We start from the raw sequence: 57,671 nt of genomic DNA, 5'->3' as shown, positions 1-57,671 counted from the left end.
CGGGCGCCTTGGCCAGGTCGGCCGGCTGGGCCACGGTGGCGATGGCGCACTCGGTGGAGCCGTAGAGGTTGTACAGGACGGGCCCGAACGTCTCGGTCGCCTTGACGCACAACTCCGGCGACAGCGCCGAACCCGCCAGAACGATCCCCTTCAGCGAGGACGTGTCGTACTTCGCGCGGACCTCGGCGGGCAGTTCCACCATGCGGTGCAGCATGGTCGGCACCGCGACCAGCAGCTGGGCCTTGTGGTCGGAGATCATCTTCAGGGTGGCCTCGGCATCGAACCGGCGCCGCATGACGATCTTGTTGGTGAGGCCGATGCTCACCAGGTACGTACCCAGACCGGTGCTGTGGAAGATCGGCGAGACGATGACGACGGAGCCGCGCTTCGGGAACGGCATCCGGTCCAGGAACTGTGCGGTCGCCACCGGACTGGCCTTCTCCCGCGGCGCGCCCTTCGGCAGACCGGTGGTGCCGCTGGTGAGGATGATGAAACCACCCGGTTTGGCGGGCACCGGCAGTGCCTCGGTGCCGTTCTCGGCGATCAGATCGTCCAGCGTCCGGGCGCCCGCGGGCACTTCGGTGCCCTCGTCGACCCAGGTGAGGAATCGGGGCATATCGGCGGGCAGCGCGTCGAGCAGACCGAGGAATTCGCTGTCGTGCAGGACCGCCTTGACCTGCTCCCGTTCGCACACCTCGGCGAACTGCGGTTTGGCGAAACCGGTGTTCATCAGCGCGATCTTCACGCCGAGCTTGCCCGCGGCGGCCATGGACAGGATCAGCCCGCGATGGTCACGGGCGAGGATGCCGATCACGGTGCCCTCGGTGATCCCCGCGTCGCGCAGCCCGTGCGCGATCTTGGTGGACTGCTCGTCCAGTTCGCGGTAGGTCAGCTCACCACGTTCGTCGGCCAGCCCGGGGGCGTCCGGCGCGATGCGCGCGGAATGCATGATCAGGGTGGCCTGCGGGATGTAGGTCTTGGAGTCCTTCAGCGTCCGCAGCGTTTCCCCCGGATTCTTCAGATCGATGAATCCGCTGGACTGAAGCAGCCCGTATGCCTTGACGACTTCCAGCGTGTGCGCCAGGTTCACCTTCGAACACCTCCACAGATCCTCGCGTCGGCACTCGACCTAGCGATTCCGAACGGCATATCGGTGGTCACCGTAGCAGTGAAAGTGTACTCGCTCACAACGTACGCTCCGGACAAAAAAGACATCCTCGAGCGCCCGTCGAGGTGGCCGGTGCGGTGGCTGTCGGATATTCGACGCACTCGCCCGCACCGGCCCGCCGACATACCGGGTCAGTTGTAGATCGAGCCCAGCGACGGGAAAGTGATGTCGCCGCGCACGTACTGGAACCCGTCCGGATGTTCCGGGCTCACCGGCACCGGCCAGCGGTGCCACAGGCTGCCGTACACCGCGGCGACGATCAGGCCCGGGCCCGGATCGATCGGCCGGGTGCGGATCGTGGTGTCGGCGATGATGTCCCGATGCTCGGTGAGCTGCTCGATTCCGCTGCGGCCGTTGTTGAGGTTGAGCCATACGACATCCAGCCGCGCGCCCGTCTGATTCGGGGCGATCGTGCCCGGTCCGCCGAAGAACGCGAACCGGAAGCCGTCGATATTCAGCGACAGGCCCGAGCCGTACATTCCCGGACCGCCGCCGCGACCCACGGTGGATTCGGCCGGGATCTGGAACGGCTGCGCGGGCAGCGCGGCATCACGGGTGGCCGCGGCGACCCGCGCGTCACCGAGCAGCCGGGATACCGCTCGTTCGGCGGCCGGGTCACCGCTCGCCGCGGTGTGCAGGGCCTGCGTGGCCGAAGCCCAATCGACCCGGGCGGGCTCGGCGGTCGCGTGTCCGGTGAACAGGATGGTGGCTGCGGCGGTCCCCACGGCAGACGTGAGGAGCCGACGGGTAAAGGCCGATATACGCATAACCAGTCTCCTTGCAGGGGCGATATCCGGGGTACTGCTCAGTGACTCGGTGTGGGTGCTGCATGGCGGAACTCGTGCCGGCGCGGCGGGAGATCGGATCCGGCGGCACCGATCGGGACGATCCGATCGGACAAACACTGTCACTCGGTCCCGATGGTGTCCAGGACCGCCGCGCGGCCGGTCGCGGTTTCGTATCCGATATCGACGCCGGATCAGCCGGCGGTGACCACGCGCTGGAGCAGCTGCTGCAGAATTTGCTGTCCCTGCCGGGCGCCTACTCAGTCGAGACAGAACTCGTTACCCTCGATGTCCTGCATCACGAGGCACGACTCGTTCTGGCCATCGGCGAGCAGTAGCCGCACACGTACCGCGCCGAGCGCGACCAGTCGTGCGCATTCTGCCTCGAGTGCGGCCACGCGCTCTGCACCCACGAGCCCGGTGCCGACCCGCACGTCGAGATGCAGCCGATTCTTGACAACCTTGCCTTCGGGGACGCGCTGGAAGTACAGGCGTGGCCCCACACCCGAGGGATCAATGCATGCCGAACCCTGATGCTCGTAGCCCAGCACCTCGCACCAGAAACGAGCGACCCGCTCGGGTTCCGCGCAGTCGAAGGTGACCTGGAGCTGTTTCACCGATGCCATCGGTCCACGATAGAGGCGGGGGCATATTCGTCGTCTGGACGGTTCCGGACTCGAAATCGTCACTTCGGCACAGTGATATATGAGTGGACAGAGGCGAAAATCGCGGCCGTCGCGGGCGGCGTCGGCGGTGCGGCCGACGCGGTTGCGGGCAATTGTCCGGGAACCGGCCGAGGCGCTTGCGCCGAACAGGCGGAACCGGTGTGATCCCCCCAGCGGACCACACCGGTTTCTCCTGTCCGGCCTGCCTACTTCAGTTCGGCGCTGGTCTTGCCCAGGACCCGGCGGGCCACGATGAGCTGCTGGATCTGCTGGGTGCCCTCGAAAATGTCCAGGATCTTCGAGTCCCGGCCCCACTTCTCCAGCAGCAGCCGCTGCGAGTATCCGACGGCGCCGGCCAGTTCGACCGACTTCAGCGTCACATCGGTGCCGGTGCGGCCCGCCTTCGCCTTGGACATCGACGCCTCGAGCGAATTGGGCTTCTTGTTGTCGGCCATCCAGGCCGCCCGCAATGCCAGCAGGTAGGCGGACTCGTAGTCGGCTTCCATCCGCAGGAACTCGGCCGCCGCCGCGTGCTGATTGTTGGGCGGGGTGTCGTAGGAGATCTCGATACCCGCGTCGGTGAGGATGGTGCGCAGTTCCTCGAGCGCGGCGCGGGTGACACCGATGGCCATGGCCGCGACCATGGGGCGGGTGTTGTCGAAGGTCTGCATGACCCCGGCGAAACCCTTCTCCACGTTCACTTCCGGGCTGCCGAGGATATTGTCCTTCGGGATCCGGCAATCCTGGAGCAGCAGCACCGCGGTATCGGAGGCCTTGATGCCGAGCTTGTGCTCGAGCCGGGCCACCGACAGACCGGGAGCGTCCCGCGGGACCACGAACGATTTGATGGCGGCGCGGCCGAGGCTGCGGTCCACCGACGCCCACACCACGATATGGGTGGAACGCTGCCCCGCGGTGACGAAGATCTTCTCGCCGTTGAGCACCCATTCGTCGCCGTCGAGGACGGCGGTGGTGGTGACCGCGGCCGAATCGGATCCGAAGCCGGGTTCGGTGATGGCCATCGAGGCCCATACCTTGCCGAACCGTTCGAGCTGTTCGTCGGTGGCCACCGCGGCGATCGCGGCATTGCCCAACCCCTGGTAGGGGATGGACAGCATCAGGCCGACATCGCCCCAGGAGGTTTCCAGGGCGTTGAGCAGCGCCGACATATTGCCGCCGTTGGCGTTGAGGAGCACATCGGTGGAGGGCGCCTCGTCGTCGGAGCGCCCGCCACTGGCTCCGCTGATCTTCTGCGTGCCCGAATCGCTGAGCCCGTCGACCATGGCGGCCATGGTGTCGAGTTCGACCGGGTATTCGTGCTCGCCGAGGTCGTACTTGCGCGAGATGGGCCGGAAGATCTGCGCGGCCACCTGATGCGCCTGGTTGGCGCTGGCCCGCAGCTTCTTGGGAAGTTCGAGATTGATCATGAAAGTCTCCTGGTGAAAAAGCTGTGACGACGCCGGGAACTCAGACCAGCACCACGCCTTCGGCGACCGCGATACCCCGCAGATCGCGGTACCAGCGTTCGACCGGGTGTTCCTTGGTGAAGCCGTGGCCACCGAGTAGCTGGACGCCGTCCAGCCCGAAGCGCATACCCTTGTCCGCCGCCAGCTTCTTGGCCAGCGCCGCTTCCCGGGCGAAGGTGAGGCCCTGTTCGGCGCGGGCGGCGCCGCGCAGCGTGACCAGGCGCAGACCGTCGAGTTCGATGGCGATATCGGCGACCATGAACGCGACCGCCTGCCGGTGGCTGATCGGTTCGCCGAAGGCTTCCCGCTCGTTGACGTAGGGGATCACGTAGTCCAGTACGGCCTGCCCGGTGCCGGTGGCCAGCGAAGCCCAGCCGAGGCGGGCGAGCTGGACGGCATCGCGGTAGTCGGCCGCGTGCTGCGCGGCATCGCCCTCTCCGAGGACGGCGTCGGCGGCGACGGCCACATTGTCCAGGACCAGCCGGCCCAGCCCGGCCGCGCGCAGGCCCATGCTCGGATCGGCTTCCACCGACAGGCCCTTGGCATCGGATTCCACCACGAACAGGGCCGGGCGTCCGTCGAGTTCGGCGCCCACCACGAAGATCTCGGCGTCGGCGGCCGCGGGGACCAGGCTCTTGACGCCGTTCAACCGGTATCCGCTGGGGGAGCGTACCGCTTTGGTCTGCAGGCTGAAGGGGTCGAACAAGGCCCGCGGTTCGCTGATGACCACGGAGGCCTGGGGCACGTTCTCGCCGGTGAAGGCCGGCAGATAGGTCTGCTGCTGGGCGTCGGTGCCCCACTGGGACAGTGCGACCGCGACCCCGCTCGGCGCGAGCAGCGGCAGCGCCAGACCCATATCGCCGTGCGCGAGCGCCTCGGCGACCAGCACATTGGTGACCGCCCCGCGTTCGGTGGCCGCGCCCTCGAGTTCCTCGGGCACGTTGATGAGGGTGATACCCAGTTCCGCGGCCCGGCCGAGCAGATCGGCCGGCGCGGCGGCCGCCTCGTCGGCGTCGTGCGCGGCCGGGCGCAGGATCTCGGCCGCGAACTCGCGCACCGTCTCGACGATCATCTGCTGTTCGTCGGTGGGGGTGAGGTCGAAATAGTCCTTGGTCTTGGACTCGTTGTCCGGTAGCCGTTTGGGCGCGCCACCGCCCGCGACCTTGTTGAAGGCGCGGGTGGCCGCCCCGAGGGTGCGGAATCCGGTTTTGGTGCTCTGGTAGGTGACCCGGTCGATCGGCTTGCGCAGGTTGTATTTCTCGGCCAGCTCCGACCCGGTGATGGTCGACATGACCCGCATGGCGGCGCCCATCCAGTCCCGTTTGGGTTGGTGCAGGCCCACCCCGTTCTCCTGGCGGACGCCGTTGTGCGACCGCCGCTCGGTAGCGCTGTCTCGAATGCTCATCATCACCTGTTTCTCGCGCGGGGGTGAGGGTCGGGCCCCGGGGATCTTACTGCGGAGTAAGGCTATCTTACTGCGGAGTAAGAAAGGCGTCGAGTGGTCCTTACGTCCTGGTGAGCGGACGGGTGCGCGGAATCCGCAGGTGATGAAGCCGAGAACGCCCGCCCCGAAGTCCAGGGCGGGCGTTCTCGGTCACCGGAGTTACCGCGGGTGGGAGTTGTCGTCACCCGGGCCGCGGACTCCGGCCGGCTATTCCCGCACGTACCAGCGCAGGGTCGCGTAGGCGGTGAGACCGGCGAACAGTACGCCGACCGGCATCACCATGAGCGCGGTGGTGAAGATGTCGTCGAAGGTGATCTGCGGGAACACATTGCTGGCGAACAGATCGCCCAGGGCCCGGTCGATCACCAGCGGCCGGGCCACGAACAGACCCACCGTGGCCAGGAGACCGCCCGCCAGCGCGGCGGCCACCGCTTCCAGGAGGAACGGCAGCTGGGTGTACCAGCGGGTGGCGCCCACCAGGCGCATGATGCTCACCTCCGTACGCCGGGTGAAGGCCGCGATCTGCACCATGTTCGCGATCAGCAGCAGCGCCGCCACCGCCTGCAGCAGCGCCATCCCGAACGCGGCGTTGCGGAGTCCGTCGAACAGGCTGACCAGCCGGTCCACGATGTCCTTGTCGTTGCGGACCATGCCGACGCCGGGCCGCTCGTAGAACTGCTCGTAGATCGTCGGGTACAGCGACGCGTCGGTCATCTTGACCCGCAGTGAGGCCGGCAGCGGCGTCTCGCTCACATACTCCGCCAGTTCCGGCTGGTCCTTGAAGGTTTTCTCCTTTGCCTCCCGGACCGCCGCGTCCCGGTTGAGGTACTGCACGTTCTCCACGCCGTCGACGGCCTCGAGATCGGCCATGAGGGTCCGGCACGGATCGTTCACACAGTCCGGGTCGGTGGCGGAGACATCCTCGGTGAGATAAAGCCGCACCTCGAGCCGGTCCAGGAAGTACTGCTCGGTCTTGTCGGCGATCCGCACCGCCAGCAGACCGCCGCCCAGCATGGTCAGCGAGACCGCGGTGGTCAGGATCATCGCGATGGTCATGGTCACATTGCGGCGCAGCCCCTCGGAGACCTCACCGAACAGGAATCCCGCCCGCATTACCGGCGCACCTCGTAACCACCGTCGGCCTGATCGCGGACCAGATGGCCCTCGTAGAGTTCCACCACACGCCGGCGCATACCGTCCACGATCAGCGGATCGTGGGTGGCCATGAGCACGGTGGTGCCCATCCGGTTGATGTGCTCGAGCAGCAGCATGATCTCGTAACTCGTCTCGGGGTCGAGGTTGCCGGTGGGTTCGTCGGCCAGCAGGACCAGCGGCCGGTTGACGAAGGCCCGGGCGATCGCGACCCGCTGCTGTTCGCCGCCGGACAGTTCGGTGGGCAGCCGGTCGGCCTTGTTGCCCAGCCCGACCAGCTCGAGCACTTCGGGCACGGTCCGGTCGATGAACTGCCGGCGTTTTCCGATCACCTCCAGGGCGAACGCCACGTTCTGGGCGACGGTGCGCTGCTGCAGCAGCCGGAAATCCTGGAAAACACACCCGATTCGCTGCCGCAACCGCGGCACCCTCCGCCCCGGCAGCCGGTCGACCCGGAAATCCGCGACCGAGATCTCGCCCGTGGTCGGTGTCTCCTCTTTGAGCAGCAACCGCATGAAGGTCGATTTACCCGAACCAGACGGACCGATGAGGAAGACGAACTCACCCTTGTCGATATGGACGGTGATGTTTTCCAGCGCTGGTCGCGTAGCGGTCGGATACGACTTGCTGACGTTGCGCAGGGTGATCACGAGGAGACAGTGTAACCATTCGATAACGAAGCGGCCCGCGGGCTGTGTCGCAGCCGTTATCGGACGGGAATCACCGGGACCGGGACCTGATGAACGGCGGGTACGGCGGGGGCGGGCGCCGGTTTCGCGGGTGCGATCTGATCCGGTTTCACGAACAGGTAGAGCACGAAGGTCGCCACCCAGCCACACGCCAGGATCAGCGTCGATCTACGGGCGCGCATTCAGGCCCTCCCGGCGCATGGCCGCGGCCACGCGCACCCGTAGCTCGCGACTCACCTCGAACTGTTTACCCGGCAGCGTCCGGGCGACCATCCGGATGTTCATCTGGTCCACGGTCAGGTCCTCCACGCCCATCACCGTCGGCTCGTCGAGCAGCAGTGGTTCGAGACGGGGGTCCTGGTAGGCTTGGCCGCCCACCTCGTGCAGCACTTCGTTGATCCGGATGATATCGGCACTGGCGGAGACCGGTACATCGATCGCCGCGCGGGCCCAATCCTTCGACAGATTGGTAACTTTCACGATCTGTCCGTTCGGGACGGTGATCACCTCACCATCCGAGTTACGCAATTTGGTGACCCGCAGCGTCACATCCTCGACCGTGCCCTCGGCCGGATCCTGGATACCGGTCACTGCGATCCGCACCACATCACCGAATCCGTACTGCCGTTCGGTGATGAGGAAGAACCCGGCCAGAATGTCCTGCACGATGCGCTGCGCGCCGAAACCGAGCGCGGCACCCAGGACCGCCGCCGGTGCGACCAGTCCCGACATCGAGAATCCGATCCGGCCCAGGACCTCCATGGCGACCAGCACGTAGGCCACGGTCAGTACCACCCAGGTGAGCACCTGCGCCAGCGCGTGCCGGTGCTTGGCCTCCTCCGAGCGGACCAGCGCGTCACCGCCGCGGAACCCGGAATCGATCTTCTGCGTCACCCGGTCGCGGACGTAGGTGGCGAAGCGGGCGAACAGCATCGCTCCGAGGACCAGCAGCACGATCTCCAGACCGGACGACCGCAGCCACGAGGTGACCTCCGAGGACGCCGCCAGCGACAGCGCCAGGGTCTCGGGCCCCTCCGAATGCATCAGACCACCTGCTCTCCCGGGCCTCACCGAACGGCTTGCGGCGTCCCGGAATCGCCGACCGCTAGCTCTCCTGCAGCACTGTACTCATCCGCCAGCGGATCCCGGATTCGATGAAGCCGTCGATATCGCCGTCGAGTACCGCCGAGGGGTTGTTGACTTCGTAGTTCGTGCGCAGATCCTTGACCATCTGGTACGGGTGCAGGACATAGGACCGCATCTGGTTGCCCCAGGACGCGCCCTCGTTGGTCTTGAGCGCATCCATCTGGGCGCGCTCCTCCTGCCGTTTGCGTTCCAGCAGTTTGGCCTGCAGCACCCGCATGGCCGACACCTTGTTCTGCAGCTGGGATTTCTCGTTCTGGCAGGTCACTACGATGCCGGTGGGGATATGGGTGATCCGCACCGCCGAGTCGGTGGTGTTGACGCTCTGGCCGCCGGGCCCGGAGGACCGGTAGACATCGACCCGGATATCGGTTTCCGGGACCTCGATATGGTCGGTGGTCTCCACCACCGGCAGCACCTCGACCTCGGCGAAGGAGGTCTGGCGGCGGCCCTGGTTGTCGAACGGGCTGATCCGGACAAGCCGGTGCGTGCCCATCTCCACCGAGAGGGTGCCGTAGGCGTACGGCGTCTTCACCGCGAAGGTGGCGCTCTTGATACCGGCTTCTTCGGCGTAGGAGGTGTCGTAGACCTCGACCGAGTACTTGTGCCGGTCGGCCCAGCGGATGTACATGCGCATCAGCATCTCGGCCCAGTCGGCCGCGTCCACGCCGCCCGCGCCGGAACGGATATTGACCAGCGCGTCACGTTTGTCGTACTCGCCCGACAGCAGGGTGCGGACCTCGAGGGCCTCCACATCGGTGTGCAATGCGGCCCGCTCGGCGTCGGCGTCGGCCAGTGCGCTGGTCCTCGCCTCGCCTTCTTCTTCCTCGGCCAGCTCGTAGAGCACCGGCAGATCCTCGAGCCGCTGCCGTAACTCCTCGACCCGGCGCAGTTCGCCCTGGGCGTGCGAGAGCTCGCTGGTGACCCGCTGGGCGTGATCCTGGTCGTTCCAGAGCTCGGGATCGGCGGCCTGGTGCTCCAGCTCGTCGATACGGCGGCGCAGCTCCTCGATATCGAGGACCGATTCGACGGTCTTGAGGGTCGCGTCGAGTTCGGCGAGGTCGGCGGTCACGTCTGGATGCACGGTGTTCAAGGCTACTAGGAGCGTCCACCGCAGTGCACCGCGCGGCCCGCGGAGACCACCGGCGGCCGCCGCGGGTCAGCTCGGGACGGCCCGCAGATTGCCGGGGTGGTGGCCGGCGAGCCGGTCCAGGGCGGCGGCCGTCGCCGGGTCGGCGGGGAGATAGACGATCAGTTGCTGATCGTCGTCGGCGGACAGATGCAGCGTCTCGTAGCCCAGGCGCAGGGCCCCCGCCGCGGGGTGTGCGAGCCGGGTCACGCCGGTGGCGGCGGGCAGGTTCGGCACAGTGGCCACCCGGTCGGTGAACGCGGCGCCCGCGGTGATGGTGAGCTGGTCGGCCAGCTCGGCGATCTCGGGGTCGGCGCGGAACGGGCCCTGTTTGAGGGTGGCCACCAGCTGGTCGGCCAGATGGTCCCAGTCCGGGTAGACCGCGCGGGCGCGCGGGTCGGTGAAGGCGAACCGGGCGAGGTTGGACCAGTGCTCTTCGTCCAGGGCGCCGGTCGGCTCCATCAACCGGCGATAACCGTCGGTGCAGGCCAGTACCTCGGTGAGGCGGTTCACCACGATCGCCGCCGCGGGTTCGAGCTGATCGAGCAGGGCCCGGATCATCGGGCGGATCTCCCGGCCCGGCCGGGCGCGGCCCATGCAGTTGAAGCCGGTATCGGCCTTGGTCAGGCGGTACAGGTGCACCCGTTCGGCGGAGGTGAGCGCGAGGGCGTCGGCCAGCGCGGCCAGCACCTGCGGTGAGGGGTTGCGGTCGCGACCCTGCTCGAGACGGGTGATGTATTCGACGCTGACCCCGGCCAGCGTCGCCAGTTCCGATCGGCGCAGCCCGGGCGCCCGGCGGCGCGCGCCGGTGGGCAGCCCCACCTGGGCCGGCGTGACCGCGTCGCGCCTGCTGCGCAGGAACAGGCCCATCTCGTTCTCGCTCACGATCCCACGGTAGCGGCGGGCCGGCCGCTCAGGGTGGCCGCACCACTACCACTCTCGGCACGGTCTCCCAACGGGGTGCCCGGGGCGGCAGATTCGATTCCGGCGGCCGCCGGGCCGCCCGAGCAGAACGGAGCACACCATGTCCACTACGCCCCTGCGTCTCGCGGTGATCGTCGGCAGCGTCCGCGAAGGCCGCTTCGGGCCGGTCGTCGCCTCGTGGATCACCGCGCAGGCCGCCCGCCACGATCGGTTCGAGATCGACGTGATCGACCTGGCCGAAGCCGATATCCCCCTGGCGCTGCCCGCTGTTCCCCCGGCGCTCGAGCCCGACCCGCAGCGTCCCGCCGGAATGCGCGACCTGACCGAACGGCTCGCGGCCGCCGATGCGTTCATCATCGTCACCCCCGACTACAACCGCAGCTTCCCGGCCTCGCTGAAAGCCGTCATCGACTGGCATTTCACCCAGTGGCAGCGCAAGGCCATCGCCTTCGTCGGCTACAGCGGGGCCAGCGGCGGGCTGCTGGCTATCGAACAGCTCCGCCAGGTGTTCAACGAGCTCGACGCCCACACCGTGCGCGAGTACGTTTCCTTCCCCCGCTACTACCTGCTGTTCGGGGAGGACGGGCAACTCCTGGCACCGGCGGAACCGGAGGCCGCGGCCCAGGTGATGCTGGACCGGTTGCACTGGTGGGCGGAGGCGCTGGTGGCGGCCCGCGCGGTGGCGGCCTGATGGCGGTCGGCCACGGTCGCGTGACGGCACGGCGTGCGGCCGCACCCGGACCGACTCGATAGTGTTCGGGTGTGGCTGCTCACTCCTCTGACCTCGAACTCGCGTTGCGGCTGGCCGACGAAGCGGACGCGATCACCCGGGAACGGTTCCGCGCGCTGGACCTGAAGGTCGATGCCAAACCGGACCTCACTCCGGTATCGGATGCCGATCTGGCCGTGGAGGAGGCGATCCGCCGGATGCTGCGGCACGGCCGCCCCGAGGACGCGGTCCTCGGCGAGGAATTCGGCGGCACGGCCGAGTTCACCGGCCGGCAATGGGTCATCGATCCGATCGACGGCACCAAGAATTTCGTGCGCGGCGTCCCGGTGTGGGCCACTCTCATCGCCTTGCTGGAGGACGGTGTGCCGGTGGTCGGTGTGGTGAGCGCACCCGCGCTGGCCCGCCGCTGGTGGGCCGCGACGGGACAGGGCGCGTGGTCGAGTTTCCATCCCGGTGCGCCGCAACCGATCACTGTCAGCGCCGTCTCCGATCTCGGTTCGGCCAGCCTCGCGTTCTCCAGCCTGTCCGGCTGGCGCGACCGCGGTCTGCGCGAGCAGTTCATCGACCTCACCGATGACGTGTGGCGGGTCCGCGGTTACGGCGACTTCTTCAGCTACTGCCTGGTCGCCGAGGGGGCGGTGGATATCGCGGCCGAACCCGAGGTGTCGCTGTGGGATCTGGCCGCGCTGGACATCCTGATCCGCGAGGCCGGCGGCACTTTCACGGCCCTCGACGGCCGCGACGGCCCGCACGGTGGGGACGCGGTGGCCTCCAATGGGCGGCTGCACCAGCAGGTTCTGCTCCGTCTTCGCGGCTAGTCCGCGGCTCCCGCCCACGACCGCACGGCGCCGCGCGGGCTCGGCGGCTGCTGCGCCCCGGGCCGCGCCGGTGGACGCGAACTGCGCCGATGGCCGACGATGGGTTGATGTCGCTCACTACGCACGAGGCCGATCTCTTCGAGCGCGCCCGGGGCCGTCTGGAGGCGATCGCCTACCGGCTGCTGGGATCGGCCGGCGATGCCGAGGACGCGGTCCAGGAAACGTTCCTGCGGTGGCACGCGGTGGACCGGGAGCGGATCGAGACACCCGAGGCATGGTTGACGAAGGTGCTCACCAATCTGTGCCTCAACCAGCTCACCTCCGCGCGGGCCCGGCGGGAGACCTATGTCGGACAGTGGCTTCCGGAGCCGCTCCTGGCCGGGGACCCGATGCTCGGTCCCGCCGAGACGGTCGAGCAGCGCGAGTCGGTCTCACTCGCGATGCTCACCGTGATGGAGCGGCTCACCCCCAACGAGCGCGCGGTGTACGTGCTGCGCGAGGCGTTCGGATACCCGTACCGGGAGATCGCGGAGATCCTCGAGCTCACCGAATCGAACTGCCAGCAGATCTACCGGCGGGCCGCACAGCATCTCGGCGGCCGGTCCCGGACCGAAGTCGACGCGGTGGCCGCGCGGCGGATCGCCGAGGAATTCCTCGTCGCCGCCCTCAGCGGCGATACCGAGCCGCTGGTCCGGCTGCTCACCGGTGACGTGGTCAGCGTGGCCGACGGCGGCGGCGCCGTTCCGGCCCGCAAGACCCCGGTCGTGGGCGCGTCCGCCGTGGCCCGCTACCTGCGCAATCTGTTCCGCCCGACCGGCGCCAAACGCGCCTTCGTCGGCGCCGACCTCACGTTCTACGCGGCCGTGCTCAACGGCGATCCCGCGATCGTGATCGAGGTCGGCGGCCGGGTCTACGGCGTCCTGTGCCTCGAGATGGCACCCTCGGGGATCGCCGCGCTGCACGTGCAGGTCGCCCCCGCGAAGCTGGCGCATCTCACCAAGGAATGGGTGGCCGCGGGGCCCCATTCCCCGCTCGACATACGGTGGTGACCCACTTCACGATGCCGACCTGTCGGGGGATCGCGCGGCCAGTCGCCTCCTGCGGCCGGGTACGGGCCGTGCCCGGACCGTCAACCCATGGTCTTGGCGCCGTCGATCGCCTCGCGGATGATGTCCGCGTGACCCGCGTGCTGCGTGGTCTCGGCGATGATGTGCAGCAGCACCCGGCGTGCCGACCAATGGGTCTCGTGGAACCAGGGGGCCTTGGGCAGCGGGCACTTCGCGTCGAGGTCGGGCAGGGTGGCCACGATCTCGTCGGTCCGCCGCGCCACCTCCTCGTAGGCCGCGAGTACCCCGGCGAGCGTTTCGCCGGGCATCATGCGGAATTCGTTGTCCCGGGCCGCGAAGTCCGCGGCGGTCATATCGTCGAAATCCTTCGAGGTCGCGGCGCCCTCCACGAAGAAGTCCACCCAGCCGCGTTCGACGCCGGTCACATGCTTGATCAGACCGCCCACGCACAGTGCGCTGGGTGTGGGGCGGGCCGCGGCCTGTTCATCGGTGAGCTCGCGGGCGGTGAAGCGCAGGAAGAAGCGCGCGGCCCGCAGTTCGGCCAGCAGGTCGGCGCGTTCGCCGGTCAGGGCCGCGGCGGTGTCGGTCCGGGGGAGGGTGGAGTTCTCGCTCAAGGTCGTCGCCTTCCGTCGGGGTGCGGTGGATTCCGTGTTCGAGAACCACGGTATGACCCTTAGCGGCCACTTTCCGACCTCAATTGAGCGACAGTTCGGATATGCTCGGAAATCTTCCGTGAGCCGGCAATATAGGTCAGCGTCGAGTGGCGTCGGCCGGTGTGAGATCGATACCCGGTGGCGGGCTCAGTCGCCGCAGCGCCCCGTCCATCCCGGTCACGAACAATGCCCACGAGTCGCCGTGGCGGGCGATCCGTACCGAGGTGGTGCCATCGGGCACGGTCCGGACCGGGTCGGGCCGTCTGATCAGGCCCGTGATGATCGCGCATCCGGTCCCTGTGGCCGGGTCCACCCGGTAGATCGCGCCCACTCCGTGATCGGCGACGTACAGGTCACCGGTGCGGGTGGCCTCCATATCGTCGGGAACGGTGAGCAGGTTCGGTGGTCCCGCGACCACCTGGGCGTCGGCGGGCGAACTCAGGGGGATACGGAAGATCCGCATGGTCAGATTGCCCGTGTAGATCGACTCCCCGTCGGGAGCCAGGGCCAGCCCGTTGGTGAGCGGGAGCGGCGACCACGATTCGGTGAACTCGCCGGTGGACGGCCGGTACCGGGCGATTCCGGTGGGCGCCCGCGACACCCCGATCGTGCTGATCAGCAGGTCCCCGTCGGGTAGTGACAGCAGGCCGTTCGGTCCGTTGAGTCCGGTGCGGAGCACGGTCACCGCGCCGGTATCGAGGTCGTAGCGCTGGAGTGTGCCCGGCGGGTCGGTCACCCCGTCGCCGGTCAGGAAGTACACCGAGCGCCCGGCCACGCGGACCCCCGCCGGATGCTGCAGCCCGGTGACCAGCTTCTCGAATTTCCCGTCGGCCGATACGTGGGCGAGATAGCCGTCGACGATACCGGTGACATAGAAGCCGCCGGCTCCGTCGGAATCCAGGTTCTCCAGATTGCCGACCCCCTCGACGATCGTTGCCGCCAGCCAGCCGTCGGCGCACCTGGCCGGGAATTCCTGTGCGTGCGCGGGCGCCGCGCTCACACAGGCCGCCGCTGCCGTAGCGGCGGTGACCATCGCCCACCGAGCACGCGCTCGTGTTCTGGATGCCATATCGGACAACCTAAGTGATCGGCGGCCGTACTGCGGGATTCGCGCGGCCCACGGTCACGGTGTCGGCGGCCGAGGCGGGTCCCGGTTCATCCACATGTGTGCAATACGCGCGGGACCTCGGCGTCCGCGCCGGACGCCCCTCGGGTTGTCCGGTGGTGCTCGTAGGATGGGCCGCGTGGAAGCCCCCGAAGCCCCGACCGTGCCCGTTGTCGAGTCCGGTGCCGAATCCGATGCGGCACAGCAGGTTCTGAACCGGGTCTTCGGTTACGACAGTTTCCGGGGTGAACAGCGCGCGATCGTCGACCAGGTGATCGGCGGCGGCGACGCACTGGTGCTCATGCCCACCGGCGGCGGCAAATCGCTGTGCTATCAGATTCCCGCGCTGGTCCGCGACGGCGTCGGAGTGGTGGTTTCCCCGCTGATCGCGCTCATGCAGGATCAGGTGGACGCACTCAGCGCGCTCGGGGTGCGGGCCGGCTTCCTGAACTCCACCCAGTTCCCGGACGAGCGCCGCACCGTGGAAGCGCAGTTCGCGGCCGGCGAACTCGATCTGCTGTATCTCGCGCCGGAGCGGCTGCGCATGGAGTCCACCGCCCAGTTGCTCGACCGGGGCCGGATCGCGCTGTTCGCTATCGACGAGGCGCACTGCGTCTCGCAATGGGGTCACGATTTCCGGCCCGACTATCTGGCGCTGTCCGTGCTGCACGAACGCTGGCCCGACGTGCCCCGGATCGCGCTCACCGCTACCGCCACCGAGAAGACCCGCGACGAGATCATCACCAGGCTCGACCTGGGCGGTGCCCGGCGCTTCGTGGCCAGTTTCGACCGGCCGAACATCCAGTACCGGATCGAACCGAAGAACCGGCCGGAGCGGCAGCTCCTCGAGTTCCTGCGCGCCGAGCATCCCGGCGACGCCGGCATCGTCTACTGCCTGTCCCGCAATTCCGTCGAGAAGACCGCTGCGTTCCTCACCGAGAACGGTATTCGGGCGGTCCCGTACCACGCGGGCCTGGACCATCGCACCCGTGCCGAGAACCAGGCGCGCTTCCTGCGCGAGGAGGGCCTGGTGGTCGTGGCGACCATCGCCTTCGGTATGGGTATCGACAAACCCGATGTGCGTTTCGTCGCCCACCTCGATCTGCCCAAATCGGTCGAGGGCTACTACCAGGAGACCGGACGGGCCGGGCGGGACGGGCTGCCGTCCACGGCCTGGATGGTCTACGGCCTGCAGGACGTGGTGCAACAGCGCAAACTCATCGAAACCTCCGAGGGCGATGCCGCGCACCGCCGCCAGTTGCAGCTGCACCTGGACGCGATGCTCGCCCTCTGCGAGACGGTCGATTGCCGCCGGGCCCAGCTGCTGGCCTACTTCGGTCAGCCGCCGCAGCCGTGCGGGAACTGTGACACCTGCCTGAATCCGCCCGAATCGTGGGACGGCACCGTCGCCGCGCAGAAACTGCTCTCGGCGGTACTGCGCCTGAAGCGGGAGCGCGGCCAGAGCTTCGGCGCGGGTCATCTCATCGATATCCTGCTCGGCAAGAAGAACCAGAAGGTGCAGCAGTACGACCACCACGAACTCAGCGTGTTCGGTGTCGGCACCGATCTGCGCGATACCCAGTGGCGCGGGGTGGTCCGGCAGCTACTGGCCCAGGGGCTGCTCGCGGTCCACGGGGATTACGGAGTGCTCACCCTGACCGAGGCCAGCGAAGCCGTCCTCTTCGACGGCCGCACCGTCGCGTTGCGCCGGGAACCGGAACGGCCCACTCCCGCCCGGGCGGCGCGCAGCGCGAAATCCGGCCGGGCCGCGCCCGCCGATCTCGATGGCGCCGATACCGCGCTGTTCGAGAAACTGCGGCAGTGGCGGGCCGATACCGCCAAGGAGCAGGGCGTCCCCGCGTACGTGGTGTTCCATGACGCCACTCTCCGCGATATCGCCGCCCGCAAACCCGCCGATCTGCGGGAACTGGGCACGGTGAACGGAGTCGGCGAGAACAAGCTGGCGCGTTACGGAGAGCAGGTTCTGGAGGTGCTGGCGGCCGGATGAGCCGCGAGTGGGCGGAAGCCGGTGCGCGAGAATCGCTTTCATCCGATGATTCCTCCCGCCAGTGACGATAGGGGCCTGAACAGAGAACCTAACCTGGCAGTATGTCCAACAAGCGCCCTCCGTGGTCGCGGTCACGCCACCGCGCAGGCTTGTCCGCCGAGCAGTTCGGCGGCTTGGACCCCAGGGTCATCCGGGCCGCGACCAATCGCGCGCCCCGGGATCGCCCAGCGGTTGCCGGGTCCCTCGAATCGGTTCGGCTACTCGGTTCCGCCGCGTACGACTCGGGCCTTGGGCCCGATATGTGGGCCGAGGACGTCGCGTCCGACAGCGAGGACGATCTATCCGAGTGTCCGCCCGGCCGTGGGCAGGGCCCCGCGTCGAGTGGATCGCCCCCGGCACCCGGGCGACCGGAACCCGTTCCGGAGGAATACGGGTTCACGGATCTTCCCTCCGGGCCCGCACCGGAGAGATATCGGCCCACGGAACCCGCTGTCGACGACGGCGGGCGGCGGTGGGTTGTGCCCGATCCGCCGGTGGTGCACCCGGCACGCATACCGGCCACCCCGGCGGCGAGCGCGCCGGCGGCCCATTACGCCGGCCCGCCTTCCGAGCCCGCGAATCCGGCGTGGATCGTACCGGAGGCCGAAGCGCTGGAACAGCTTCCGATCGGCGGAAACGCGCTGCTCGGCCTATGTCTCGGGATGGCCGTGCTGCTGGCGGTGGCCTTCTTCTACATCGGGCGGACGACCGACCCCGACCAGGCTGCCGCCCCGCCGACCACGGCCATCGCCGCCTCGACCATGGCGCCCCGCGAGACCGGGGCGCCGGCCGCGGAATCCCCCGATATCGGGGCCGGTTTCGTATGGGGGAAGGTCCTGACCAACGACGGCACCACTCTCACGGTGAAGAGCGAGATCAACCATGCCGAGATCGTGGTGCACACCGACGACCACACCAAGGTCTACGTGTTGATCGCCACCACCATCGAGGCAATCGCCGAGGGTGCCCCGATCATCGTCTACGGCCGTAAGTATGCCGACGGCTCTATCTTCGCCGACACCATCACCGGCGTATCACTGCGGGCGCTCGGCACGCACTAGCCGGGCGCGGGCGGCCGGAACCGCGTGAACCCGTGCCCTCCGGCCGATCGGCCGGGAAATACGGGACCAGCGGCCATTAATCGACCGCAATTCGAGAACAATCGACGGTATGGCCAATACGAGCACGCGGACGTTGCGTCTGCTGTCGCTGCTGCAGACCCACAAATACTGGCCCGGCACCGAGCTGGCGCAGCGGCTGGGAGTCTCGCCACGGACCCTGCGGCGCGATATCGACCGACTGCGCGACCTGGGGTATCCGGTGGAAGCGCAACGCGGTGTCGACGGCGGTTACCAGCTCGCCGCCGGGGCGGCGCTGCCGCCGCTGATGGTCGATGACGACGAAGCCGTAGCGCTCGTGGTCGGGCTGCAGTTCGCGATGCAGGGCATGGTGGAGGGCGTCGCGGAGTCCTCGGTGCGCGCGTTGGCGAAGGTGGTGCAGGTGATGCCGCCCCGGCTGCGCAAGCGGGTGGAGGCGATCCGGGCCATGACGGTGCCCGCGGACTGGGAGGGCGGCCGTTCCGCTGCCGCCCTCGACCCGTCGGCGCTCGCCGCGGTGGCCCTGACCTGCCGCGACAGTGAGCGGCTGCGTTTCACCTACACCGCCGCCGACGGCCGCCGCAGTGAACGGCACGTCGAACCGCACCGCTTGGTCGCCCTGGGCCGGCGCTGGTATCTGGTGGCGTTCGATCTGACCCGCCACGATTGGCGCAGTTTCCGGGTCGACCGGCTCACCGATCCGTCCGGCGACGGAGCACGTTTCCGCCCCCGGGAACTGCCCACCGCGGACGCCGCGGAGTTCGTCCGTTCCGGTGTGGACAATATGCCGCATCTGCATCGGATCGAGGTACTGGTCGAAGCCCCGGCGGAGTCGGTCCGGCAGCGTCTCGGACGCTGGGGCGGTGTCGAGGAGATCGATGCGGGCCGCTGCCGGATCACGATGACCACCGACTCGCTGGACTGGCCCGTCCTGACACTGGGATCGCTCGATGCCGAGTTCCAGGTGCTGGAACCCCCGGAACTGGTCGAGCACATCCGGGCCTGGGGCGAACGCTTCCGTCGTGCCGCCCGGCGATCCGCCGCACCGTGAGCGGTGGCGGAGGTCAGTCCGTCCCGGTGGGCCGGACCGCCCGCAACCGGCGGGACGGCTGCCCGCCGGCCCGCGGCGCGGTGACCCCCGCGGCGACTTCGCCGTTGCGCAGCGCGTCCACGAATTCCGTGGTGGCGGTGGCCAGCAGCTCGGGATGGGAGAACGGCATCCAGTGGCCGGCGGGTACATCGCGGCGCCACAACCGCGAGACCCACCTGCCCGTATCGTCGTAACCGGCGGGCCGCACCGCGATATCGCGACCGGCGACGATGAGCTGTACCGGTACGTCGGTGGTCCGTTCGCGCGGGTTCAGCAGGTGCGCGAAGATATTCGCCCGGTAGATGAGCAGACCGTCGACCATATCCCGCTTCAGTGTCGGGGCGAAGAAGATCGTCGAGGGTGCGGTGTCGTTCATGAGCTGGATGACCCGGCGCCAGCGGTGCTCGGTGGCGAGCAGGCCGAACGCCAGCCGCGGCAGACCGGGCGTCATGAAGAACCCGGTATAGGCAGAGGACAGCAACTGGGTGAACGGCTGCCAGATATTGCGCGGGCTGGGTCGGCCGAGCCGGTCGCGCACCCATTTGCCCAGGTGGTCGAGGTTGGGGCCGGAGACCGAGGTGAACGAGGCGATGCGCCCGACCGCCCGCGGCTCGCAGACCGCCTCCCAGACCTGGACCGAACCCCAGTCGTGCGCGAGGACGTGGACCGGCCGGCCGGGGCTGACCGTGTCGGCGACCGCGAAGAAGTCCGCGGCCAGTTCCGCGAGCCGGAAATCGGCGACCCGGCCCGTGCGGGTCGAGGCCCCGTGACCGCGGGTGTCGTAGGCCACCACGTGGAATCGCGCGGCCAGCAGCGGGATCACCCCGTGCCAGAGGTGGCTCGTATCGGGCCAGCCGTGTACCAGCACCACGGTTTCGGCCGCGGGGTCGCCGTATTCGTAGACCGCGAGGTCGAAGGCGCCGCTGCGCACCGTGCGCCGGGTCGCGTCGGGTTCGTTGCGGGATTCGGTCACGCTGTACTCCTCGGTGCTCACGGAATGCTAGAGATCGAGTACCAGACGGTCACCCGCACAGCGTGATACGCACGCCAGCAGGTCACCGGCGGCACGCTCGGCGGGGGTCAGGACGGAATCGCGGTGGTCGGGTGCACCGGCCAGGACCCGTACCCGGCAGGTGCGGCAGAAACCCTGGCGGCACGAATACGGCTGGTCGGGACGGTGTGCCAGCAGTACGTCCAGGGCGGACCGGTCGGCCGGTACAGCGAGTACCTCGCCGCTGCGGGCCAATTCGATCTCGAACGGCACACCGTCCACGATCGGCGGTGCCGAGAACCGTTCGGAATGCAGTTCCACACCGGAGATCCCGCGCAGGGCGGTGGCGACCGCGCCGACCATCGGTGCCGGACCGCAGCAGTACACCGCGGTACCCCCGCGCACGCCGTCCACCAGTTCGGCGCCGGTCGGCAGCCCGGACCGGTCGTCGGTGCGCACGGTGACCCGGCCGCCGAAGCGCTCGACTTCGTCGAGGAAGGGCAGGGTTTCGCGGGCACGTCCGGTGTACAGCGCGGTCCAGTCGATGCCGAGGGTGTCGGCCAGTCGGATCATGGGCAGGATCGGGGTGATACCGATACCTCCGGCCACGAAACGTAGCCGGGTGGCCGGAGATCCGTGGCCCGGTACCGCGAACGGGAACGCATTACGCGGGCCCCGCACCCTCAGTGCGGACCCGACGGTCAACGCCCGATGCACCTCCTCGGAGCCTCCGCCGCCGGGGATGCGCCGGACCGCGATGCGGTAGGTCCGGGTATCGGCCGGGTCGCCGCACAGCGAGTACTGGCGCAGCCGCCCGGAGGGCAGTTCCACGTCCAGATGTGCGCCCGGCCGCCATCTCGGCAGGTCCCGGCCGTCGGCCGCGGCCAGCCGCAGACTCACCACCTCGTTGTCGTGCGCGCGGATCCGCCGCTCGACGACGCGGACACCGATCCGCCGGTCGTCCGCGCGCGGGGTCGGCTCGCGCCGATTGGTGAGGGCGGTCCAGCGCATGCGGGCGTCCACCACGGCGTCGAGCAGACGCAGGGTCCGGTCGCGCCGCGGTCTGCCGTACAGATCGGCCGGCAGCGGAAGCGACGCCCCCGGATACGGGTCGGTGACGGTCACGAGGCCGCCCGGGCGGCCGGGGACTGCGCCAGATAAGCGATCGCCTGCGCGGTGGACCCGACCGATTCCGGGCTGTATCCCGGCCGGAACGTCGACAGCGCACTGATCAGCAGGGCGGGGACACCGGGTAGCGCACCGCGCCGCATCGCGCCGAAGATCCGCAGCAGCAGCCGCGGATAGCCCAGGTCGGGCAGGGACGGGTCCCGGTGCACCAGATATTTCGTGCCGCGCACCAGCAGTATCAGGAACGACGGGAAGACCAGCAGCATCAGTGCGCCGCGCCGGAAATAGCCCACGCCGAAGTATTCGGCGACATCGTGGGCCACATTGCGGTGTTCCACTTCTTCGGCGCCGTGCCAGCGGTACAGATCGAGCATGCGCGGGTCGGCGTCGAACTGTTCCAGATCGCTGTTGAGTACCCAATCGCCGAGGAACGCGAAGAAGTGTTCCAGCGACGCGATGACCCCGAGCCGGTCGACCAGCTGCTGCCGCCCGGCCCGCGTCCCGGTGCTCTGCCGGGGGCCGACGGTCTTGCGGAAGAGGTATTCCGCCTGCCGCAGGAACGGCCGCGGATCGATACCGTTGGCGGTGAGCAGCATGTCGTGGGAGCCGGCGTGGGTTTCGGCGTGCATCGACTCCTGCCCGATGAAGCCGAGCATGTCCTCGCGCAGTTTCTCGTCCCGCACGAACGGGAGGGCCTCGCCGAAAGTGGTCAGGAAGCTGCGTTCGCCTTCGGGCAGCAGGAGGTTGAGCGAGTTCATCACGTGGGAGGCGATGGGTTCGGCGGCCATCCAGTGCAGTGGGATCTCGGCCCAGTCGAAGCGCACATCGCGCGCGTGCAACGCGACGTCTCCCGGATCGGTCGCCCGGATGGGGGCGGCATTGCCGAACAGCCTCATCGATCCTCCTCGATCATCACCGGTACCAGCGGCGACGCGTCGCGGCGGGCGTTCACCGGAAACTGTGATGATACACATTAGTGGGACGATGGGTTACAGAAAAGACGGGTAACAGGAATCCTGGCCCGGTCAGTTCGCCGGCTTCCAGTCCGCGACCAGGTTCAGCAGGCCGGGGAACCGTGCGTCGAGATCCTCGACGCGCACCACATTGCGGCGTTCCAGGCCGTGCTGCCACTGCCGGATCAACCCGGCCTCGCGGAGTACCCGCCAGTGATGGGTGCGCGTGGATTTCGGCCGATCGATGCGAAACCAGCCGCACGCCTGCGGTACGCCACCCGAGTCGAGGTAGTACGCGCGCACGATGGCGAGTCGCAGCGGATCGCTGAGTGCGGCCAGCACGGTTTCCAGGCGTAGTTCCGCGCGCGTGGGCTCGGGAAGCAACTCGCCGGGTGTATCTGTGCGGCCCGGCGAGGTGGTGGTATCCGGCACGGCTCTCCTCGGCTCGTCATCTAGTACGACAATTATCGTACTTGATGCTACAGTTCGACTCCGTTCGTACTTGTTCGAAAAAACTCGTACTTGAGTCAGGAGCGCACCATGGCCGTCACCGCCGCCCTCGTCGCCCGCCCGCCGGGGGAGCGCCGCACCCGCCTGCGTATCTGGTCGGCCGCCTGGCCGATCGCCGCGGTCTTCGTCCTCGCGAATGCGGCCACCCCGCTGTATGTGCTCTGGCAGGACGAATTCGGTTTCACCAAGAGCACTCTCACCGCGGTGTTCTGCTGCTACATGGCCGGGATGGCCCTCGCCCTCCTCGTCTCGGGAGTCACCTCGGATCGGCTGGGCCGGAAAGCGGTGCTGGTACCCGCCCTCGTGCTGGCGATCGCCGCCGGGCTACTCTTCGCCGCCGCGCCGAGCACCCTCGCCCTGTTCGTGGCACGCACCCTGACCGGTATCGCCAGCGGCGCCATGGTTTCCGCGGGCGTGGCCGCGGTGGCCGATATCGCGGGCCCGGCCGGCACCCGATCCGCGGCGCTGGCCGGTGCCGTCGGAATCGCGGTCGGTACCGGGCTGGGCCCGCTGCTGGGCGGGGTGCTCTCGGAAACCGTGCCCGGCCCGACCGTGACCGTCTTTCTACTCGAAACGCTGTTCCTGTTGGTGGCGCTGGCCATCGTGGCGCTGATGCCGATTCCGCGCCGCGGCGCTCGCAGCGGTACGGCATGGATCCGGGTGCCCCGGGTACCGCGCCCGAACCGGCGGCAGCTGCTCGTGGCCGTCACCGTGGCGGGTTCCGCGCTGACCACGACGGCGTTCATGCTCTCGCTGGCGCCGTCGCTGCTGTCGGAACTGCTCGGCACGACCAACCGGATCGTCGCCGGTGCCCTGGCGTGTCTGACCTTCGCCGTCGCCACCGGCAGTCAGTTCGCCCTGCGCGGCCTGCCGGTGCGCCGGCTGCTGCTGGTCTCGGTGGCCGGCACGATCGTATGCATGGCCGCGCTGGTCGTCGCCGTCGATACCTCCTCGGTGGCGGGTCTGACCGTCGCCGCCGTTCTGGCCGGGGCCGCCTACGGTCCGGGGATGCTCGGCGGACTGGCTCTGCTCAATGCCGATATCCCGGCCGGTCGGCTGGCCGAGGCCAATGCGGCACTCAATATCGGCGCCTACGCCTTCGCCGGTCTGCTGATCCTGGCCCTGGGCGTCCTCAGCGACCGTCTCGGTTTCGCCGTGGGCGTCACCCTTTTCGCACTCGTCGCCGCGACCGTCGCGCTGGCCGGTGGGTCACTGGTGGTGGCCGGTTACGCGCCGGGCGGGAGTAGCCGCCGGGTATCAACGGTGCCGCAGGTAGCCGGTGACGTCATGCGGTAGGCCGGTACCGCCGCAAAGAAAAGGCCCGCAGGTCGGTGACCTGCGGGCCTTCTGTGGAGCTGCCGGGAATCGAACCCGGGTCCTCCGCCGCTTCATCAAGGCTTCTCCGTGTGCAGTTCGCTGTGCCTCTACTCGGATCTCCCGGTCTCGCGAACAAGCCGGGATGACGATCCCAGTCGCTGTTGGATGTCCCGCACTACTCCGCGACCGAGTCGCGCGGTGAGCCCTCTAGCTGATGCCGGCACCGAAGCCGAGGGCGAACCTCGGGCCGACAGAGACGCTATCGCTTAGGCAGCGAGAGCGTACTCGCGCTGATTGGAATCGGCGCTTAATTGGTTGCAACGACGCTTACGGTGGTCTCTTGCCTGCACCGACACGCTTCCCCTGAATCTACGTACGCAGTCGAAACCGTTCAGCCCCGTACGTCCCGGCGCCTTGCCGGGCTAGTTATGTTAACACCTGACCCACCGTGGTTCATTCCCTTTTCCTGGTGCCGCCGGCGTTGCTCAGCGCATGCCCTTGATACGGCGGCCGAGCTCGCGGGTCACCTCGCGTTCGGCGGTCCGCCGAGCCAGATCCTGCCGTTTGTCGTAGTCCTGCTTACCCTTGGCGAGGGCGAGTTCCACCTTCACCTTGCCGTCGGAGAAGTACATCGACAGCGGGACGAGGGTTTGATTGCCCTCGCGCGATTTGCCGACCAGGCGTTCGATCTCCCGTTTGTGCAGTAGCAGCTTCCGGACCCGGCGCGGCGCGTGGTTGGTCCAGGTGCCGTGGCTGAACTCGGGGATGTGCAGACCCCGCAGCCACACTTCGCCGTTGTCCACGGTCGCGAAGGCGTCCACCAGTGAGGCCTTGCCCTCACGCAGACTCTTGACCTCGGTACCGACCAGCGCGATCCCGGCCTCGTAGGTGTCCAGGATCGTGTAGTTGTGCCGTGCCCGGCGGTTGGTCGCGATGACCTTGCGCCCGTTCTCCTTCATGACGACAACCTTAAGCGGCCGCGGCAACCGGATTATTCCCGGTCGCCGGTCAGCCGGGTTGCAGGATCAGATACAGAACGAGCACGGTGGCGAAGGCGAGGACCAGCAGGACCGTGGAGATCCGGGGCCTGCCGGCGGGATACGCCCGGAATCGGCGATCGAGCCAGCTGCTCTCCACTGCCGGGTCCGCGGTCCGGCTCCGCGGTGGACCGTCTGCCGGTTCGCCGGGGGAGCTGCCCCCGTCTCCGCCGATGGTGTCGTCGGACCCGTCCCCGGATGCCATGCTCGCAGACTAGCCGTGCGGGCAGATATTCGCGGGCGGGGCACGCGAATTGGGGTCGCCGAGCTTATCTGAGGATTCGCAGCGTGATGCCGAGGCCGATGAGAATGCTGGCGGTGGCGACCAGCGCGGTCGCGAAGGATTGGGTGATCGCGGCGATGCTGGTGCTGAAGATGAGGCACGTGGCGAGGGCCAGCAGTGCGGTGCCCCATTCCATACCGGCGATCCGGGTGGGTCGGTTACGCAGTGCTGTCATATCTTCCGTATACCCGGCGGTGTGGGTTATCAAACTGTGACTGCCGTAATCGCTCGGAATATGGTATCCGGCCCGCGGGTCTGCCGTACGGGGAATGCGGTGGCGAGCCATGGCAGAACCTCCGTTTCGGTGGCGGTCTGGATGTGTTAACAGTAACGGAGAAATCTCCTCCTGGATACCACTCAGCAAATCGAGAGACGGCTATCACAGTGCGGCCGGTGAAATCGTGCAATCGTGCGATGAGCTCGTGATCTTTCAGTAAAACTGCCTGCTAAAAGACCCGAGGTCGGTTTCTGGCCGCCTATTGCGACCGGAGGATTCTGCGAGGTCCGGAAGCCGAATCGGAACGCGGCAAACTGTTTGCTAATGATTAACTGAAGCCTCATCGAAGACCAGCGCGTGCCGTGCGCGGGGCCGGCTGCCTAAGCTCGTGGCATGTGCAATCGAACCCCTCGGGTGACGCTGCCCCGCGCGGCGCGCGGCGGGCCGGAGGCGGGGCGGTGACCGACTGGTACGCACGCACCGGCCGTATCGCCGCACTGACCGGCGCCGGAATCTCCACCGACAGCGGTATCCCCGATTTCCGCGGGCCGCGCGGGGTCTGGACCGAAGACCCCATCGCCGAACTGCTGTCGACCTACGACCACTACCTGGCCGATCCGGCGCTGCGCGAGAAATCCTGGCTCGCCCGCCGGGACAACCCCGCGTGGGCGGCCGAGCCGAACGGCGCCCACCGCGCGCTGGTGGACCTCGAACAAGCGGGCCGGGCGCTCACCATCGTCACCCAGAACATCGACAGGCTGCATCAGCGTGCCGGATCCGCCCCGCAGCGGGTGGTGGAGATCCACGGCAACATGTTCGACGTCGTCTGTGTGCAGTGCGACTACACCGCCACCATGGCCGCCACGCTGGAGCGGGTGGCCGCCGGGGAAGCGGATCCGCCCTGCCCGGTATGCGGGGGAGTCCTGAAGGCCGATGTCATCATGTTCGGCCAGGCCCTCGATCACCGCACGCTGATCAAAGCGACGCTGGCCGCCGAGACGGCCGAGATCTTCCTGGCGATCGGTACTTCGTTGCAGGTGGAGCCGGCGGCCTCGCTGTGCGGGCGGGCGGTATCGGCCGGCGCCGATCTCATCATCGTCAATGCCGAGCCCACGCCCTACGATTCGCTCGCTACCGAGGTCGTGCGCGAACCGATCGGCACCGCGCTACCCGAGCTGGTCGATCGCATCCTCGGTCGCTGACACCGGGCCGAGGACCCGGTCCAGATAGGCGTTGGCGAACCGGCCGTCGGGATCGTAGTGCCGGCGCACCGCCGCGAACCGGTCCCAGTCGGGATAGCGGCCGCGCAGTGTCTCCGCTGTCTGATAGTGGCGTTTGCCCCAATGCGGGCGGCCGTCGTAGCGATCGAAGATCGCTTCGCATGCGCGGAAGAACGGCTCGTGGGCCATGCCCTGATACTGGTGCACCGCGATATAGCAGGTGGCGCGCCCGCCCGCGGGTGAGAGGAACGCGTCGTCGCCCGCCACCCAGCGCACCTCGATCGGCATCGGGCTGTCGAAACGCTGCGCGATTTCTTTGATCTCCCGGATCGCCGCGACCGAATGCTCACGGGGGATCGCGTATTCCATTTCGGTGAAGCGGAACAGCCGGGGGCTGGTGAACACCCGGTAGGACCGATCGACCTGGCGGCGGTAGCTGCCCGCGTAGGCGGCGCCGCGCTGGATCCACGGAATCAGCCCGGGCCGGCGGCGGGCGAGCCGGCACAGCGCGTCGAAGGCGTGGTTGGACAGCAGGATATCGGCGAACCAGTCCACCGGTTCGGGTCGCGGCGCGGCGGGGAGATCGACGCGGTTGTTGCGCTTGGTCATGGCGATCGGGCTGTGCGCGAACATGTAGAACTCGAAATGGTCGTTGCCGTCGATATAGGAGTCCAGGTCGGCCAGTACTTCGTCGACCGGGACCGGACGTTCGACGCCTTCGAGGACGAACGAGGGGACGAGTTTCAGGGTGAACGCGGTCACCACGCCCAGGGCGCCCAGTCCCACCCGGGCGGCGCGCCAGGCCTGTGGGTCGGATTCCTCGGTCAGTTCGACGATATGGCCGTCGGCCGTCATCAGTTCCACCGCGTGCAGGGCGGCGGAGATATTGGGCAGCCGGCCGCCGGTGCCGTGGGTGCCGGTGGCGGTGGCGCCCGCGATGGTCTGGACATCGATATCGCCCAGGTTGGGAAACGCCAGGCCGTACTCGTCGAGCCGGGCGTTGAGTGCGGCCAGGGTCGTCCCCGCCTGCACCCGGGCCAGCCCGGTCGCCGGGTCCGCCTCGAGGACGCGGTTCATCCGGGACAGGTCGAGCAGGAGGCCGTCGGTGAGACAGGTCTCGGTGAACGAGTGACCCGAGCCCGCGACGCGGACCCGGTGCCCGGCCTCGGCCGCGCGGGCGAGTTCGGCGGACAGTTCCGCCTGATCGCGCGGCGCGCACAGGCGAGCCGGTGTGCACTGCTGATCACCGGCCCAGTTCACCCATAACTTGGTCACTCGTCCAACTCTAAGGGAAGAGCGCGGCCGATGGAGAAAAAGCGCGCAGAAATCGAAACGCGGGGGTCAGCGTCGGCGGCTCGGCATCGGGCCCGATCCGGCGGCCTCGGCCGCGGCCGGACCGAGTGCGTTCACCATCAGCGGCTGCGGTGGCGAACTCTCGGCCCGATACTGTTCGGAGCGATCGCCATACACCGCCACCGGATATCGGAATCGAGGGGCCGGGCGAACTCGGCCGGTGAATCGACCATATAGATCAGTGCGAACAGGTCGGTCGCTTCGATATCCGGCTGCGCCACACCGGCCTCCCGGGCGCGGTCCACCACCGCCGCGACCGCCGGACCCGGCTCCGCACCGGTGCACCTCGGGACCACTTGCGGGGCGGCGTATTCGGCGGTTCCACCGCGGCCGGCACCCTCCTCCCGATAGGACAGTAGTTACTGGTCACCGGCATCGAGGTCCCTCTCGGACGCGCCGTCGGTCGCCGGTGCCGCGCGAGCGGCGGGGTTCACCACCCTTTCCGGCCACCCCGGCCGGGTTCGTACACTGCTCGGACCGGTAGCCGCCGGTGTGGGGTCTGCGCCGAGTGGTGGTGTGCCGATCCTGCTGTCGTCGCGGCCCGGCCCGGCCGCCCGCGAGGTGGCCGGAAGGCGCGGCGTGGCAACGCAGTACGGCACGAGCTGAACGCAGTACGGTACGAGCGAGAGGGGTCGGGTCATGATGGTGTCGGGAAGGTCCGGAGCACCGGACGCGGCCGCGGGGCCGTTCCGGTGATCACGATGACCAGCCGCGTGCGGCCGACCACGAAGGGAGACCCGAGCATGGCCCACAATCGAGCCGGACGGCCCGCCCGCCCCGGCGATCTGGTGGATGTTCCGGGGCTGGTGACCGCGTACTACAGCCGGGTGCCCGACCCGGGCGAATCCACTCAGCGGGTGATCTTCGGCACCTCCGGGCACCGCGGTTCGAGTCTGGACGGCACCTTCAACGAGGCGCATATCCTGGCCATCACCCAGGCCGTCGTCGAATACCGGGCGACCCGGGGCATCACCGGACCGGTCTATCTCGCCCGCGATACCCACGCGCTGTCCGAACCCGCGTGGACCACGGTCCTGGAAGTGCTGGCCGGCAACGATATCGGCGCCGTGGTCGATTCCCGCGGCCGCTACACTCCGACTCCCGCGCTGAGTCATGCGGTGGTACGCCACAATCGGGACGGCGCCCGGGCCCAGGCCGACGGCATCGTGGTGACCCCGTCCCACAACCCGCCGCGCGACGGCGGCATCAAATACAACCCACCGCACGGCGGCCCGGCCGATACCGGCGCCACCGACAGCATCGCCGCCCGCGCCAACGAACTGCTGCGTGGCGGGCTGGCCGAGGTGAAGCGCGCCCCGCTCACCCGGGCGATGGACTCGGTGCAGCGCTACGACTACCTCGACCACTACATCGCCGACCTACCCGCGGTACTGAACCTCGACGCCGTCCGGGGCGCCGGGATCCGGCTCGGCGCCGACCCCATGGGCGGTGCCAGCGTCGACTACTGGGAGGAGATCGGGCAGCGCTACGACCTCGATCTGGAAGTGGTGAACCCGAGCGTGGACCCCACCTGGCGGTTCATGACGCTCGACAGCGACGGTCAGATCCGGATGGACCCCTCGTCCCCGCACGCCATGGCCTCGCTGGTGGCGATCCGCGACGACTACGACATCTCCACCGGCAACGACGCCGACGCCGACCGGCACGGCATCGTCACCCCCGACGGCGGCCTGATGAACCCGAACCACTTCCTCGCGGTCGCCATCGAATACCTGGTCGCCAACCGGCGGGGCTGGGACGCGCTCACCAAGATCGGCAAAACCGCGGTCACCTCCTCGATGATCGACAGGGTGGTGAGTGTGCTGGGCCGCGACGTGTACGAGGTGCCGGTCGGGTTCAAATGGTTCGTCCCGGGACTGTTCAGCGGCAGTCTCGCGTTCGGCGGTGAGGAGAGCGCGGGCGCCTCGTTCCTCCGGATGGACGGCACCGTGTGGACCACCGAGAAGGACGGGATCCTGCTGGCCCTGCTGGCCGCCGAGATCGCCGCGGTCACCGGGCAGAGCCCCTCGACCCGCTACCACGAACTGGAACGCCGCTACGGCAGCCCCGCCTACGCCCGGATCGATGCTCCCGCCGACCCCGCACAGAAGAAACTGCTCGCCGGTCTCAGCTCCGAGCAGGTGACCGGTGACGAGATCGCGGGCGAACCCGTCACCGAGATCGCCACCCGGGCCCGGGGTAACGGTGCCGCGCTGGGCGGACTCAAGGTGAGCACCGAGAACGCCTGGTTCGCCGCGCGGCCGTCGGGCACCGAGAACAAGTACAAGATCTATGCCGAGTCCTTCCACGGCGCCGAACACCTCGCGCAGGTGCAGGAGGCGGCCCGGGAAATGGTCGGGCGGGTCCTGGCCGACGGGTAGCGGCCGGGAACCCGAGCGGGCCGAGGCCGCCGGGTCGGGGCCCGTCGAGGGACGGCCGCCCGCGACCGGGGTCCCGGTGAACCCCGCGTCGGCGCGGGGGAATTGTCGGGTCCACCCGGGCGTTGACTGCCGGGGTGAGTGGTGAGGCCCTGGCAGATGATCGACCCGGATCCGGGAATGCGCACGGAACGGGTGAACAGGTCAGGGCGCGAACGCCGCGACTCCCGGGTCTGCTCTGGGCTCGCCGGCCTGCGAACACATCGCGCAAACCGCCGCTACCCAGCGAGATATGGGTGCTGATCGGCGCCGCCTTCTGTATCGCGATGGGGTTCGGCCTGGTGTCCCCGGTGCTGCCGCAATTCGCGCTCGGCTTCGGTGTGGGCGTGGCCGCCGCTTCCGCCATCGTGAGCGCCTTCGCCGCCATGCGACTGCTGTTCGCTCCGGTCAGCGGCCGGCTCGTGCAGTTGCTGGGGGAGCGGCGGATCTACCTGGTCGGCCTGCTCATCGTGGCGATCTCCACCGGTGCGAGCGCCTTCGCCCAGACCTACTGGCAGCTGATGGTGCTGCGCTCGCTGGGCGGGGTCGGGTCGACCATGTTCACCGTCTCGTCGATGGCGCTGGTGATCCGGCTGTCCCCGCCCACCGAACGCGGGCGGGTCACCGGACTGTGGTCCACCTGTTTCCTCATCGGCGGCCTGTCCGGGCCGCTGATCGGCGGCGCGCTGGCGGGCTTCGGTCTGCGTGCTCCGTTCCTCATCTACGCCGCGGCGCTGCTGCTCGCCGTCGCGGTCGTCTACTTCAACCTGCGCGATTCCCACATCGCCGAATCCGATACCGGCCGGGATGTCGCCACGGTCAGTTTCCGGCAGGGGCTCGCGCGCCCCGAGTACCGGGCGGCACTGTTCTCCAATTTCGCCAGCGGAGCCGCGGTGTTCGGGGTCCGGATGGCGCTCGTCCCGCTGCTGGTGGTCGAAGTGCTCGGCCAGCCGTCCGGGATGGCCGGTGTCGCGCTCACCGTGTTCGCGGCCGGTAACGCGACCGTGCTGTTCTTCTCCGGGCGGCTGTCCGACCGCTACGGCCGCCGCCCGCTGCTGATCTCCGGCGCCCTGGTGTGCGCCGTCGGCACCACCGGCCTCGGCCTGGCACCCACCCTCACCTGGCTGCTGGTCACCTCGTTCGTCGCCGGTATCGGGTCCGGCCTGCTCACCCCCGCCCAGCAGGCCGCCGTCGGCGATATCATCGGCAACCGCGCCCGCGGCGGCACCATGCTCGCCGGTTTCCAGATGGCCCAGGACCTGGGCACGGTCCTGGGCCCGATCGTGGTCGGTGCCATCGCCCAGCGGTTGTCCTACGGTGCCGGCCTGGCCGTCACCGGTTCGCTGCTCGCCGTCGCCGCGCTGGCCTGGCTGATCGTGCCCGAACCGATGGATCGCGCCCCCGCCGCACCGGAACCCGAGCGTGCGACCGCGCGCGCCGGTATCTCCCTGGCGAAGACCTCCGACAACGACCCCACCGCCGGCCCCGCGACCGCCGGGAGCGGCCCCGAAAACCGCACCCGACCCGGGCCGGGATGATCCGCACGTGACCGGTTCGCCCGAATACGGCAGAGTGGTCGCGTGAGCAACTCACCGTCCGATTACACCCCGCGGCCGATGTCCAACCGGACCACCTACGCCCTCGGCGCGCTGGCCCTGGTCCTCATCGCGCTGATCGTCGTGTTCGCCTACCGCTGGGGCGGCAACCAGCAGACCGAGGTGCGCAACGACGGGTACGGCACGGTGCGCAACGAGGCCGTCACCGCCGCCCTGCACAGCGACGGCGGCGTCCGGCTCGGCCGGCCCGAGGCCCCCAAGACGATCGAGATCTACGAAGATCCCATGTGCCCGTCCTGTGGCACCCTGGAAACCCTCTACGGCCAGGAGATCGCGCAGAAGCTGGACGAGGGCGAACTCGCCGTCCGCTACCGCTTCGTGAACTTCCTCGACCCCAAATCGTCCAGCGGCGACTACTCCACCCGCGCCATCGCCGCCCTTCAGTGCGTCGCCGACACCGGTTCCGGCGTCACCTACTCCAAGTTCCACGACACCCTGTTCACCACCCGCCAGCCGGACGAAGGTTCCGAACTCACCGACGACGAACTGCTCACCATCGCGACCGAATCCGGCGCCACCGGCCCCGCCCGCGACTGCATCACCGGCGGCGCCCGCCGCGGCCAGGTGACCGACCAGGCCGCCGCCACCCTCGACGCCCTGTCCGCGGCCCTCGACGGCGCCGCCGCGACCCCGAGTGTGTTCGACGGCACCACCAAGATCGATGTCAACGAGCCGGAGTGGGTCCAGCAGCTGGCGCCGTGACCTGGACGTTCACCCGGAATCCAGGCGATTTGGTTCCCGGCGTCCACGTGGTGTAACTTCGTTCAGGCAGCCGGGGAACCGGCGGCAGACATCCGGGGCTATGGCGCAGCTGGTAGCGCACCACACTGGCAGTGTGGGGGTCAGGGGTTCGAGTCCCCTTAGCTCCACCTAAAACCCCAGGTCAGGCCCGGTCTAGTACCGGGCCTGACCTGTTTTTGAACCGACCTCGTGTTTACCCCACGGTTCGGCCCGGAAAATGGTGTTGATGACCGGGCCCTGTGGATCTGGTGCTCCAGCATGTGGTTGTCCCGGTGTGGGAACGGTAGGGAAGGTGTTCTCGGGTGTGTTGATGCTGTCGGCCCGGTAACCGGAGTGGCCGTTGGCGATGATTTGGGTCGACTGGCGGGTTATGTATCCTGTCGGGATCTGTGCCGGCGGGTCGGGTTCCATGGCTTGTCCCGGGTGGTTGTGGTCGGCCTGGTGGTGTGATCAGTGTGTCATGCCCCCCACCGGACCTCATGTGGCCGAGGCTTGGCGGGTACGTAACGCCCTGCTGCTGGTCTGCGGCGGGGTTACGGCACTGTCGCGCTGACGGCGCTGGCGTAAAGCTGCCATTCCGGACGGGTATTCGTCGGGTTCGATGCGGATCTCTTGCCGCTGATACGGCATAAACAGTTCGACGAGAACTTGCACATCGGTGCCCTTGCCATGGCTGGCAAGAGAGGCCGGTTGTGCCCGCGCCCGGATTGCGGAAATCTACAACCCGAGTGTGATCCTGACGGCCGAACAACGCTCTCCGGGTCGAGGTTCGCAGACCGGCTTGCAGGGCAGAGATCCGCTGAGGTGGGAGTGTGCTGTGATCAGGTCCGGGAGTCCGGAACTCGCGGAGCTGGCCGATCGGATCGTCGCTGGGCTGCGTGAACTCGCACCGGACGGGTGCCGCCGGTTGGAGGCCGCGTTCGCGATGACCGTTGTTGCCGAATCGGCGCTGTTCCTCGCCGATGACGGCGACCACCCGGTCCGGTGTCAGGTGTCGGCTGCGGTGTGGGAGTTGGTGCGCCGGCATCGGAACCTGTCTGCCGCCGACGAGGACGGGCCGTGGTGGAGGCTGGTGGTGCACGTCGATACCCAGGGGGCCGAGGTCGTCACCGATCGGGGCGCGGAGCCGTTTCCCGGTGAGCAGTTGTTCGCACCGCAGGCGTATCTGGCGGATCTGGAACGGTATCCGCGTAGTCGGCTGCCCGTGTGGCTGGCCGCCTACCTCGGACACGGTGAATCCCAATCGAGGTCACCGCGCGCGGCCGCGGACGGTGTGCGCGCGGATCGGAGTGCGGGCGTGCAGGCAGTGCCGGTGACCGGCGAGTTGCCGGATCTGGCGGTGGTGTGGGCCCGGTGGGCGGTGCTGGCCGCGGCCTTCGTGGCGGCCGGATCGGAACGAGGCCCGCGGATCGGCCCGTCGGTCGGCATCTTCGAAAGTTCGGGACACAGCGGTTCGACGTTGACGCTGCTGCCCGGCGACCGGGCGGTGCTGTCGGGCGGTGTCTGGAATGCGCCGGTCTTGGAAGCCGCCTACAACGGGCACGGCGCGATGCCGAACTTATTTGCCGGAGCGCCGGATTGGGTGACCGACCCGGTACTCAACCCGCGCGTGATGACCGGGATGCTGTCGTTTTGTTACTGGTGGGATCAGGGACAGTGGTACCGCGGCGAATCCGCTCCGATGGCGGAATGCGCACCTGCGTTGCCCGCCGTGTGGACGGCCGATACGGTGGCGAAAGTGGTGGCGGGCGTGCTGGACGGCCCGTCGCCGGATGCCGCTGAAGTGCTGGTGTCGGCTGCGCAGGCCGCGGCGGTGACCCGCGCGGCGATCGCGCAAGTTATCGGTGAGGCCACCGAGGTCGATGTCGACGGTGCCCTGTTCCAGTTCGTGCTCGCCGATCTGGTCGCCGGTGACATCGTGGGGATCCGGGAAGACGAGGCACTGAACCTCGTCCGTGATTACATCCGCAGCCGGGGTCACGACACGACCGGGTTCCCGCTCTCGACGTTGCGTGCCGAGCGGATCAGCGTGGGCTGGATGGTGCGATCACCGGTGCCGGACGGGGAGATCGCGCTCGACCGGGCGGTCTTCTATGTCGCAGACGATGGTGTCGTGGAGCGGTCGAGCTCGTCGGTGCCGCTGTCGGCGTTCATCACCGATTTCGAGCACCGGTTCCGGCTGCGGACCGGCGGACCGATGCCCGCCACCCGAGGTGGGCGATGAGCGGCGAACTGCGACTGGACTTGGATGGCCTGCGCGAGCGCGGCGCGCGGCTGGCCGATATCGCCGATCGGGTGCAGCAAACACACGCCGGGCTGCGGTACTGCTTGCAGCAGGCGGAAGGCAGCTTCGGGGACGACTATATGGGGCGCACCTTCGCCGAGCAGTTCACGCCGCGCGCCGAACAAGTGGTTTCCACCGTGCAGGCCATGGCGGAAGGAATGCGCAGTAACGCGGCCGGAATCGTCGGCGCCGCGAACGACTTCGGTGCACAGGACATCGACAGCGCCGCGCGCGTGGCCGGGGCTGCCCAGGATACGGGCCCAGTACCGGCCGGTCCCCCAGGGCCGGCCGGTCTCGCCGAGTCGCCACCGGCGGGTACGGTCGGCCCGCAATCGCCGGTCGATGGACCCCGGGCGAACCCATCTGATCAGGCCGCGGTGACGCCGGAGCAGAATTCGCCGGTGTATCCCGCCGGCACGCCACGGAGCACCGACCAACTCCCGGCCGGTGGGCCCACCCGGCCGGGTAGCGCACCGGCACCGGACGGGTCCCCGGGGCGAGCCGCTGCGGACAGCGGACCACGGTCCGAGTCGCCGTGGAGTCGTTCCCGGCCCGAATCCGGTCCGGTGGGCAACGAGGCGACCGGCGCCCCCGGCCGGCGGTCCGGACCGGCGGCGGCGCCACCGTCTTCCGCGGTCTCGCCCCCGCCGGTAGCAGCCCCCTCGCGTAATACGCCCCAGACGTCGGGAAGACCGTCCGGCAGCCCCGTCGCAGGGCCTGCGGGACGGGCCGGAGCCCCGTGGACCGAGACGCCGCCCCGCACGCCCGGCCAACCCGGGATGCCGAGTTCGCCTGGAAACGCTGGAAAGCCCGCAAACACCGGGCAGCCTCCGCAGCAAGGTCCTGCGCCACGACCGAACGCACCGGCCGGTGACAATGGCCGCGACCGTGATCGGCGCGGCGCCCGCGGGCGGTCGCCGGCCGATCCGGCAATCGAACGGCTGGCACGCGCATTGGCCGAGCGGCACGGCGTCGAGGTGACAGGTTTCGACGACCCCGATCTTCAGCTCGCGCCGGTCCAGGAGTTCGTCACCGCGGTGGACCGGGTCCTCACCGACTACCCGATGATCGTGCTCGAGATCGTCGCGGTGGCCGAGCTCGAGGACCGGCTCGGCACGGTGCGGTGGGCCGGTGCGCCGCCGGACAGCGAAGGCGGTGCCCGGTCGATAACCCTCGACCGGCACGCCGCACAACAGCCGCAGGCACCTGCCCGATCATCCCGGCCACCCGTACGCCCGCAGGACGCCGCCGCCGACACCGAGGAAACGGGCGAGACGACACAGCCGGATATCTACACGGCCACCTTGCGGGCATTCGGCCGGGCTTTCGACGCCGCCGGTGGCGGTGTCGCACACCGGCGGGCACAACGCGTGCTGATCTCGGAGTACCTGAACACCCTGCCGCGTCCGCGCCCTGCGCTGTCCGAGGTGGTGCGCGGCTACCGGGAGTGGCGCGCGGAGTTGGCCGGGCATGCCACGGAACCCGGCGGATTCGACGTGCACGAGGCACTCGGCGCCGGGTTCGCCGAGGTGGTCCAGCACGGCGAGAAGGCCGGTATTCAGGCACGACTGCTGCATGCGGTGCTCGTCGCTGCGGCGGCCCGGCCGAGGTAGTTCGAGGCGATGGACGGTTCGCTGTTCAGCCCGGTCGTGCAGCTGCGCAATGCCTTCGAATGCCTGCCCGGGTTCCTGCGGACTCCGATCGAGATGGTGGTGTTCGGCGGGGAGCTTCCCGGCGCCGACATTTCCGGGATGCGCCATATGGTGGCCGAACTGCGTGCCCGCAGTCTGGAGCTGGAGGGCCATGCGGCCGATATCGACAGCCTCTTGACGCAGGAGGATTCGGTAGGCGAGACGGCCGAAAAGCTGCGTGAGGCATTGAGTTCCTATCGACAGGGCGCGACACAGCTCGGCAAGGATGTGAACGCCCTGGCCGATCAGGGACAGGCGGCGGCCAACGACGCGGAGAAATGGCTGTGCGTGATGTTCACGTTCGGCATCCACCTGGCGTGGAAGGTCTACGGTCTGGTCGCGGCCGCCACGGCGGCGGGGCCGGCCGGCCAGGTTTCGGCCGCGCCGGCGGTCGAATCCACGCTGGTCCAGGGACGCGCCGAGGTCGCGGTGATGCGCGCGAACCTACAGCGGGCCATTCAGGCGGGTGGAGCCAAGGCGGCAGCCCAGCTGAGCGGTATGGGGCCGGCGCAGTTCGCCAAGTGGATGGGCACGGCGGTCGCGCTGCCCGTCGGTGTCGAAGTGGGTGTACAGGCGCTACAGGTCGCCACCGGGGACAGAGAACTAGAGATCATCGGGGAGGATGGTTCCAATCCCACGGGCATCGATCTGAAGTCGATCGAGGTGGCCGCCGTGTCCGGCGCGGGCGGAGCGGTCGGTGGCATGCTCGCCGGCCGGTTCGCTCCGATGGTGTTCCCCCAGATCGCCACCAGTCGTCTGGCCATGGGCTTGGTGCATGGCACGGCGGGGGCGATCTCGGGCCTCGGTGCGGCCGCCTTGGTTGCTGGTTGGCCGCAGCATTACACGGAGGTGCTGGGGCCACTGGTCAACGGTGCTTTCTCCGGGGGCGTATATGCCCAGAGCGCCCGTCCGCCGGCGATCGACGGCGGCGCACCATTCACGCCGCCCGATGCGATCTCGGCAGGGCACGACGCGGAAACCACAGCGCCTCGGCAACCGATCGAGATATCGACGGAATCGAAACGAGCGTGGGAAGCCGCGAGGCAGACATGGAAACCGGCTACCGAGAGCGCGAACACCGCAGGTGAGCGTGGCGGGGCTTCCGCCGAGGCCGCGGGGAAGGCGGCGGCCGCGCAGCCACAAACACGGGGCGGGCAACCGGCCTCGGCTTCGGTCGACGGCGCGGGTGGTGGAACACCCGCTGCGACCGGCGGTCGAGCGCCTGAGGGCGCCGCCGGTAAAGCGCCGGAGGGAGCAGGCGGTCGAGCGTCGGGGTCGCAGGCCGCTGCCTCGTCCGACGCCGCCGCGGCTCGGCCGCGTGCGGAGGCGACCGCAACGGTCGAGCGGCCGCAGGCGGATAAGCAGGGCGCTGCCGGGCGGTCGCCCGCGCCGCGCTCGGTCGAGGCGGCAGGTGCAACCGCGCCGCCGCCGCAGGTCGCGGTGGACGCGCCTTCGGTCGGCGGGGTTCCCGAGAAGGCCGGTGCTCCGCCCGGAGCACACGCCGCGGTCGCGGACGGTGCCGGCAACGAGGCATCGGCGCGGCCCCATCCGGTCGCCGAGGGCGATGCGGGATCGCCGGACGCTCGCACCGAACACGGAACGCCGGGTGGCGACGAGCATGCGACCGCGCAGCGGGAGGCGACCGCCGAGCAGCCCGGCCGGGAAACTCCTGAGAGCACGGGCCGGATCGAGGCGGACGGCCCGGACACGCCTGCTGCGGGCGACCGTTCGGCATCCGTGCACGACGAGCGGAATGCTCCGGCCACCGATCATGACGGTCTCGCCGAAGCCGCCGGCCTGCCACGCAGTGACCGCGATCGGGCGGTCGATCTGCTGATCGATTTCCACCAGGCCTCCGCCGAGCATGTACCGGAAAGTCAGCGCCTGTCCAACCTTCCCGATGATGTGCTGAAGGCGGGACTGCACGGCGGTGATGAGCACCAGTCGATGCTGGCGACAGTGGAGGTCATCCGGCGGGGCACGGTCAGTGACGCGGTGCCGGGTGGGATGGTGCTGCGGGTCGAGCAGGCCGAAGCCGTCTACGCGATGAAATCGCGCCCGGTGGAGATGAAACCCGGCGAGGGCAAATCGCTGGTATTCATGGCGACCGCAATACAACGTGCGGTGCACCATGGCTCGGTTCTGCTCGTGACAACGACCGATGGGCTGGCCAATCGCGAAGTCGTCACGTACGAGAAGTTGTTGACCGATTCTTCGAATCAGAAGGTGTTGACCGATTTCGGGATCGATGTGTTCCGCGCCGATCAGGAGAACGGCTTCGGGCCGATCACCCAGGGTCGGCCGGCGATCGTGGTGGCGACCGGCGAAACGGTCGGGCATTTGTGCAATGCCGGTATCGAGCCACCGCGGCATGTCCTGATCGACGAGATGGACGGCATCATCGACCGCGGTGAACGGCAGTTCCTGCGGTCCGAAGGTCCCGAGCAGGCGGCTCCGGCGGAAACGGCCCGGCAGGTGTTCGACGCGCACGAATTCCTCACCGAGGCGCTGGCGGACGGGACGTTGTCGCACGAAGATTTCGGCCTCCGGCGGATCGCCGAGGAAATCGGCGTCCAGGCCGACGGCACACCGGAGTTGATGTTCTGGTACGACGGTCAACCCGAGCTCACGCCCGCGGGGCGGGCAAAGGTCGAGGCGCTGCCCGACGGCTCGCGCTGGCTGGAGGGTATGGGCGCCTCCAGGCTGGAGACCGCCGCCAACGCCGAATTTCTCGTCCGGGCAGGTGTCCATTACGAAATGGACGCGGGCAAGATCGTCATCATCGATCAGGCCGAGCACGGGCTGCAACGGAACCCGAAGACCTCGAGCGAATCCCGGTGGAGCGCGGAGCCGGGTAAAGCGAGCCTCGCGCAGGCCATCGAGGCGAAGGAGATCCGCGCGGCCGAAGCCCGAGGGGAGAAGGCCGGGGATCATCGGATCGTGGTGCGCGCGGACGCGGAATCCGCCAAACGCATCGATTCGGTCGAAATCTACCGTGTCGGAGAGGGATCTTTCTTCGATGAAGTGACCGGTGCGTCCGGCACGCTCACCGACCTGAACCCGGTACTGCAGAAAATCTACGGTCTGGAACCGGCGCACGAGGTCGGACGGTCACAGACGCACCGGTTGGTGGAAGGCCAGCACGATGTGGCCGAGAACACCCATGCCAAGCTGCGCACGATCGCCGAGTACGCGAACGAGATACGGGATGGGGGTGCGGGACGGTTCCAGGAGATCCTGTGTCACCGCAACGATCTGGTCGAGCGGCAGGTGCAGGCACTGGTGCGCGCGGGGGTGCCGCGCGAGGCGATCGAAGCGGTCGACGCCAAGCGGATCGTCGGCTGGGGTGCGGACTGGGAATCCCAGTTGCAGAGGGTTTTCGACGAGGCCGGTGAGCAGGGCAAGATCCTGGTGATCAACCGGCAGGGCCAGCGCGGCGTCGACATCTCGGTGTCGGATGCGGTGAAGGCCATGGGCGGCATGCATGTCTGGATGACCGAGGCGCCGGAGCAGTCCTACATCCACGAGCAGGCCAAGAACCGCACGGCACGTAACGGTCAGCTCGGCAGCGCGCAGGTGGTGATGTCGCCCGAGGACGCGTTGATCCGCAATGCCATGCACCTGCGCGGAGTACGTGAGACGGTGGTCCACTACGAGCAGGCCGTGGCCGCGCACGCCGCCGATCCCACCCCCCAGACCCACGACGCGGTGGTCGAGGCACGCCAATCCGTCCGCGAGCTGGTGCCCGAACTGCAGCAGCGGGCGCTGCGGCACTCCACGGCGGATTTCGTCCGGCATCACGCCTTCTCGACCGCCATGCCCACCGTCACCCTCGCCGAGGCCGACACCGGGCAGTATCGCCGTGATGACGAGGTCGACTTCGTACGACCGGATGGGCCGGCGGACCGGACCGCGCGCCTGGCCGGGTTGCTGGGTATCCCGGCTCCGGAGGTCGCGAACCAGATCGCCGCACTCGAACGCACCGGTGTCGACGACCCGATGCGCGAGCTGCTGCACCAGGCCGGTATCACACCGGCAGCGGCCGAGGCACTGAAACAACATGTCGACGAGACCGCCTCCGCGGCGGCGCGGGACCGGGCAAGGTTCAACGACCAAGACGCAGTGACCCATCTGGGCCAATTACGGGGCCGGCTCGCGAAACAACTCGGTATCCAGATCCTGGATATCGACGGCGCCGAAGGTATGCGCACGCTTGATCCCGAAGTCACCGAGGCCCGGGACGCTCTCGCGGCAGCTTTGGGTTATCCCGCCGCCGGCATCACCCCCTCCGTCGCCCGCGACATCCTCGGCGAAGCGCTAGTCGATCACCTGCCCGGCGCGAATACCGCAGAATCCGAGGCACGCGACGATACTGCCGCGGCTGAAAGAGGTTCCGAGCCAATGGGCCACGACCCTCAGAATGCGACAGCCCAGGCTGCCGTTGCTCAACGATCTGACACCCAGAACAGCGACACACACCACGGGACAGCCGACGATATTGTTGCTGCCGCGTCACGCTATTTGGCTCTTTCGTCCCTGTTCGATTTGGTTGTGCAGTTCCATCGGCGCAGTCCCAACAGTTGTGTCAACAATGCCGTGACCGGGATGCGGGTATTGTGTCCCGACAACGCCGACCGCTTCCAGGCGCGCCCGACCCGGCTCAGGGGATACGGCCACGACGCTATGCTCGATATCTTCGGCGCCGAACTCGAGACGGCCGGATCGCTGGATCAGGTGGCCGAATCGCTGAAAACACGGCCCGGTGGAATCACCGTCCTGGTCTACAAATGGAAAAACACCCGAGCCAACGGCACCAGCACCGAGGCCGACGACCATATGGTGCTGCTGGTCAACGACAGCACCTCGGTCGACAAACCGAACCTGGTCGTCGTCGACCTGGCCGCGTCGCGCGACCGCAACACCGAAAACGACTACGGTCCCAAGGATCTGCGCAACCGCCGCACCTTGCTGAACAAGGCCATCGGATTCGACGATTGGCGCCGCGAACAGGAAGTATTCATCAACCGGATGCCCGCCGACGAGCGGCGGTTCGAGACCATCGAGTTCGATCGGGATGGCAACCTCGTCTCCGGATCGCGCACGGAAGCGCCCGACGCCGAGACGCTGCCACCATCCCAGCAAGTCACCGTCTCCTCGGACACAGTGGACGACATCGAATCGGCGTTCGCGGGGCTGCCGGGCCTGGGCGAGGCGATACCGGTCCGATCGAGTGCCGCCGGGGATGTATCGAACGATACGCGCCGTGAGGAATACAGTCCGGTCGGCAGTCGACCCCACGACGGTCCTGACCACATCACGGACGACCCTGGACCCACCGGCGATCACACGAACACAGCCGGCAATTCCCTTCCCACGGTGCTCCAGCTGATCCAGGATCGCGCCCAGCTGAACCGCTTGCGTACGCGCCGGGACGACCTGCGAGCACAACTGCGCCAGCTCGGGGGCGCGGCTGTCGAACCGTTCGGCAGACGGCCGGTGGAACTGCTCGACATAAAACTGCGCGAAGAGCTGCGGGCAGGTGTGGGGCCGGTGGCGGACAAACAGCGCCTCGTCGAGCTGATCGTGAAGTACCGAGAGCTCGACGTACTGGTCGTATCCGCTGACGAAAGTCTTCGGGTCGCGGGAGTCCGGACCTACGATGACGGCCCGGCCGACACGATGCCGTTCTATCGCCCCTGGCAGGGAACTGCCGAGGAATTCGACGCGCTCTCCGATGCGGACAAGCATGCAGTCGCCAAGGCCGAATTATCCGAGAGCACCCTGGATTTCGACACCCCCGCAGCCGGTGCAGAGTATGCCCGGACACACCTCGGATCCGTCGCAGCCGAGCATACCGAGTCGATCGAGTGGGCGAAGCAGGACGCCAACGGCACCTCGTTGTTCGGATATTCGGCGGTCAGCCGGTATGTGGCGACACCCTACGAAGAGAAGACGGCCGACGATCCGGCCCGGCCGCATGTGCGACACCTCGATGACGCCATCCTGAGCAACCGGACAGCCGTCGATTCCTGGGTCGTCGCCGAGACCGTACTGGACTCGGCCGACAACGCGGATCCGGCATCCATGCGCGGCCAACTGTGCGACGCCCGAGGCTACCTGTGCGGCGAAATGGGCAGCACACCATCGGCCCGCCTACAGGATTCCGATGTCGTCCATCTGCGGGTGCCCGCCGGCACCCCCCTGCTCGGCACCGAATCCGTCACCCGCACCCCGGAAGTCGTGCTCATGCACGGGACTCGATATGTCGTCACGCGAGCATTTGCCGACGAGGACGGCTTGGTCCATGTGTACGGGTTCGTTCTCGCCGACGAATGGGGCCCGATCCCGGGATCTGCGGAAAACCGAACCGGTGTCGCACCGGACAGCATCGGCAGTAGGCCGTCGCAAAACGCGGCCGATCCGGCGTCGCCGGACAGCGCGAGTGCGTTGAACCGTGCGCGGGGCGAGTGGATCACTGCGCGACGTGATGACAAGGGCCGGCGGGACGGCAGGACTATGACCGCGGCTGACCTGGCCGGAGCTGTGGATGTGGATCCCAGCACCATGAGCCGGATCGAACGGGGAAGCACCCGGCCGCGGCCCGGACTCTTCGTGAAGATCGGCCGGGCGCTGGGTGTGCCGAGATCCGAATTCGTGGATATTGCACGCAATTTGTACCCGGACGCCGACTTCGATCTGGCACCGGCCGCATACCCACTCGACGCGCCGGGACGTTGGCTCTCGGCGATGCTTCACGACCGGGACATGTCGTGGAATGAGCTGGTGGAGGCCAGCGGGATCAGCGCGAAATATCTGAACTCGATCGGTAAGGGCGAGACCGTTCCGGGCGCCGCTGTTTTCCTGTCGCTGTGTCAGGCGTTGAACCTTGGAGCCGAAGCCATCGGGGCGGCCGCCGACCGGTTCTTCCCGGGAACGCCGGCGGATCTCGCCCCGACTGCGTACGCCCGAGAGGAACGCGGACTGTGGCTCCGAGCGCAGCGCAACGACCATGGCATCTCAGATGAAGAGCTGGCACAGGCAGCAGGGATCGGCACCGAACGTCTCCGATCGGTCGAACGGGCGGAGCGTGACCTCGGGGTAGTTGATTTCCTGTCGTTGTGTCAGGCGTTGGGCCTCGGGCGCGAAGCCATCGATACAGCCGCCGACCGGTTCTTCCCGGGGGTGAGGGTCGGCCTCGACCCGGCTGCGTACGCTCCAGAGGAGCACGGCCTTTGGCTCCGAGCACTCCGTTACGACCGTGGCAAATCCCCCGAGGAGGTGGCGGAGGCCGCGGGGATCAGCACCATCCACCTTCGCTCGATCGAAACAGGTGAACGAGCCCCCGGGGTAGTTGTCTTCCTGTCGCTGTGCGACGCACTGGGTATCGAGACCGACGTGACCGGCCGGGCTGCCGGACGGTTCTTCCCGGATGCGAGGTTCGATCTCGACCGGTCCGCCTATACTTCCGCGGATCAGGGACTGTGGTTCAGGGCGCTGAGGTACCACTATCGCCTGCAACGGTCCGATGTGGCAGACGATACGGGCCTGACCGCGAATTATATCGGCCAGATCGAGCGCGGAGAACGCACACCGAGCCGACGCGCTTTCCGGCTGCTCGGCCGGGAGCTGGGGATCAGCCCGATCGACCTGGATGCGGCCGAGCGCCACTTCTCTGCTTCAGCGCGCACGGATAATCCGGGCCTGCGGTTCGACGACCTCACCGCCGGTAGCGAGGCACAGGCCGACCTGGTGGAACGACAAATCGCCGAGTTGCTGAAGGGTTGGTCGGATCCGGCGTATGTGCGGGAGATCGCCGCGGCTGTCGGTGCGTCGATTCAGTGGGGGCAGGGGCAGATATCTCTCCGGGCCGAGTTCGATGCCGATGCGGTGCACATTGATCTCGTCGACATCACTGGGGATCACAGCTATGTGCGGGTCGAGTGGCGGCTGGGGCGCACTCCGGGGCCGGTGGAGCGGGCCGCCGAGCCAACGGTCGAAAGGTCCACGGAGGAAATTGATCTCGACCGCTTGATGGAGATGTTCGGCGAATCCGCGCCCGAAGAGATACCGCCGTACCAGCGGGAGGTTCGCCGGATTCGCAATGCCGTCGAGGCACGGCTGCTGGAATACGATGCGGACGTCTCCGGCGACGTAGTCGACAGCATCATGCGAGCGGTGAGCGAACTGGTCACCAACGCGAAGAAGCACCTCTACAGCAATTCCTCGTCGGCCGGCCTGGCCCCGGAGGAAGTCCTCGATCTGGCGATTCGGGGTGTCGGAGACGACTACCAGGTGCACCTCGCGGTCACCAATGACATCGCCCCGGGCGTCGCCGCGAAACTGCCGAAATGGACAGCCGACGAACAAGCTGTGGACCGGGAAGGCGGCCGCGGCACGCAGCTCGTGATCGCCGAGAGCACGGTCGCGGTCCGCCGCATCATCTTCGCCAATGGCAAGAACACCATCGAGCATTCGGTCGAATTCCACGCGACACCTCCTGCCGGTGATGTCGCCGTCACGCACAGCCGCAGCACGACGCGCAAGCCCGCAACCACCCGCTACACCACGACCGGCCGATTCCTGCGCCCCGCCACGCAGGAGCCGGCCGATGCCGTACCAGATCACGTCGTCGCGTGCGCCGGCTCGACCATCCGGGCCGCGTGGGCCGATGGACTCGACGATGCGCTCATCCCGCACCAGGACTCGGAGAGCTGGGACGACCTCGTCACCGGCCTCACCACCGGTCTCGCCGAAATCGTCGATGCCGATAGGGCGCTTGCCGAGCGCCTGGACCGTGAAATCGACAGCCTGCTCGAGCCCGGCAATTCGCGGCACAGCTCGGTCTTCGTCGTCGAGCGCGACGGAATCGCGCACGCCTTCTATGTCACCCAGCTCGACGGCGTCATCTTCGTCCACGACACCAATGTCCCCCGCATAGCCGACCCCGGCCTGGGCGGCAAAACCATTGCCCGAATCCGCGACCGCGAAACCTGGCAGCGATTCTTCCGAGAGTCGTTTCCCCGGGTGGACCGCGCATTCTTCGCCCACTTCGAACGCGCCGAAGGTGTTCTCGCTCCCGTACCACACGAGCCCGGCGCCGCCCAGGCATACATCCAGGGCGCGATCACCGCGAAACAGACCAACGACAATCTCACCGCCGTCCTGATCGAGGGACCCACCGATGCGATCGGCGCGCGACCGGACCGGACGCCCGGCGATCGCGACGACACCGCGACGGCCGCTCCCACCGCGTGGCAGCAACAGACCAACTCGGCGGGCGGGCCGGAGGACGCCATCGGGAGCAAACCACACCAACCGAACTCGCTCCCGGCGCTTGTCATCCAGGGGCTGGAATTCGGTGTGGTGCGGAGCGAACCATTGCCGGGGGCGCGTGGGGTCACGGTCGAGCGAGTGAGCTTCGGCAACGGTTACCAGTGCATCCGAGAGACCTACGGCGATGCCGACGAGGCGGCGAAACAGTGGCTGATATCGGAGATCGGCGGCGCCATGGGCGCGCCGGTCGCCGGCACGTACCCGGACTCCGACGACAGCGCAGTGCTGTATCGCGAGATTGTTCCTGCGCGCACGGCCAATAGCGTTCTGCCGCAGAGGATGTCGCGGGCCTACGACCTCGGATTGATCGACGAAGACCCGGCGGATGAGATGCGCGTGGCGCTCGGCCCCCTCGATCGCGGGTATCTGGATTCGGAGTCGGGTGAGCTGCTCGGACTGTTGGACGCCGTCACCGGGACCCGGCGCGGCACGCTCCATTGGAGTATTGGTGCGGATCACGAGGTGACCGGCGGTCGCGCGGCGATCGACTCCGAGGATGCCGCGCCGAGCCCGTTCGCCGCCAAGTTCACCCGGATTGTCGACGACCGCGCGCGGTGGCAGGACCATTCGATCCCGCGGTCGGCGATCACCGCGATACGGGAACGGGTGGCCCATCTGGGGCCACGGATAGAGATCTTCTACAGCGCGCAGCAGGACATGTTGTCCGACATCCACCAGCGAGTGCTGACCGAGCTGACTCATGCGGAGCGGCACGCGCTACACACACCGGACGAGACAGCGCACGTCAGCGGATTGAGCGCCGACGCGCAGGCCAAGGCACGGTTGGTAGAGGAGTTCAATCTCGACCATCCGTACTTCACCATCAGCGGTTTCGACCACCCCAGGGTGCCCGTCGACGCGGTTCGGGAAATTCTCGAGACGCTGGCCGACCTGCTCACCCGGTACCGGTACGCGCCCGGTCTGGCCGAGCACATGACCGATATTCGTGGTCTGGCCATCGAATTCCTGGGCTCCGAGCTGACCAACGCCGAGATGGTGGGTCGAGCGGGCAGAACCCGGGCCCGATGGATGCGGCTGAGCCTGTCCCGAGTGGCCGACCGGGCTCTGGCTCTGGAGGACGATGCCAGAGACCGCAAGACCGGCTTCCATCCGAGCAGCGGCCAGCCCTACCGCGACGATGTGATCCACGAATTCGCACACGCGATCGCCGATGCCACCGGCCAGCGGCTCAACCGGAAAGCCGGCAGTACGCTGCGACAAGCCTGGGCCGCAATGTTCATCGCCCGGCTGATCACCGAACCGTTCGAGCAATGGCTACAGCGCCTACCGGCGTCGGCCTTCACCGACCGGACGAAGGACACACTCGACCCGGTCGAGGCGGTCGCGGTCGGATTCGCCGATGTCGAGATCAATGGTGCCGTCGTCGGCAGCCCGCAATGGGTGATTCACCACTTCGTCACCACCCTGAGTCCGCCCGAAATCACCCCTGACTTGGTGGTGAATCTTCCTTCCGCTATCGCGGCACCGGGTAATGCGGGAGATCCGACCGGGGGCGAGAATGACAGCATCGGCAGCAGACCGGCGGGCAATACGGAGGCGGCGGCGTACCGGCGCTATCGAGACCGGCTCGGGGGGCAGTACCGCGATCTGGCGGAACGGTTGAGTGTTGTCGCAGGCCAACCATTGTCGGCCGAGAAGGGGCAACGCGCCGGTGGATCACCGGCGCCCATCCTTCCGGCAGAGGTCCGCACATGTCTGCCGTGGGTTGTCGACATTCTGCAGCGCAACGGCCTGCCCGTGCTGCCTGTCACCGGGCGCCGGGCCGTCCACTTCCAGACCGCTACCGGTTCCGGGCTGCAACATCAGCCGGTCACCACTCGTGACCGGTCCGACGACCCGATGTGGAAGGCCGTCGACGACCTGCGCACGAAACCGGTCGGCACCTATGCCGTCGCAGTCGTCGGCCGCGGCGAGCGCGCGCACGCGTACATCATCACCCGCCGAACCAACCCAGGAACCGGACTCACCACCACCTACGTCCACGACCAGCTCACCGGCGGCGACCCCCGCCCCTACCTCGACTGGAAAGCCACCTATACCGAGCCCGAGCACGCCTACATCGCCTACTTCGAGCCCACCGGCACCGGCACTCTCGAAGCCCGGACCACGCCCGACCGATCCCAAGTCGCCCCTTCCTTCGAAGGAATCGACATCACGGGGGCGCCGGGACGAAACCCGGACGGTCGTTCGCTTCTGCGGTGGTTCCGCGAGCGCCGGGCCGCGCAAACGGAGGAGCAGAAGAATCTCACGAAATTCGCGGTCTGGTCGGGTGTTGCGGGCGCGGGGAGCGCCGGAGCAGCGACGTATCTGATCAACGCCGTCCAGCAGACGACGGGTTCGGTCGAGATGACCGGGATGGCCAGTGCGCTGATGAGCTCCGCGGCCTTGGCGGCAACACTGCCGGGAGGCATGCTCGTCGACCGGAACGCCCGCCGGTGGATGATGCGGGCGGGGTTGCTCGGCTCGGTGGCCGCCGGCGGCGCGGCCTTGTATGCCGGGCTCGGCCTGCCCGGCACCGTCGAGGCACTCATCGGCGCGGGGACCGTCATGGCGGCAACCGGCGCGGTATACAACGCCGGAGTCCAGGTTTACGGTCCGTCGCTCATCAGCACGCCGGAGGGACGCAAAGCCGCCGACACCCTCATGATGATCGACCGCCATTCCAGCGGTTTGCTCGGCAGATTCACCTGGCCGGTCATGGCAAACATTTCCGCCGCCATGCCGTTGTGGGCAAGCGCGGCAACGGGTTTGGCGAATTGGCGGGCAATGCGCGGCTTGCCTGATACGAGCCCGGAGAAGGAAGAAAAACCTTCGATGCGCGAGGTGGCGCGCACGATGTGGAACGACCGATACATGCGCTACTACCAGGGCCTGCTCATTCCCTGGGGCGTCGGCGGCAGCGCTATCTGGGTGCAGCTGGCAGCGTTGATGGATGAGGCGAACTATTCTCCGCAGAGCATCGGAATGGTGGCGGCCAGCGCAGGTATCGGGACGTTGTTCGGCGCGGCGCTGAAGGCGTGGAAATCCTTTCGGGAATGGATCAAAGACCGAACCCTGGGACTCACCTTCGGTAGTTGGATGATACAGGCGGGCACCCTGGCGGCCACCGATAATCAGTGGCTCATCGCCGGTTCCGTGGCGGCGACCGGCGCCACTGTGATGCTCAACAATATCGATTTCGCCTACTACCTGCGTAATCTCACCGGCAATGGGCTCGGGCAGGGGTGGTCGATCACCAACACGGTCAATCAGGTCAGCGCCATCGCCGGCTCCGGACTGGTGATCCCGGCCGTAGCGACCTTGGGCCGCACCGGTGCCGGCCTGGCCACCGCCGGTATGTTCGCCGGCGCCACCGCCGCCGCGCTCGTATTGGAAAACGGTGTCCGCCGCCAGTGGTGGGAGGAATTGCGCGACGACTGCCTCGACCGGACCGCCCGAATCCTGCACGGGCTGGGTAAGGAGGACGCCACCGCACCCCGCGGCAGGAAACGGAACTACAAAACCCTCGAAAAGTACACCAGGGGCGCACTCGTCGAATACCACCTCCCGGCCGATACCGCCGACGAAACAACGGACCCGCAGGCCCCGCGCACCCCTGGCGTGTTCGGACCGCTCATCGACCAGGTCAAGAATGCCGAGCGGACCGAGGTCGACACGATGGACGTCCTGGTCGACGACGGCGGCAGAACCATACAGGTCTTCACGATCGTCAATACCGGCCCCGGCCAGGCGATCATCTTCGACACCAACATCAAGCACGCCGAAGCGAAATCATCCGGCGAGAAAGAGCTCCATATTCCCCGGGTGATCGACGCCGATGAATTCACCCACCCCTACGAGACAATCCGCCGAATCCACACCGCCCGATACCGCAGAACCGAGGACGGCACTCTCGAAGACATCAACAAGGGCCTCCCTCAAAGAGACCGCGGCAACCCACCCAGCAAGAAGAGAATCGGCCTCCTGGAGCCCAACGAAAAGCCCACTACGCCGGAAGCATCCGATACGCACGAAATATCCGAGAGCAAAGACCCTTCCGACGACAACAGCGTCCTACACCGCGCTCGAGGCAACGATGAAGCGGCATTCGAGCAACTGCGCGGAAAGTACGGAGGCGCCGTGTTCGCGAAAGTGCGTACCGATCTGGGCGTTCCGGCAACCGCTGTCCCGTTCGAGCTACGGCCGTTGGTGGGCGTAGCGCATCGACTCAGCCGGTTGACGTTCGTCATCGCGGACTATTACCGCTGGCCGGTCCAGGATGCCGCCCCGCTCGAATGGTTGCACGGCATCGCGAGCAATCTGGTGACCGGCTGGTTCGAAATGGATGCTACGCATCGCGGCCACGCCGCCGATGCCCTTGCCGTGGCGCAGCACGGAGGAAGCCTCACGGTGGCGCAGCGCAGTGCGCTCGACCGGCTACTCGAGGCCGGCCGGCGCGATCTTGGGGCGGCGACCGGCGATCACGACGACACCGCCACACCATCTCCCACCCGATCGCAGCGACGGACCAGTGGGTCGGACGATATCGGCGCCAGACCCACGCACAGCGGAATACCCGACGACGCGCAACCCTCCGACCATCGACCGGCCGGCACACCATGGTCGGGCAAAACAGTCACACAGGCCGATATGCCTGCATCCGACGGCCCCAACACGGGCGGACCGCCGCTGTCGCCCGTCCATCCGGATTCCGGCGACCCCATCGGCAGCGCGCCGACCAACGTCCCGCTGGACCCGTTCGACGCCGCACCGGCGGTGGAACTGGTCCCAACGAGCCCGTCGGATCGCGGCGGGCAAGGCGACAGCACCATCGGATCTCGACCCGGCCGAGGGGACGAGCCGGCATCGACGGACCAGCAGGGCGAGGTGGCCGGCGCATCGAGGTCGACACCGTGGAGCGGTCGCCCGTCCGGACCGCACTCGGGTCGCTCGGACGAACAGGGACCCGACGACGATGGATTCTCAGGATCTCCCGCCTCCGGCGATGCCGTCACCTCACTGTTCGGCAAGTCTGCCGTAACCATGACCGTGCCGCGGCGCGAGGTGTCGGCGAATTCCGCACCGGACCGGGTAACGGCCGCACTTCTCGAGATGCTCGGTGGCTGGCCCCAGGACAGGGTCGATATGACCTCAGCGGCAGTGCACGACCTGCTACGCCGGGTGTTCGACCACCCACGCACCACGGCGGAAGCGGCTGCGACGGTGACCCTGAAAGTGCAGGACGGCGCAGCGGCGGTCGAGGTTTCGAGCGAATACACCGACCGGCCGCTGACATTCCGGCTGAGCCGGGACGACGGGTCGGGGATCGTCACCGCCGGATTGTCGGTGCCACTGGTGAGCCGTCCGGAAAAGGGCGGATTGCCGTTCGCAGAGGTACACACCATGGTCGGCCGGATAACGGGTCTCGCGTTCGAGTCGCAGCGCGAGATGATCCAGCGTGCGGTCGCGTACTTCGGTGAACGAAGCTTGGACAATGGATATGACCTGGATCCCGTCCGTCTGCCTTGGGTGGAGTTGACGGTCGAGGTCGGCGAATCGGGCAGGTCGTCGTTGCGGCTTGCCGTGGCCAACCGGTCCCAGCAGGACTCGGTGACGATCACCGCCACCCCCGACGGTACCGGCGTCGTGATCTGGCGCTACCTCGACGACACCACCGAACCGCATCACCTCGACGACGCAGTGCGTTTCCTGGTCACCGAACAGTCCGGCGGGACCGAGCACGTGGCGGCCGCGGCGAGCGATATCGCCGTGCGAGTATACGGCGACCGCGCCGAGTCGCACGTGCACGACCGGGGTATGGGGCTGGAGGTGCGGATCGAGCCGGACGGGCAGAACCTCGGAATCTCGGTGTGGCACCATGGCAGACATACCTCGGGAACCGTCCCGCTGCACCTGAATGAAACGTATGGTGCCGTTACCGATCTGGCCGGCCTCGGCGACCGGGTGGCGGAGTTGGCGACCACCTTGGGCTTGCCGGTAGACCCGCAGAAACCGGAATCCGTCCGGGCAGCGCTGGCGGCTGTGCGGCTGGATCGAACGTGGCGCGTCGAGCGCTTCCGGACCGCTGCGGAGCAATACCTCGACGGTATCGACGACCCCGCGCGTTGGGCATCGTTGCACATGCTGATCACTGAATACGGCGGAGCGGAAACACCCGGCGAGTTGGACGGCCTGGTGCGCTGGCTCAACCAAGAGTACGGGGATCCAGCACAGGTCGTGCCCGATGCCGAGGAGTTCGGTAAGCGGCTTCGGGTGGTCCTGGACTGGCCTTCGGAACTGCCGGACTCGGGCATGGACCTGCGGACCGTACTGTCGGCGATTTCGCGTTATCGCGCCGAGGACGACCTCGATCGCTACCCGCCGGGTATCGACCAGTTGCGTGAGTTCGCCGGGTGGAGCGCGACGCTGCACCGGGTCATGGATCTCACCGGCGCACCGGCGGACACGGCCAGAATGCTCATTCCGGCACTCTTCGAGGTGGAGCGCCTGGTCCGCGCACGTTACGATCTGGACGAGTCCGCCCGGGTCGACCCGGACCTGATCCGCGAACTCGCGCATGTCACCATCGCTGCCCACCGCGGTGAATCGGTCGCCGACAGCTCACCGGACGAAGTCCGTAAGTTGTTGGATGCGGAGCTGATCTTCCAGTTCTATGGGCTCGGCAGACGCTTGGACGCGCTGCACTCCGCAAGCCGCGGACACCTCGAACACACGGTGATGCTCGGCGAGATCGCCCGCCTGCAAGATCTGATCGTCGAGCAATGGCCGCAGGCAGAGGGGCGGTCCTTCCGATTTTTCGAATTCGTCACACAGCAATATGCGCAATCATGGGATCCTTACCACCTGGTACTGCGCTACCGGAGCGTCCGCGACGAGGCACCGGACTATGTCGTCGGCTCACTCGACGAGTTGGCAGAACGCCCCGCCGATCAGACCGATCAGACCGATCAGCAGGACGGCTTCGAAGCCGACAAAGAATGGGGCGCAGGCGAATATGTTCTGCGCAACTATGTCGGGGAGTGGGTGGACGGTGTCTTCACACCTGCGAACCATGACCGACCGGGCACGCTCGTCCCGCCCCGGTTCCGCTACCGGATCTTCGGCCACGACCTCGCATTGATCGATGCCATCATCCGGTTCCTGAAAGCCGAGGGATTCGGTCCGGGACAGTTCGAGCACATCGGAAACATCGGGGGCGGCAACGCGCTCGGCTATACGCTGGCTCTCGCCCCCTTCGTCCGGAACAACGTCGAACAGCTCATCTACGAGGGCAACGCCGACGAATGGCTCTACGCCCAAGCGATGTACGGTCCCGGCCCGGGGATGCAGAAATATGTCGACTCTCACGGCATCCCGCGAATGTTCAACACTCGCACGATCTGGCGGCAATGGGTACCCGCGAGCGCTGAGATCATGGCCCGCTACTACCCGGATCACGAATCCGCCGTAGCGGACGCCCGTTCGGACGAGCGAGCCGATGCCGTCATTTCCGACGTGTTGAGCGAGTCCATACCCACCGAGGGAAATGTCTTCGCGCTGCAGGACGGACGCTGGGCGGCGACCGAAATGACCTTTGTCCACGATTCGCTCAGCTGGGAACTCGATGTGGCGCTGGGAGCCTTCGAGCGTGCTCTGGCAGCGGCCACCGAATGCTCGATCGTGGCATTTGTGATGAACGACCAGGACGAGGCGGGTCCGGAAGGTAAAGGCAAGGGTTACTACGCGGGCGAGGAATTGTTCCCGAATACGGCCTACCTGCGGCAGCCGTATCTGAATATCCTGCGCCAGGATCCGCGGGTGAAGTCGATCCGAGTGCTCGAATCCCACGACTTTCCGGGCGGAGAGGAACAATTCTCTCCGGACGAGCACGGCCTCGCGGCGTGGGTGGTCACGTTCTATTCGCCGGAGGAGATGGCGAGCAAACGGTCTCGTCCCGCACGGCCGGCCGAGGCGTGGCATATACCGATCTCCGACGAGGTCGCCCCGGACGCGGCGATTGCGGTGGTCAAGGATCTGGTACGCGACGTCATGATGGGTAGCTCCGCCGCCGACCTGGAAGCTGTGCAATCCACAGCCGAGGAACTGGCCTCCGAGGTGCTGCCGCGGCTGAGCGCACCGGCGGAATTCGTGGTCCTAATCGACAGCGAGGGGGTGGTGCGGCTCGAACTCGCCTACGCCGGGGGTGCTGTCGCAGCCGGTAGACTACAGCCCGAGCCGCTCGGCGATACGAGCAACTACGCACCGGCGATGCGCGGTGTGTTCCGGGCGGGCCGGGGCAGCGACGGCGGCAGTCCTGACGACGCACGCACCCCATCCTTGCCCAACCGGTCCACAGGATCTCCGGGCTCCGACAGCATCGGTGCGAGGCCACGGTCCGAGCAACCGGGCTCCGGATCGAACGATCGCGAAATGGAAATGCGGACGCAGGCCGAAACTGCGCGCAGGGGCTCATCGAATAACCGGGGCCGGAGTCCGAACGACCCCATCGGGTCTCGGCCCGGTCACGAATCGAATCCGGACCCACACGCGCAGTCGTCCCCCGAACAGCAGTCGTGGAACCGTGGTCAGGACAACCCGATGCGGGGGATGAACGACGCGTTGAGCCGGGACGGCTTTTATCTTCCCGCACTCGGTTTCGACGACGGTGTACCGCACCACCCGGAGCGGACAGTGCCGTTGGCCGGGGCGCAGTTCGCCGCCGATATTGCCTGGCGGAAGTTGCGTGAAGGGCGTGCCGAGCACCCGGCGGACTCGCCCGACAGGTCGCGGGATCTCGACGCGGCCGACCAGCTCTACGCGCGGTTGACCGATGCGCGCCGGGAACACACCGCGGCGCTGCTGCGGTATGGGTACTGGGACGCCCATACCGTGGACCTGAGCGGATGGCGCGATCACGACATCGCGGAAAATGATTTGTTCTGGCTGTCCTACCGGCAGGCCGACCCCGGCGAACGCGCGCAGCAGCGGGAAGCCGCCCGGCAGTATCGGGAAGCGCGCGATCGGTTGGCCGCGGCGGACCGCGATCTGACGCGGCTGGTGGAGGCAGCGGGGATCGACCCGCGACGGGCCGATCTCGGACGGCACGCGAGCCTGGTCGGGGCGCTGCAAACGTTTGCCGACCTGGTCGGTGCGGACTGGGTTCGCCGCCCCGACCACCCCGATTTCGGCGCCGCACCCGACGATCTGGCCGACAGTGTGCGCGCCCGGGTTCTGCGTTACCCGGGGCAGACGTACCTGGCCTGGGAGTTGCGTCGACTGGGCCCGGGCGCTGCTGCGCTGGTGTCGGATACGTCCCGCGGGGACGCGGGGCAGTATGTGCTGTCGAATATCGATGGCACGATCGTGGAGATCGAACGCAGCACCGGAGTGCTGCGGGAATTCGCTCCGGAGGACGATTTCCGTTCGAAGGTGGAGGGTGTCTTCTTCGGGCCGGACAAACGACCGGTGCACCTTGTCGACGGGGCCTGGGACCGCATTCCCCTGTTCGACCCGGGCACGGCGCGACAGCGCGGTGCGGAAGTCACTCGGTTGCACACCGCGACCGCCGCGCAGCAGCAGGACGGATTGACCGAGCTCGCTGCCCGTCGGTCGTCGGTGGTCCTGAAGCAATATGTCACCACCGCCGAATACCGCCAATTGGCGACAAAGCTCGGTTTGGACCCGGATACGCTGAGCCGGCAGCAACTGGACCGGATGGCGCAGACCCCGCCCCCGCCTGCGGAGAAGCAGAGTCGGTTCTACCTCCCGGCGCCGGCCCCTCTCGCCGAGCGGTTGCCGGAGTTGGTCCGGATCGCCGCCGAACTCGACCGGCTGTCCGGGCAGGTGCGGGAGCTGGACGAGCAGATCGCCGCCGGGCTCGCGGGACGGCCGCAGTCCGAGCCCGGCCCGGCCGACCGGGCCCGGTTCCACGGTCCGGCGGTAGTGGCGCTGGCCATGGCGCTGTCCCACAACCCGGATATCCGTCCGCTCGGCGTGGACAGCGGCGACCACGGCGCCCCGGAATTCGCGGTCGCCGCGGCGCTCGGTTCCGAACCGCGCACCTTCACCGGCGGCATCGAGCAGATATGCCGGGTGGTGGCGGCGTTGGGTGACGGCGCGGCCGTCGTGCTGTCCGGTGCCGCCGGAGAGATCGGCGCGCTGGCCAATATCCGCGATCGGGTCGTGGCGGTCGGCCGCGACGGCGTGGTGCTGAAGGAGATGCCGCTCGACATACCCGGCGATAATCCGGAGGTGGCGGGTTTCGTCTTCACCGGGGCCGAAACCGCCGTACACCCGATGGCCGCGGACACACGTGCGCAGCTGACGGAGTTGGCCGCCCAGTACGCCACGGCATCGAGAGCGGGGGATCCGGAGACAGTGGAGCGGGTCCGCCGGGCGGCCGACCTGTTGTGTTACGGCCCCGGCCGGAGTGAGCCGGTGCAGTATGGCACCGGCTACCGCCGGACCGACCGGTCGCCGTTCGGGAATCTCGACATCACCGTGCTGCCGGAGCCGCTGGGACGGCTGTGGGAGCAGTTGCGCACTGTCGAGGTCCACGGGCGCCGTGAGATGTCTGTCGACACCGACGGTATGTCCTGGTCACAGATCGACGACCTGCGCGAACAGCTGCGGGCACTCGATCCGGCCTTGGCTCGTGCCGGCTGGAGCGGGTGGGGCCGGGCCGCACTTGCCGAGCTCGATCGAGACGCGGGTAAGGCAGTGATGGTACGCGCCGACCTCGAAACCGCACGACAGAGCGTGCAGTGGACCGAGCAGGGCTGGGTGGAAGTCACCAAGCGGCCGGTCGTCGCCGAGGAGGAGTCCGAGGCGGCCGATATCACCGACCGGATCGGCAGGCTGGAGCGTGAGCGCGATGAACTGATGAAACGACACGGTCTGACGCCCGGGGGAGCGCGGACCGAGCCAGGGAATTCACCCGGTGCCCCAGAGGTGCTCGAAAAGCTCACGCGTCAACGGGAATTCATCGACGGACAACTCGACCGGCTGGCTGTCCGAGCAGGGACCGACCTGACACGTCTGGACCAGGTGACGTTGCCCGAGGGCGAAGAACGGAAACGGCTCGAGCTCCGGCGCCATCAGGTCGAGCTGGCGCGGTTGGCGCAGATTCTGCGGCAACTGCGGCTGCTCCGACACGAACCGGGTCCGGTAGAGCCTATGCCGATGCCGCCGCGGCCGGCGCTGGGCGACAAAGGCCCGGCCGTCGCGGACTTCGGGCTGTTACAGGATCGGATCCGGCTGCTGCTCGGGCAGGTCGGCGAAGCGAGTGACCACGCCGGCGTGCCGCCGGATTCGGCGAGGCGGCGGGACGCGCGCCGGGCAGTGGACGAGCAGTGGCGCGCCTTGGCCGCGGCGTTGGAGGTGGATCCGGCGCAGTTGGCAGACCTGTC

At 68.0% G+C, this 57,671-nt stretch carries 36 protein-coding genes, 1 tRNA gene and 1 other RNA gene (2 of these 38 cut by a window edge); 15 read left to right on the top strand and 23 right to left on the bottom strand.

Annotated features, from left to right (window positions below; all coding sequences use genetic code 11):
- The 11 genes from NF4_RS23945 to NF4_RS23900 form a co-directional block, all read right to left on the bottom strand.
- Positions 1-1,090 carry the 5' portion of an acyl-CoA synthetase gene (locus NF4_RS23945; RefSeq protein WP_063129619.1) on the bottom strand. Its footprint begins 530 nt before the window's first position, so only the first 1,090 of its 1,620 coding nucleotides appear in the window; the start codon lies at positions 1,088-1,090; the stop codon falls past the left edge of the window.
- A 209-nt stretch (positions 1,091-1,299) separates the two neighbouring features.
- Positions 1,300-1,935, bottom strand: a complete 636-nt coding sequence (locus NF4_RS23940) for a hypothetical protein (protein WP_063129618.1) — start codon at positions 1,933-1,935, stop codon at positions 1,300-1,302.
- A 278-nt stretch (positions 1,936-2,213) separates the two neighbouring features.
- Positions 2,214-2,579 carry a VOC family protein gene (locus tag NF4_RS36795; protein ID WP_084533396.1) on the bottom strand — a complete coding sequence of 122 codons (366 nt, stop codon included), beginning with the start codon at positions 2,577-2,579 and terminating at the stop codon, positions 2,214-2,216.
- 245 nt (positions 2,580-2,824) lie between these two features.
- The gene (locus NF4_RS23930) at positions 2,825-4,045 is read right to left on the bottom strand and encodes an acyl-CoA dehydrogenase family protein (RefSeq protein ID WP_063129616.1); all 1,221 of its coding nucleotides are present in this window, start codon (positions 4,043-4,045) and stop codon (positions 2,825-2,827) included.
- A gap of 40 nt (positions 4,046-4,085) precedes the next feature.
- Complete coding sequence (locus NF4_RS23925; protein WP_157120545.1) at positions 4,086-5,495, bottom strand: acyl-CoA dehydrogenase family protein; 1,410 nt, start codon at positions 5,493-5,495, stop codon at positions 4,086-4,088.
- Between the two features lie 240 nt (positions 5,496-5,735).
- Positions 5,736-6,641 (bottom strand): permease-like cell division protein FtsX, encoded by a 906-nt coding sequence (gene ftsX, locus NF4_RS23920; protein ID WP_030523455.1) that lies wholly within the window; start codon positions 6,639-6,641, stop codon positions 5,736-5,738.
- The gene (gene ftsE, locus NF4_RS23915) at positions 6,641-7,330 is read right to left on the bottom strand and encodes a cell division ATP-binding protein FtsE (RefSeq protein WP_063129614.1); all 690 of its coding nucleotides are present in this window, start codon (positions 7,328-7,330) and stop codon (positions 6,641-6,643) included. The genes ftsX and ftsE overlap by 1 nt, the downstream gene beginning before the upstream one ends.
- A 56-nt stretch (positions 7,331-7,386) precedes the next feature.
- Positions 7,387-7,551 carry an Rv3103c transmembrane domain-containing protein gene (locus NF4_RS38000; protein WP_157120544.1) on the bottom strand — a complete coding sequence of 55 codons (165 nt, stop codon included), beginning with the start codon at positions 7,549-7,551 and terminating at the stop codon, positions 7,387-7,389.
- Entirely contained in the window at positions 7,538-8,413 is an 876-nt protein-coding gene (locus NF4_RS23910; protein WP_084533395.1) for a mechanosensitive ion channel family protein, read from the bottom strand. Before NF4_RS23910 ends, NF4_RS38000 begins: the two co-directional genes overlap by 14 nt.
- Before the next feature lie 61 nt (positions 8,414-8,474).
- Positions 8,475-9,596 carry a peptide chain release factor 2 gene (gene prfB, locus NF4_RS23905; RefSeq protein ID WP_063129651.1) on the bottom strand — a complete coding sequence of 374 codons (1,122 nt, stop codon included), beginning with the start codon at positions 9,594-9,596 and terminating at the stop codon, positions 8,475-8,477.
- Positions 9,597-9,671: 75 nt separating this feature from the next.
- Positions 9,672-10,526, bottom strand: coding sequence for a helix-turn-helix domain-containing protein (locus NF4_RS23900; protein ID WP_063129613.1), 855 nt, complete (start codon positions 10,524-10,526; stop codon positions 9,672-9,674).
- 139 nt (positions 10,527-10,665) lie between these two features.
- Here NF4_RS23900 and NF4_RS23895 point away from each other — a divergent pair, with 139 nt between their 5' ends.
- From NF4_RS23895 to sigJ, 3 genes are all read left to right on the top strand, one after another.
- Positions 10,666-11,256, top strand: a complete 591-nt coding sequence (locus tag NF4_RS23895; RefSeq protein ID WP_063129612.1) for an NADPH-dependent FMN reductase — start codon at positions 10,666-10,668, stop codon at positions 11,254-11,256.
- Positions 11,257-11,327: 71 nt separating this feature from the next.
- The gene (gene hisN / locus NF4_RS23890) at positions 11,328-12,113 is read left to right on the top strand and encodes a histidinol-phosphatase (protein ID WP_063129611.1); all 786 of its coding nucleotides are present in this window, start codon (positions 11,328-11,330) and stop codon (positions 12,111-12,113) included.
- Between the two features lie 107 nt (positions 12,114-12,220).
- Entirely contained in the window at positions 12,221-13,162 is a 942-nt protein-coding gene (gene sigJ, locus NF4_RS23885; RefSeq protein ID WP_063129650.1) for an RNA polymerase sigma factor SigJ, read from the top strand.
- An 80-nt stretch (positions 13,163-13,242) separates the two neighbouring features.
- Here sigJ and NF4_RS23880 read toward each other — a convergent pair whose 3' ends face one another.
- A complete protein-coding gene (locus NF4_RS23880) occupies positions 13,243-13,794 on the bottom strand; it encodes a DinB family protein (protein WP_063129610.1) in 552 nt (183 codons plus the stop codon).
- Positions 13,795-13,930: 136 nt separating this feature from the next.
- The gene (locus NF4_RS23875) at positions 13,931-14,902 is read right to left on the bottom strand and encodes an SMP-30/gluconolactonase/LRE family protein (RefSeq protein ID WP_063129609.1); all 972 of its coding nucleotides are present in this window, start codon (positions 14,900-14,902) and stop codon (positions 13,931-13,933) included.
- Between the two features lie 175 nt (positions 14,903-15,077).
- On the opposite strand from NF4_RS23875, the gene recQ reads away from it, so the two are divergent.
- The 3 genes from recQ (at position 15,078) to NF4_RS23860 (ending at position 19,133) form a co-directional block, all read left to right on the top strand.
- A complete protein-coding gene (recQ, locus tag NF4_RS23870; RefSeq protein ID WP_232330622.1) occupies positions 15,078-16,946 on the top strand; it encodes a DNA helicase RecQ in 1,869 nt (622 codons plus the stop codon).
- A gap of 518 nt (positions 16,947-17,464) precedes the next feature.
- A complete protein-coding gene (locus tag NF4_RS23865) occupies positions 17,465-18,046 on the top strand; it encodes a hypothetical protein (protein WP_157120543.1) in 582 nt (193 codons plus the stop codon).
- A gap of 109 nt (positions 18,047-18,155) precedes the next feature.
- Entirely contained in the window at positions 18,156-19,133 is a 978-nt protein-coding gene (locus NF4_RS23860; RefSeq protein WP_063129606.1) for a helix-turn-helix transcriptional regulator, read from the top strand.
- A 13-nt stretch (positions 19,134-19,146) separates the two neighbouring features.
- Here the strand turns inward: NF4_RS23860 and NF4_RS23855 are convergent, their stop codons facing one another.
- From NF4_RS23855 to NF4_RS23840, 4 genes are all read right to left on the bottom strand, one after another.
- On the bottom strand, positions 19,147-20,145 hold the full coding sequence (locus tag NF4_RS23855) for an alpha/beta fold hydrolase (RefSeq protein ID WP_084533404.1): 999 nt from the start codon (positions 20,143-20,145) through the stop codon (positions 19,147-19,149).
- 27 nt (positions 20,146-20,172) lie between these two features.
- Positions 20,173-21,288 (bottom strand): PDR/VanB family oxidoreductase, encoded by a 1,116-nt coding sequence (locus NF4_RS23850; protein ID WP_063129605.1) that lies wholly within the window; start codon positions 21,286-21,288, stop codon positions 20,173-20,175.
- Positions 21,285-22,187, bottom strand: a complete 903-nt coding sequence (locus NF4_RS23845) for a metal-dependent hydrolase (RefSeq protein WP_063129604.1) — start codon at positions 22,185-22,187, stop codon at positions 21,285-21,287. Before NF4_RS23845 ends, NF4_RS23850 begins: the two co-directional genes overlap by 4 nt.
- A gap of 129 nt (positions 22,188-22,316) precedes the next feature.
- The gene (locus tag NF4_RS23840; protein WP_063129603.1) at positions 22,317-22,676 is read right to left on the bottom strand and encodes an ArsR/SmtB family transcription factor; all 360 of its coding nucleotides are present in this window, start codon (positions 22,674-22,676) and stop codon (positions 22,317-22,319) included.
- A 108-nt stretch (positions 22,677-22,784) separates the two neighbouring features.
- On the opposite strand from NF4_RS23840, the gene NF4_RS23835 reads away from it, so the two are divergent.
- Positions 22,785-24,050, top strand: a complete 1,266-nt coding sequence (locus tag NF4_RS23835) for an MFS transporter (protein WP_063129602.1) — start codon at positions 22,785-22,787, stop codon at positions 24,048-24,050.
- A gap of 51 nt (positions 24,051-24,101) precedes the next feature.
- On the opposite strand, the gene ssrA is transcribed toward NF4_RS23835, so the two are convergent.
- The 4 genes from ssrA to NF4_RS36790 form a co-directional block, all read right to left on the bottom strand.
- Positions 24,102-24,470, bottom strand: a transfer-messenger RNA (tmRNA) gene (gene ssrA / locus NF4_RS23830).
- Between the two features lie 86 nt (positions 24,471-24,556).
- Entirely contained in the window at positions 24,557-25,030 is a 474-nt protein-coding gene (gene smpB, locus NF4_RS23825) for an SsrA-binding protein SmpB (protein ID WP_063129601.1), read from the bottom strand.
- 49 nt (positions 25,031-25,079) lie between these two features.
- Positions 25,080-25,313, bottom strand: coding sequence for a WLR motif membrane protein (locus tag NF4_RS23820; protein ID WP_063129600.1), 234 nt, complete (start codon positions 25,311-25,313; stop codon positions 25,080-25,082).
- Between the two features lie 64 nt (positions 25,314-25,377).
- Positions 25,378-25,566: a hypothetical protein gene (locus NF4_RS36790; RefSeq protein ID WP_084533402.1), complete on the bottom strand. Its 189-nt coding sequence runs from the start codon at positions 25,564-25,566 to the stop codon at positions 25,378-25,380.
- Between the two features lie 437 nt (positions 25,567-26,003).
- Here NF4_RS36790 and NF4_RS23810 point away from each other — a divergent pair, with 437 nt between their 5' ends.
- Positions 26,004-26,810: an SIR2 family NAD-dependent protein deacylase gene (locus tag NF4_RS23810; protein WP_232330621.1), complete on the top strand. Its 807-nt coding sequence runs from the start codon at positions 26,004-26,006 to the stop codon at positions 26,808-26,810.
- On the opposite strand, the gene NF4_RS23805 is transcribed toward NF4_RS23810, so the two are convergent.
- Positions 26,775-28,103 (bottom strand): D-arabinono-1,4-lactone oxidase, encoded by a 1,329-nt coding sequence (locus tag NF4_RS23805; RefSeq protein ID WP_063129598.1) that lies wholly within the window; start codon positions 28,101-28,103, stop codon positions 26,775-26,777. The two genes, NF4_RS23810 and NF4_RS23805, sit on opposite strands and share 36 nt — an antisense overlap.
- A 137-nt stretch (positions 28,104-28,240) precedes the next feature.
- Entirely contained in the window at positions 28,241-28,429 is a 189-nt protein-coding gene (locus NF4_RS37995) for a hypothetical protein (RefSeq protein WP_157120542.1), read from the bottom strand.
- Positions 28,430-28,924: 495 nt separating this feature from the next.
- Here NF4_RS37995 and pgm point away from each other — a divergent pair, with 495 nt between their 5' ends.
- The 7 genes from pgm to NF4_RS23765 all read left to right on the top strand — a co-directional run.
- Positions 28,925-30,562, top strand: a complete 1,638-nt coding sequence (pgm, locus tag NF4_RS23795) for a phosphoglucomutase (alpha-D-glucose-1,6-bisphosphate-dependent) (protein WP_063129648.1) — start codon at positions 28,925-28,927, stop codon at positions 30,560-30,562.
- A 323-nt stretch (positions 30,563-30,885) separates the two neighbouring features.
- Complete coding sequence (locus NF4_RS23790; RefSeq protein ID WP_084533401.1) at positions 30,886-32,136, top strand: MFS transporter; 1,251 nt, start codon at positions 30,886-30,888, stop codon at positions 32,134-32,136.
- A gap of 42 nt (positions 32,137-32,178) precedes the next feature.
- Positions 32,179-32,916: a DsbA family protein gene (locus tag NF4_RS23785; protein WP_369690948.1), complete on the top strand. Its 738-nt coding sequence runs from the start codon at positions 32,179-32,181 to the stop codon at positions 32,914-32,916.
- A 94-nt stretch (positions 32,917-33,010) separates the two neighbouring features.
- A tRNA-Ala gene (locus NF4_RS23780) sits at positions 33,011-33,083 on the top strand.
- Positions 33,084-33,772: 689 nt separating this feature from the next.
- Positions 33,773-35,179 carry a hypothetical protein gene (locus tag NF4_RS23775; RefSeq protein WP_232330620.1) on the top strand — a complete coding sequence of 469 codons (1,407 nt, stop codon included), beginning with the start codon at positions 33,773-33,775 and terminating at the stop codon, positions 35,177-35,179.
- Between the two features lie 1,037 nt (positions 35,180-36,216).
- Positions 36,217-36,852, top strand: a complete 636-nt coding sequence (locus tag NF4_RS37990; protein ID WP_157120541.1) for a hypothetical protein — start codon at positions 36,217-36,219, stop codon at positions 36,850-36,852.
- A gap of 9 nt (positions 36,853-36,861) precedes the next feature.
- A protein-coding gene (locus tag NF4_RS23765; protein WP_063129594.1) for an MFS transporter crosses the window boundary here: on the top strand, positions 36,862-57,671 show its 5' portion. Its footprint extends 6,340 nt past the window's final position; only the first 20,810 of its 27,150 coding nucleotides appear in the window; it begins with the start codon at positions 36,862-36,864; its stop codon lies beyond the right edge, outside the window.

This window comes from Nocardia fusca NBRC 14340, from assembly GCF_001618425.1.
GTDB classification, from domain to species: domain Bacteria; phylum Actinomycetota; class Actinomycetes; order Mycobacteriales; family Mycobacteriaceae; genus Nocardia; species Nocardia fusca.
Note: the sequence above shows the minus strand (reverse complement) of the source record. Positions and strands in the feature narration are given on the sequence as shown.

Coding starts and splice junctions, on each gene's coding strand:
- NF4_RS23940 (WP_063129618.1), bottom strand. CDS start 1,935: ATGCGTATATCGGCCTTTACCCGTCGGCTCCTCACGTCTGCCGTGGGG.
- NF4_RS36795 (WP_084533396.1), bottom strand. CDS start 2,579: ATGGCATCGGTGAAACAGCTCCAGGTCACCTTCGACTGCGCGGAACCC.
- NF4_RS23930 (WP_063129616.1), bottom strand. CDS start 4,045: ATGATCAATCTCGAACTTCCCAAGAAGCTGCGGGCCAGCGCCAACCAG.
- ftsX (WP_030523455.1), bottom strand. CDS start 6,641: ATGCGGGCGGGATTCCTGTTCGGTGAGGTCTCCGAGGGGCTGCGCCGC.
- NF4_RS38000 (WP_157120544.1), bottom strand. CDS start 7,551: ATGCGCGCCCGTAGATCGACGCTGATCCTGGCGTGTGGCTGGGTGGCG.
- NF4_RS23910 (WP_084533395.1), bottom strand. CDS start 8,413: ATGCATTCGGAGGGGCCCGAGACCCTGGCGCTGTCGCTGGCGGCGTCC.
- NF4_RS23895 (WP_063129612.1), top strand. CDS start 10,666: ATGTCCACTACGCCCCTGCGTCTCGCGGTGATCGTCGGCAGCGTCCGC.
- sigJ (WP_063129650.1), top strand. CDS start 12,221: ATGTCGCTCACTACGCACGAGGCCGATCTCTTCGAGCGCGCCCGGGGC.
- NF4_RS23875 (WP_063129609.1), bottom strand. CDS start 14,902: ATGGCATCCAGAACACGAGCGCGTGCTCGGTGGGCGATGGTCACCGCC.
- NF4_RS23860 (WP_063129606.1), top strand. CDS start 18,156: ATGGCCAATACGAGCACGCGGACGTTGCGTCTGCTGTCGCTGCTGCAG.
- NF4_RS23845 (WP_063129604.1), bottom strand. CDS start 22,187: ATGAGGCTGTTCGGCAATGCCGCCCCCATCCGGGCGACCGATCCGGGA.
- NF4_RS23835 (WP_063129602.1), top strand. CDS start 22,785: ATGGCCGTCACCGCCGCCCTCGTCGCCCGCCCGCCGGGGGAGCGCCGC.
- smpB (WP_063129601.1), bottom strand. CDS start 25,030: ATGAAGGAGAACGGGCGCAAGGTCATCGCGACCAACCGCCGGGCACGG.
- NF4_RS23820 (WP_063129600.1), bottom strand. CDS start 25,313: ATGGCATCCGGGGACGGGTCCGACGACACCATCGGCGGAGACGGGGGC.
- NF4_RS36790 (WP_084533402.1), bottom strand. CDS start 25,566: ATGACAGCACTGCGTAACCGACCCACCCGGATCGCCGGTATGGAATGG.
- pgm (WP_063129648.1), top strand. CDS start 28,925: ATGGCCCACAATCGAGCCGGACGGCCCGCCCGCCCCGGCGATCTGGTG.
- NF4_RS23790 (WP_084533401.1), top strand. CDS start 30,886: ATGGGGTTCGGCCTGGTGTCCCCGGTGCTGCCGCAATTCGCGCTCGGC.